At 60.2% G+C, this 56,374-nt stretch carries 58 protein-coding genes (1 of these 58 cut by a window edge); 25 read left to right on the forward strand and 33 right to left on the reverse strand.

All coding sequences use genetic code 11. From position 1 onward, the window contains the following. The first annotated feature begins 198 nt into the window (after positions 1–198). From SM764_RS15375 to SM764_RS15385, 3 genes are all read left to right on the forward strand, one after another. Positions 199–1,545 (forward strand): ISNCY family transposase, encoded by a 1,347-nt coding sequence (locus SM764_RS15375; RefSeq protein WP_274830626.1) that lies wholly within the window; start codon positions 199–201, stop codon positions 1,543–1,545. Positions 1,546–1,560: 15 nt separating this feature from the next. Then, positions 1,561–1,830, forward strand: coding sequence for a hypothetical protein (locus tag SM764_RS15380; RefSeq protein ID WP_274830627.1), 270 nt, complete (start codon positions 1,561–1,563; stop codon positions 1,828–1,830). A 185-nt stretch (positions 1,831–2,015) separates the two neighbouring features. Beyond that, positions 2,016–2,762 (forward strand): hypothetical protein, encoded by a 747-nt coding sequence (locus tag SM764_RS15385; RefSeq protein ID WP_274830628.1) that lies wholly within the window; start codon positions 2,016–2,018, stop codon positions 2,760–2,762. Between the two features lie 166 nt (positions 2,763–2,928). On the opposite strand, the gene SM764_RS15390 is transcribed toward SM764_RS15385, so the two are convergent. The 8 genes from SM764_RS15390 to SM764_RS15425 are packed head-to-tail and all read right to left on the reverse strand — an operon-like array spanning position 2,929 to position 7,693. Continuing rightward, positions 2,929–3,255, reverse strand: a complete 327-nt coding sequence (locus tag SM764_RS15390; protein WP_274830629.1) for a YnfA family protein — start codon at positions 3,253–3,255, stop codon at positions 2,929–2,931. Positions 3,256–3,311: 56 nt separating this feature from the next. Further along, positions 3,312–4,664 (reverse strand): dihydrolipoyl dehydrogenase family protein, encoded by a 1,353-nt coding sequence (locus tag SM764_RS15395; protein ID WP_274830630.1) that lies wholly within the window; start codon positions 4,662–4,664, stop codon positions 3,312–3,314. A gap of 23 nt (positions 4,665–4,687) precedes the next feature. After that, positions 4,688–6,118 (reverse strand): mercury(II) reductase, encoded by a 1,431-nt coding sequence (merA, locus tag SM764_RS15400; RefSeq protein ID WP_274830631.1) that lies wholly within the window; start codon positions 6,116–6,118, stop codon positions 4,688–4,690. A 1-nt stretch (position 6,119) separates the two neighbouring features. Beyond that, the gene (locus SM764_RS15405; protein WP_274830632.1) at positions 6,120–6,257 is read right to left on the reverse strand and encodes a hypothetical protein; all 138 of its coding nucleotides are present in this window, start codon (positions 6,255–6,257) and stop codon (positions 6,120–6,122) included. Further along, a complete protein-coding gene (merF, locus tag SM764_RS15410) occupies positions 6,254–6,640 on the reverse strand; it encodes a mercury resistance system transport protein MerF (protein ID WP_274830633.1) in 387 nt (128 codons plus the stop codon). Before merF ends, SM764_RS15405 begins: the two co-directional genes overlap by 4 nt. Next, a complete protein-coding gene (locus SM764_RS15415; RefSeq protein WP_274830634.1) occupies positions 6,637–6,888 on the reverse strand; it encodes a hypothetical protein in 252 nt (83 codons plus the stop codon). Before SM764_RS15415 ends, merF begins: the two co-directional genes overlap by 4 nt. Positions 6,889–6,904: 16 nt before the next feature. Continuing rightward, positions 6,905–7,210, reverse strand: coding sequence for a heavy-metal-associated domain-containing protein (locus SM764_RS15420; RefSeq protein ID WP_274830635.1), 306 nt, complete (start codon positions 7,208–7,210; stop codon positions 6,905–6,907). A gap of 15 nt (positions 7,211–7,225) precedes the next feature. After that, on the reverse strand, positions 7,226–7,693 hold the full coding sequence (locus SM764_RS15425) for a mercuric transporter MerT family protein (RefSeq protein ID WP_274834178.1): 468 nt from the start codon (positions 7,691–7,693) through the stop codon (positions 7,226–7,228). A 17-nt stretch (positions 7,694–7,710) separates the two neighbouring features. Between SM764_RS15425 and SM764_RS15430 the strand changes: the two genes are divergently transcribed. After that, positions 7,711–8,124 (forward strand): MerR family transcriptional regulator, encoded by a 414-nt coding sequence (locus SM764_RS15430; RefSeq protein ID WP_274830637.1) that lies wholly within the window; start codon positions 7,711–7,713, stop codon positions 8,122–8,124. Between the two features lie 171 nt (positions 8,125–8,295). Here the strand turns inward: SM764_RS15430 and SM764_RS15435 are convergent, their stop codons facing one another. From SM764_RS15435 to SM764_RS15445, 3 genes are all read right to left on the reverse strand, one after another. Next, complete coding sequence (locus tag SM764_RS15435; protein ID WP_274830638.1) at positions 8,296–8,523, reverse strand: hypothetical protein; 228 nt, start codon at positions 8,521–8,523, stop codon at positions 8,296–8,298. 167 nt (positions 8,524–8,690) lie between these two features. Then, positions 8,691–8,948, reverse strand: a complete 258-nt coding sequence (locus SM764_RS15440; protein ID WP_274830639.1) for a helix-turn-helix domain-containing protein — start codon at positions 8,946–8,948, stop codon at positions 8,691–8,693. A 124-nt stretch (positions 8,949–9,072) separates the two neighbouring features. Next, entirely contained in the window at positions 9,073–9,333 is a 261-nt protein-coding gene (locus tag SM764_RS15445; RefSeq protein ID WP_274830685.1) for a hypothetical protein, read from the reverse strand. 203 nt (positions 9,334–9,536) lie between these two features. Between SM764_RS15445 and SM764_RS15450 the strand changes: the two genes are divergently transcribed. The 18 genes from SM764_RS15450 to SM764_RS15535 all read left to right on the forward strand — a co-directional run bounded on the left by SM764_RS15450 (position 9,537) and on the right by SM764_RS15535 (position 25,459). Next, positions 9,537–9,890: a hypothetical protein gene (locus SM764_RS15450; protein WP_274830640.1), complete on the forward strand. Its 354-nt coding sequence runs from the start codon at positions 9,537–9,539 to the stop codon at positions 9,888–9,890. Between the two features lie 43 nt (positions 9,891–9,933). Further along, positions 9,934–10,548, forward strand: coding sequence for a lytic transglycosylase domain-containing protein (locus tag SM764_RS15455; RefSeq protein ID WP_369002212.1), 615 nt, complete (start codon positions 9,934–9,936; stop codon positions 10,546–10,548). After that, complete coding sequence (locus SM764_RS15460) at positions 10,545–10,838, forward strand: TrbC/VirB2 family protein (RefSeq protein ID WP_012187323.1); 294 nt, start codon at positions 10,545–10,547, stop codon at positions 10,836–10,838. Before SM764_RS15455 ends, SM764_RS15460 begins: the two co-directional genes overlap by 4 nt. Then, on the forward strand, positions 10,831–11,109 hold the full coding sequence (locus SM764_RS15465; protein WP_008327373.1) for a VirB3 family type IV secretion system protein: 279 nt from the start codon (positions 10,831–10,833) through the stop codon (positions 11,107–11,109). The genes SM764_RS15460 and SM764_RS15465 overlap by 8 nt, the downstream gene beginning before the upstream one ends. Next, positions 11,099–13,474 (forward strand): VirB4 family type IV secretion/conjugal transfer ATPase, encoded by a 2,376-nt coding sequence (locus SM764_RS15470; protein WP_274830642.1) that lies wholly within the window; start codon positions 11,099–11,101, stop codon positions 13,472–13,474. The genes SM764_RS15465 and SM764_RS15470 overlap by 11 nt, the downstream gene beginning before the upstream one ends. Beyond that, entirely contained in the window at positions 13,471–13,638 is a 168-nt protein-coding gene (locus SM764_RS15475; protein WP_274830643.1) for a hypothetical protein, read from the forward strand. The genes SM764_RS15470 and SM764_RS15475 overlap by 4 nt, the downstream gene beginning before the upstream one ends. A 55-nt stretch (positions 13,639–13,693) precedes the next feature. After that, complete coding sequence (locus SM764_RS15480; RefSeq protein ID WP_368981893.1) at positions 13,694–14,782, forward strand: lytic transglycosylase domain-containing protein; 1,089 nt, start codon at positions 13,694–13,696, stop codon at positions 14,780–14,782. Continuing rightward, positions 14,782–15,591: a type IV secretion system protein gene (locus SM764_RS15485; RefSeq protein WP_274830645.1), complete on the forward strand. Its 810-nt coding sequence runs from the start codon at positions 14,782–14,784 to the stop codon at positions 15,589–15,591. The genes SM764_RS15480 and SM764_RS15485 overlap by 1 nt, the downstream gene beginning before the upstream one ends. Positions 15,592–15,606: 15 nt before the next feature. Continuing rightward, entirely contained in the window at positions 15,607–16,260 is a 654-nt protein-coding gene (locus tag SM764_RS15490) for a VirB8 family type IV secretion system protein (protein ID WP_274830646.1), read from the forward strand. A gap of 40 nt (positions 16,261–16,300) precedes the next feature. Further along, entirely contained in the window at positions 16,301–16,957 is a 657-nt protein-coding gene (locus SM764_RS15495; RefSeq protein ID WP_274830686.1) for a TrbG/VirB9 family P-type conjugative transfer protein, read from the forward strand. After that, the gene (locus tag SM764_RS15500) at positions 16,954–18,333 is read left to right on the forward strand and encodes a TraB/TrbI/VirB10 family type IV secretion system protein (protein ID WP_274830647.1); all 1,380 of its coding nucleotides are present in this window, start codon (positions 16,954–16,956) and stop codon (positions 18,331–18,333) included. Before SM764_RS15495 ends, SM764_RS15500 begins: the two co-directional genes overlap by 4 nt. Before the next feature lie 4 nt (positions 18,334–18,337). Then, positions 18,338–19,324, forward strand: coding sequence for an ATPase, T2SS/T4P/T4SS family (locus SM764_RS15505; protein WP_274830648.1), 987 nt, complete (start codon positions 18,338–18,340; stop codon positions 19,322–19,324). Next, positions 19,321–19,509, forward strand: coding sequence for a hypothetical protein (locus tag SM764_RS15510; RefSeq protein ID WP_274830649.1), 189 nt, complete (start codon positions 19,321–19,323; stop codon positions 19,507–19,509). Before SM764_RS15505 ends, SM764_RS15510 begins: the two co-directional genes overlap by 4 nt. A gap of 131 nt (positions 19,510–19,640) precedes the next feature. After that, the gene (locus SM764_RS15515) at positions 19,641–19,910 is read left to right on the forward strand and encodes a hypothetical protein (RefSeq protein WP_274838980.1); all 270 of its coding nucleotides are present in this window, start codon (positions 19,641–19,643) and stop codon (positions 19,908–19,910) included. Between the two features lie 6 nt (positions 19,911–19,916). Continuing rightward, complete coding sequence (locus SM764_RS15520) at positions 19,917–20,996, forward strand: TrbL/VirB6 family protein (RefSeq protein ID WP_274830651.1); 1,080 nt, start codon at positions 19,917–19,919, stop codon at positions 20,994–20,996. A 222-nt stretch (positions 20,997–21,218) separates the two neighbouring features. Next, on the forward strand, positions 21,219–22,391 hold the full coding sequence (gene mblB / locus SM764_RS15525; protein ID WP_274830652.1) for an anti-phage 6A-MBL system MBL-fold protein: 1,173 nt from the start codon (positions 21,219–21,221) through the stop codon (positions 22,389–22,391). Between the two features lie 9 nt (positions 22,392–22,400). After that, positions 22,401–24,719 carry an anti-phage 6A-MBL system cap2_3 protein gene (cap2-3, locus tag SM764_RS15530; protein ID WP_369002190.1) on the forward strand — a complete coding sequence of 773 codons (2,319 nt, stop codon included), beginning with the start codon at positions 22,401–22,403 and terminating at the stop codon, positions 24,717–24,719. Positions 24,720–24,742: 23 nt separating this feature from the next. Beyond that, positions 24,743–25,459 carry a hypothetical protein gene (locus tag SM764_RS15535; RefSeq protein ID WP_369002191.1) on the forward strand — a complete coding sequence of 239 codons (717 nt, stop codon included), beginning with the start codon at positions 24,743–24,745 and terminating at the stop codon, positions 25,457–25,459. A 61-nt stretch (positions 25,460–25,520) separates the two neighbouring features. Here the strand turns inward: SM764_RS15535 and SM764_RS15540 are convergent, their stop codons facing one another. The 5 genes from SM764_RS15540 to SM764_RS15560 form a co-directional block, all read right to left on the reverse strand. Beyond that, on the reverse strand, positions 25,521–27,524 hold the full coding sequence (locus SM764_RS15540) for a type IV secretory system conjugative DNA transfer family protein (protein WP_369002192.1): 2,004 nt from the start codon (positions 27,522–27,524) through the stop codon (positions 25,521–25,523). Positions 27,525–27,532: 8 nt separating this feature from the next. Further along, a complete protein-coding gene (locus SM764_RS15545; protein WP_369002193.1) occupies positions 27,533–29,866 on the reverse strand; it encodes a relaxase/mobilization nuclease domain-containing protein in 2,334 nt (777 codons plus the stop codon). Beyond that, positions 29,853–30,446 carry a transposase gene (locus SM764_RS15550; RefSeq protein WP_369002194.1) on the reverse strand — a complete coding sequence of 198 codons (594 nt, stop codon included), beginning with the start codon at positions 30,444–30,446 and terminating at the stop codon, positions 29,853–29,855. Before SM764_RS15550 ends, SM764_RS15545 begins: the two co-directional genes overlap by 14 nt. Positions 30,447–31,010: 564 nt before the next feature. Beyond that, complete coding sequence (locus SM764_RS15555) at positions 31,011–31,217, reverse strand: hypothetical protein (RefSeq protein ID WP_064260176.1); 207 nt, start codon at positions 31,215–31,217, stop codon at positions 31,011–31,013. 536 nt (positions 31,218–31,753) lie between these two features. Further along, positions 31,754–32,683 (reverse strand): DUF2493 domain-containing protein, encoded by a 930-nt coding sequence (locus tag SM764_RS15560; RefSeq protein ID WP_369002195.1) that lies wholly within the window; start codon positions 32,681–32,683, stop codon positions 31,754–31,756. Between the two features lie 687 nt (positions 32,684–33,370). Between SM764_RS15560 and SM764_RS15565 the strand changes: the two genes are divergently transcribed. Both SM764_RS15565 and SM764_RS15570 read left to right on the forward strand, forming a co-directional pair. Beyond that, complete coding sequence (locus tag SM764_RS15565) at positions 33,371–34,453, forward strand: AAA family ATPase (protein ID WP_081536350.1); 1,083 nt, start codon at positions 33,371–33,373, stop codon at positions 34,451–34,453. After that, the gene (locus tag SM764_RS15570) at positions 34,359–36,824 is read left to right on the forward strand and encodes a S8 family peptidase (protein WP_369002196.1); all 2,466 of its coding nucleotides are present in this window, start codon (positions 34,359–34,361) and stop codon (positions 36,822–36,824) included. The genes SM764_RS15565 and SM764_RS15570 overlap by 95 nt, the downstream gene beginning before the upstream one ends. 166 nt (positions 36,825–36,990) lie before the next feature. On the opposite strand, the gene SM764_RS15575 is transcribed toward SM764_RS15570, so the two are convergent. From SM764_RS15575 to SM764_RS15650, 16 genes are all read right to left on the reverse strand, one after another. Beyond that, complete coding sequence (locus SM764_RS15575; RefSeq protein ID WP_369002197.1) at positions 36,991–37,719, reverse strand: DUF736 family protein; 729 nt, start codon at positions 37,717–37,719, stop codon at positions 36,991–36,993. Between the two features lie 125 nt (positions 37,720–37,844). Continuing rightward, positions 37,845–38,147: a hypothetical protein gene (locus SM764_RS15580; RefSeq protein ID WP_369002198.1), complete on the reverse strand. Its 303-nt coding sequence runs from the start codon at positions 38,145–38,147 to the stop codon at positions 37,845–37,847. After that, positions 38,144–41,866 (reverse strand): strawberry notch-like NTP hydrolase domain-containing protein, encoded by a 3,723-nt coding sequence (locus tag SM764_RS15585; RefSeq protein WP_369002199.1) that lies wholly within the window; start codon positions 41,864–41,866, stop codon positions 38,144–38,146. The genes SM764_RS15580 and SM764_RS15585 overlap by 4 nt, the downstream gene beginning before the upstream one ends. A 106-nt stretch (positions 41,867–41,972) precedes the next feature. After that, the gene (locus SM764_RS15590) at positions 41,973–42,248 is read right to left on the reverse strand and encodes a type II toxin-antitoxin system RelE/ParE family toxin (protein ID WP_089963184.1); all 276 of its coding nucleotides are present in this window, start codon (positions 42,246–42,248) and stop codon (positions 41,973–41,975) included. Then, entirely contained in the window at positions 42,235–42,534 is a 300-nt protein-coding gene (locus SM764_RS15595) for a type II toxin-antitoxin system RelB/DinJ family antitoxin (RefSeq protein ID WP_044353023.1), read from the reverse strand. The genes SM764_RS15590 and SM764_RS15595 overlap by 14 nt, the downstream gene beginning before the upstream one ends. 104 nt (positions 42,535–42,638) lie before the next feature. Beyond that, positions 42,639–43,295, reverse strand: a complete 657-nt coding sequence (locus tag SM764_RS15600) for a DUF6927 domain-containing protein (RefSeq protein WP_089963186.1) — start codon at positions 43,293–43,295, stop codon at positions 42,639–42,641. Then, positions 43,295–43,888, reverse strand: coding sequence for a regulator (locus SM764_RS15605; RefSeq protein WP_369002200.1), 594 nt, complete (start codon positions 43,886–43,888; stop codon positions 43,295–43,297). The genes SM764_RS15600 and SM764_RS15605 overlap by 1 nt, the downstream gene beginning before the upstream one ends. A gap of 74 nt (positions 43,889–43,962) precedes the next feature. Continuing rightward, positions 43,963–45,945, reverse strand: coding sequence for a ParB/RepB/Spo0J family partition protein (locus tag SM764_RS15610; protein WP_369002201.1), 1,983 nt, complete (start codon positions 45,943–45,945; stop codon positions 43,963–43,965). A gap of 156 nt (positions 45,946–46,101) precedes the next feature. Then, positions 46,102–46,491 carry a DUF3768 domain-containing protein gene (locus SM764_RS15615; protein WP_088726108.1) on the reverse strand — a complete coding sequence of 130 codons (390 nt, stop codon included), beginning with the start codon at positions 46,489–46,491 and terminating at the stop codon, positions 46,102–46,104. A gap of 87 nt (positions 46,492–46,578) precedes the next feature. Then, complete coding sequence (locus SM764_RS15620; RefSeq protein ID WP_088726107.1) at positions 46,579–46,788, reverse strand: DUF6330 family protein; 210 nt, start codon at positions 46,786–46,788, stop codon at positions 46,579–46,581. A gap of 23 nt (positions 46,789–46,811) precedes the next feature. After that, a complete protein-coding gene (locus SM764_RS15625) occupies positions 46,812–47,750 on the reverse strand; it encodes an ArdC family protein (protein ID WP_369002202.1) in 939 nt (312 codons plus the stop codon). Positions 47,751–47,790: 40 nt separating this feature from the next. Then, entirely contained in the window at positions 47,791–48,276 is a 486-nt protein-coding gene (locus tag SM764_RS15630; RefSeq protein WP_089963194.1) for a hypothetical protein, read from the reverse strand. 1,196 nt (positions 48,277–49,472) lie between these two features. Continuing rightward, positions 49,473–50,684, reverse strand: coding sequence for a plasmid replication protein RepC (gene repC, locus SM764_RS15635; RefSeq protein ID WP_369002203.1), 1,212 nt, complete (start codon positions 50,682–50,684; stop codon positions 49,473–49,475). A 213-nt stretch (positions 50,685–50,897) separates the two neighbouring features. Further along, positions 50,898–51,827, reverse strand: a complete 930-nt coding sequence (gene repB / locus SM764_RS15640) for a plasmid partitioning protein RepB (protein ID WP_089963198.1) — start codon at positions 51,825–51,827, stop codon at positions 50,898–50,900. Further along, positions 51,811–53,004: a plasmid partitioning protein RepA gene (repA, locus tag SM764_RS15645; protein WP_369002204.1), complete on the reverse strand. Its 1,194-nt coding sequence runs from the start codon at positions 53,002–53,004 to the stop codon at positions 51,811–51,813. The genes repB and repA overlap by 17 nt, the downstream gene beginning before the upstream one ends. Before the next feature lie 134 nt (positions 53,005–53,138). Continuing rightward, on the reverse strand, positions 53,139–54,020 hold the full coding sequence (locus tag SM764_RS15650) for a recombinase family protein (protein ID WP_164193084.1): 882 nt from the start codon (positions 54,018–54,020) through the stop codon (positions 53,139–53,141). Between the two features lie 226 nt (positions 54,021–54,246). On the opposite strand from SM764_RS15650, the gene SM764_RS15655 reads away from it, so the two are divergent. Continuing rightward, positions 54,247–55,314, forward strand: a complete 1,068-nt coding sequence (locus SM764_RS15655; RefSeq protein ID WP_107818180.1) for a helix-turn-helix domain-containing protein — start codon at positions 54,247–54,249, stop codon at positions 55,312–55,314. A gap of 173 nt (positions 55,315–55,487) precedes the next feature. On the opposite strand, the gene SM764_RS15660 is transcribed toward SM764_RS15655, so the two are convergent. Further along, positions 55,488–56,374, reverse strand: partial view of an MFS transporter gene (locus tag SM764_RS15660; RefSeq protein WP_368981881.1) — the 3' portion only. Its footprint extends 433 nt past the window's final position; only the last 887 of its 1,320 coding nucleotides appear in the window; the start codon falls outside the window, past its right edge; its stop codon occupies positions 55,488–55,490.

Raw genomic sequence — 56,374 nt, forward strand, 5'->3', positions numbered from 1 at the left:
GTGACCGCCTGAACGGCACGCCTAGAAAGTGCCTTGGATGGCGCACCCCACTCGAGGCGTTCAGAGAAGAGATGATGAAACTGAGATAGCGGATACTGTCGCAACGACCCTTGAGCCATCAGCGCAAAGCGATAATGTCACCCATGAGCAATTCAGAAGTGTCACTCTCCTCGCATACGATAGCGAGGATGAGTGGACATGGGATGGGTTATGATGAGCGAGCGCGATTTGAACCGCGTTGAGGTTTTGGCGCAGGTCGATGATGGTCGGCTGACGGTAGACAATGCGGCAAACCTGCTGAATCTGACAAGGCGGCAAGTGTTCCGGCTTCTCAAGCGATACCGGCAGGATGGCGCCTCAGCGATCCGGCATAAGGCGCGCGGCAAACCTCCAAACAATCGTATCCATCATGCAAAGCGCGATTATGCTCTGAGCCTGATCAAAGAGAATTACCCGGATTTCGGCCCAACACTGGCAGCTGAGAAGCTGGCTGAGCATCACGGGTTCACAGTGTCTCGCGAGACCGTGCGCAAATGGATGATCGAAGACGGCATCTGGCTCTCGCGGAAACAGCGCCGGACCTTCCATCAACCTCGCTTACGGCGCGAATGCTATGGTGAGCTGATCCAGATTGATGGCTCCGATCACCGTTGGTTTGAGGATCGGGGTGATCCCTGCACCCTGCTCGTTTTCATCGATGATGCCACCAGCACCTTGATGGAGCTGCGGTTTGTGAAGTCCGAGAGCACGTTCAGCTATTTCGAGGCGTTGGACAGTTATTTGGTTCAGCATGGCCGCCCAGTGGCCTTTTACAGCGACAAGCATTCGGTATTTCGAGTTGCCAAAGAAGACGCCAGGAATGGTGCAGGCATGACCCAGTTCGGGCGTGCGTTGAATGAGCTGAACATCGAGATCCTGTGCGCCAACAGCTCTCAGGCCAAAGGTCGCGTAGAACGGGCCAACCGCACGCTTCAGGACCGGCTTGTCAAAGAACTGAGGCTGGCAGGCGTTTCGGACATGAAAGCCGGAAACGCTTTTCTTGAAGGCTTTAAGAGCCGCTTTAACGCCAAATTTGCCAAGGCCCCGGCCAAACCGGACAACCTGCACCGGGCGTTGAATGTGGAGCCGGATCGGCTGGCGGAAGTGTTGTGCTGGCGTGAGAACCGCTATGTCGGCAAGCAGCTCACGTTTTCCTATGACCGCAAGCGGATCATGCTCGAAGAGAACGAGCTGTCACGCGCTCTGGTCGGCAAATATGTGGACACCTATGTCTTTGTGGATGGGCGGTTCGAGGTACGCTGGAAAGGCCAAGCCCTGCCCTACAGGATCTTTGATATGGACCAGCGCGTCACCCATGCAGCCATCACCGAGAACAAGCGGCTCGGTGCGGTTCTGGCCTATGTCAAAGAGATGCAGGACGCCGCACCGCCTAAGCCGAAGGTGCGGACAAACTCAGAGAAGATGGGCTACAAGCCGAACGGGCGTCGGCCAGGCAGACCGCCAGGATCGCGGGCCAAGAAGAAGATTGCACAAGCAGCGGAATAGCCTCAAGTTTGGTCCATGAATACCGATGACGATGTTGAAGTGATTTTCTCAGACCTGTGCGCCGATGTAGAGATCGACGGGCATTTTCTGACGGTCGAGATCTATAAAACGGACATTGATCCGAGCTGGATCTTGGAAGTCGTAAACGAGTTTGGCACCTCAACCGTTTTCGATAACCCGTTCATCGCGGACGGCCTTGCTTGGAAGCAGTTCGAGAAGACTGTGGAAGAAGAAGGGCTCGCTGCCTTCTTCACCAAGAAAGAGAAACGCCAGCTTTTCCACTGACACCCGCAAGGCTTTTCAGCCCTCCGATATTTGGGGTCTCCGGGCTGCAAAGCCTTGCTCCCGTAGCGCCCTGTGGTGACGTTTCTGCTTTGCACAGCCAGTGACATTTCTGAATGGGATTTACAACGTGTTGCGATAGTATATTTTCGTATGTATGCTGAGTCCTGTCACATTGGGTCCTCAGCATGCATTTTCCACTCAAGAAGCTCCTCCCCTCGGTCGCAGTCGCTTTGACTTTGACAAGTACGTCGCTGCCGATGCCCGCCCGCGCGCAGACATACCCGATCGATTGCGCGATCCTCCTGTGCTTGTCTGGCGGTTGGCCCGCTTCTGTCCCTTGCGCCCGAGCGCGAGCCGAATTCATCCGACGCATTACGCCTTGGCCGGTGGAACCTCCGCTTCAAATCTGGCGCTGTCCCATGGGCGCGTCACTTGAGACCGCTCCAGCAGCAGACAGTGCAGACCGCATCTTTGAAGTGTTCTTCCAGAACAACAGCACTGCACCGCGACAATCTTTTCCAGCCCGCGATGCGGCTGACCCAATTGAGGTTGCTTGGCGCACTCCAGAAGCTCCAGATCACCTTGTTCCCGCAGACCGGGCCCTTCGGCTCGTTCAGGATCGCGCGGACATCGATATCAGCGGACCTGAGTTCAACTTCGTACGATCAATCCGAGTCTTTGATGTCCGGTATGCGCGACAGCACGAATCCGGGCGTGACGGCGACTGCAACCGTAGCGCCACCGTGGTCCTCGGCACATACGGAACCCAAGGCGACTTCGCTTGGCGGAGGTCTTCCATCACCGCCCTACCGTCCGCCCATATCGGCCTCGAACGCTGGGGCCAGAATTGCCCTAGCATCTATCACCGTTCTGTCTTCGTCGACTGGCGTGACTATGAAGGGAACTACGGCTTTGAGCAGGTGAACTACTAGCGCCGACAAAGACTGCGTTGGCATTCATCCGTGTCGGCCCAAGTACTCGGAGTTACTCAATCACCGGTCGTTCGCTGCTGTCGATGCCAAGGTCAGTTGAGCGGACAAAAGAGTGAATTCGCTGCCTCTACACCAGTGACCGCTTTACGCCGTCAGTGAATGCTTCTCAGACTCCACGCGGTGCCCAAAGGATAATACCTGCACCGACAAGGCAAATGCCCGCTCCAATAGCATCCCAATGATCCGGACGATGACCTTCCACAACCCATAGCCACAGCAAGGACGATACGATGTAGACGCCACCGTAGACCGCATAGGCGCGTCCCGCCTGATCGGCGGGGCTGAGCGCCAGTAGCCAGGCGAAAGCGGCCAAGGATAGCATCCCCGGTGCCAGCCAGAACACGTTCTTGTCCAGCCGGAACCAGGCCCAGAATGCGAAGCATCCGGCAATTTCGGCAAGCGCGGCGGCGAAGTAGATCAGAACCGTTTTCATCGGGTCAGACTTACTTCCCGGCTTTGATCTGGTCTACAGCCATATATTGTCCCCGTTCAGAGCAACGATCCCAGATCCGATCCAACACTCGGATAGGCGGCGGTCATCGACTTGAGTTGTTTCGCGGTCAGCCCCAGCTTGATCGCCAACCCAAAGAAGTTGATCAGTTCGCCGTATTCCGGGCCGAATAGATGCGCCCCGAGAATCCTGTCGTCCGACTTGTTGATCAAAATCTTCGCGGCGGCGGACTTCTCACCGATCCGGTAGTTTGAATACCACCCACCCGTGTCGGTGAAGCGCACATCGACATCATGCCCGGCTTCACGGGCCTCAGCTTCAAGCATCCCAACGCGGGTCAGTTCAGGCACGGTGAATACCGCCGTCGGGATACCGGAGTAATCCGGCGCGATCTCGGCGTCCTTGAGCATGTTGGAGGCTGCGACCTTGCCCTCGATGACGGCGACAGGTGTCAGAGGCATCCCCTCGGTATCGGCGGAATCTCCCGCAGCAAAGACCACTCTGTTGGACGTACTTTGCAGATGCGGGGCCACGACAATGCCCTTGTCGCCATAGTCGACACCGGCGGCTTCAAGATTCAGATCGGTGAGCGCTGCAATGCGTCCCGCGCCATGAACAACCAGATCGGTCTCGACGGTCCTGGTCTCGCCGCCCGACGTCACTTCGACCGCGAAGGCAGCACCGGACTTGGAAATCGAGACGATCTCGGTTTCGCGCTGCAACTCCGCTCCGACATCGGCGCTGCGCTCGACCAGCATTTCGACCAGATCGGGATCAAAGCCTTTTAGCGGTCTCGCGCCGCGATCCACGATGATCGGCGCGGCACCGGCCCGTGCCGCGATGTGGGCAAATTCGAAAGACACGAACCCGCCGCCAACAAAAAGGATGCGCTTGGGCAGAACCTCAAGGTTCAGAAACTCCGTGCTGTCGATCATCAGACCGGCACCGGCGAAGCTGAGGGGTCTCGGGATCGCTCCAGCTGCGACGAGGAAACGGCGAGCGTCGTAGGCCCTTCCGTTAACTTCGAGTGTATTGTCGCCGATGAACCTGGCGGCACCATGTAGTGTTTCAACGCCGTTGCCCTTCAGGCCTTTCTCAATCTTGCCCGGCACTGGATCGGTAAAGCCGCGCTTGTGGGCCATCAGATCGGACCAGTTGACCGCCAGCCCGGCCGGGTCGATCCCCTTGCCGTCCAGCAGCCGCGCCGCATCGACGATTTCCGCGCCGCGCCGGAGGATTTTCTTGGGATCGCAGCCGCGCAGGGCGCAGGTTCCACCATAGGGCAGCGCATCGACAATGGCCACGCGCCAGCCCGCCGCGCCGCATTTATTCGCCGCCGCCACCCCGGCCATGCCCGCCCCGATGACGATCAGGTCATACTTCTCATTCATATTCCGGTCCTTGGTTCGATCTTTTATCCGGCGCAGCAGCTGAGCTTGGCCACGTCCATATCGAAGGTCTGCGCCGCCAGTTTCAGACCTTCCACGGTGGTCAGATACGGAAAGATCGTCTCCCCAAGTGCCTTGGTCGTCATGCCGAACTTCAGCGCCATAACCAGTGTCTGGATCGTATCGGACCCCTCGGGCGCGATGATCTGGCCACCCAGCAGCCTGTCGGTCTTCCTGTCTGCCACCAGCTTGATCAATCCGCGCGTGTCACGGGCGGCCAGCGCGCGCGGCACCTGGTCGAGCGGCACGATGGAGGTTTTCACATCAAACCCGGCATCCCGCGCCTGTTGCTCGCTCAGTCCGACCCCGGCCACCTGCGGATCGGAGAACACGACCCAGGGCATGACGGCATTGTCATAGCGGTGCGCCTCGCCCAGAACGGCGTTTTTTACGGCCAGCTTCGCGCCGTATGCCGCCATATAGACGAACTGGTCCCGGTCGGTCACATCGCCTGCCGCATAGATGCCCGGCACCGTAGTCTGCATGTCGTCGCCGATAACGATGGACCCGCCCGCGTTGGTCTCCACGCCGATTTCTGACAAGCCCATACCATCCGTATTGGCCCGCCGTCCTGCGGTGGAAACCAGATGATCTGCCGTAACCTCAACGGGTTCACCGTCCCGGATGGCTCGCAGGGTCACGCCGGTCTCATCGCGGCGCACGCTGTCATAACTCAAACCCGTCAGAAGCGTGATGCCCTCGGCGGTGAAGGCGTCAGCTAGCACTTCGGAGACCTCCGGTTCGGCACCGGGCAGCAAGTGTGACCGTGCCACCAGCGTGACCTTCACGCCCATTCGGCTCATCATCTGCGCCAGCTCGGCACCGATATAGCCTGCGCCGATGAAGATCAGGCTGTCCGGCAGGGTTTCGAGGTCCAGCAGGCTGGTGCTGTCGAGTGCGCCGATCTCCTCGATCCCGTCAATCGAAGGCAGAACCGGGCGACCGCCTGTGGCGATGATCAGTTTCGGTGCGGTCAGAGTGCGACCGCCAACGATGACGCCACCTTCGACCAGCCGCGCGGGACCGGCGTCGATGTAGTCAACTCCGGCATATTCCGGCAACAGGTCGGCGTATTTCTTCTGGCGTAGGGTCGCCACCAGATCGTCCTTGGACTGGATCAGCGCTTGCCAGTCATCGACTTGGGCGTGACCGGACAGGCCGGGAAACCGCTTGGCTGCATGCGCGCCGTGGATCGCCTCGGCCGCCCGGATCATCGCCTTGGACGGCACACAGCCGACGTTCACGCAGGTGCCGCCAATGGTGCCATGCCCGACAAGGGCAACGCGCTTGCCTGCGTCAGCGGCCGTGATCGACGCGGAGAAACCCGCCGATCCCGCACCGATGACGATCAGGTCGTAGCCACCGTTTCCGCCGTCATTCTGTCTTCGGTCTTTCATGTTATTGCGCCTCTTGAGTTTCAGCGGTCTGCCGTTTGGCAAAGACCAGATACAGAATAGCGGCGATGGCGATCAGCGGTGTCAGCATACCAAGCATTCCGAAGAACATGCCGAGGCCCGTGCAGGTTCCCATCATCATTGTGTGGCTCCTTTGGATTTCATTCGATTGAGAAAAATGGCGTAGAGGCCGACAGCCGCGAAAGCACCGATGGTGATGCGGAGGGCAAAGCGGAACTCAAGCCAGATGATGAGGACCGACAGCAGAGCGGCGAGGGCCGTCGCCCAGAGTTTCGGGCTTGGCCCCGGACGGCCTGCCCGCAGCCAGAGCGCCTGAACGACGACAGCAAGGCTAAAAAACATAAGCGGAAACAGCCCGTAGTCGAGCCAGCCGGTGAACGCCGACAGGCCGACCCCGGCCACGACCACAACAAGCAGGGGTGTGAAGCAGCACAGCGCTGCAAACAGCGCGCCGCCCAGCCCCCATTTTAGCAAGCGGTCGGGGTTTTCAGTGGTTTGGGTCAAGTCGTATTCTTTCTGTCGGAAGAGTGGCCTATTTCTTCTGGTCGTTTGCTGGCGCGGCGGACTTCGCGGACGACAAGAAACGCGAGCGCGGCCACCAAAGCGATAGCAATGCCGCCCAACCCCGACAGCCAGGCTCCAACGCCGCCGAACACTGCGGCAAGTAGAGCCGTTCCGCCTCCGCAACAGACGATCATGATCGGTGCAGCGACACCGAAGGCCAGAAGGCCGCCCATGAGGTTGTCACGCATAGAAATGCCCCGATCGTCAGGACGCAGGGTCCGACAGGACTTGAGCCGGATAGCCATTCGCCATCACTGCCTCGATGATCCGTTCTACACTGGCCTCGGCATCGTCAAAGGTGACGTTGTAAACTCCATGACCGTATTCCGGACCCTCCGCGAAGTCGTTGATCTCGACAGACGGGACGCCGCGCATCGAACTTGCAACGATGAACGAGCAGGACGGACAAGTGAGTTCGCTGACCTCAATCTCGACCGTCTGTTCTTCCGCGAGAGCCTGTGAGGAAAGCGCGGCGACCGCCAGCGCTGATGATAGCAGAATATGTTTCATAGGTTTGATCCTTGCTCAGAATTTCAGGATGAAGGGCGTGATGTAGGGAAAGGCCATCGCCACAGCGACGACAGCTGTTGCGCCCCAAAGGGTCGCACGCATATCAGTGCGATTGATTGGGCGGGAACAGGTGCCGTCCGCGCAGGACTCAGCAGGCACCGGCTTGTAGGCCTTGTAGAACCCGTAGCCGAGGAACGCCGCGCTCAGCGCGAAGGTGTACCATTTGTAGGCGTAAAGCGCGCCGAGCTGCGCGATGAAGACACCCGTCACGCCGAAACTCACCAGCACAAGCGGCAGGATGCAGCAGGACGTCATCGCCAAAGCGCCCAGTACGCCAAACCCGGTCGCACCCCAGCCCTTGGCTATAACGTTATTTTCTTGGCCATCTTGGTCTGAAATCTCTGCGCTCACACTTTGGTTCATCGAATCGTCCTTGATCAGCTGTTTGCACATTCCTAATGTCTGTAGTTGATACAGGCTCAAGGGAGTATTCATGGAAAATGGATAACATAGGCGTGAAAGCACTTCGGCGTGTCGATCTCACCCGGGCCACGGGCTGCAATCTCGAAACCATCCGGTATTACGAGACAGTGGGGATAATGCCGGACCCGCCGCGCACCCCGAAGGGCTATCGCAGCTATGACGACACCCATGTCAGACGGTTGAAGTTCGTGATGCGGTCACGCGATCTCGGGTTCTCGTTGGAAGAAATTCGGGGGCTGCTCGGATTGGTGGACGACCGCACCCAGACGTGCGCTCAGGTCCAGACTGTTGCTGAAGCGCACCTTGAAGATGTGAAGGCAAAAATCGCTGATCTTGAGCGCATTGAGCGAGTCCTGTCGGAAACTGTCGCCCGATGCACAGGCGATGCCGCACCCGAATGCGCGGTGATCGACGCACTTCTTGGGGCGTAGTTGCAATGCAGGATCATCCCAAATCGGCAAACCCGCGCAAACGCAACCATTCGTTGCATCGCAAAAGTTTGGTAGTTTGGGCTCGGAGTCCGCATTCGCCGCGTGCGGCTCTAACGTCTGGAATCAAGCAGGCAATCTCCATCAATATGAACTGGCGGCAAGCTAAGGAGCCTATCCGCCCTCGTCTCTTCCGATCTGCGTGAGCGCGTCGAAGTCAATTTCCTGTTTCTGTTCCGCAGTGAGATCCGGCCGGATTTCCGACACCGGCTGAGGCCCGCGGACGTCCCACATCACCGCATGCCCGCCTGTACTCCAGCGATAAACCCAACCAACAATGCTGCGCCCATCGGTCCCGATCAGATTTGCGATCGCGACGCCCTCACCTTTATCATCGTTCACTGTTTACGGACTTCCTGCACTGTGGCTTTGATATTGCAGCGTGACGAACTGCGGTGCTCGCCTGCACCGCATGCCGCGCTTGGGGGATGTTGGCTAACTGCTCTGCGTTGAAGAGCTCACTTCACCTAGGGGCGCACAAAGCGGAGCGTCCCAAAATTACATTGTTCTCAAATCTTATGGTCGGGCTCCGTGGCGGCTTCGACGATCGCCAATATCTCGAAGGGGTCAAATCCGACGGCACGTGACAATTGGATAAGCTCAACGACGTCAATTCGGCGCTCTCCGCTTTCGACACGGGCCACGAACGACTGGTGATGCCTGAGTTTGACCGCCAATTCTTTCTGGCTGAGTCCTGCTTTATTCCGGGCGTCGACCAACGCCCGGCACAGAGCCTCCTGACCTTTGCTTCTGATAGTTTTCGCCACGCGTCACATACCTTTTGTGACGTCGCTAGCGGATGAAATCTGTTATCTAAAAAGTAGATATTTGAGGGTGTTATCGGCGTCTGGTTTCCAAGGCGTGCAAGTCTGGTGCATGCCCAGAGGCCCATCAATCCCCCACCAGCTCGAGAAACCGACCATAGTCCTGACTGACTTCGCGGGCTTCCTCAAAAGCACGCGCACGCTCTTGCTCGAGGCAGCGGAAGTAATCCTGGATGTCCGTGATGTAGACCTCGAAGTCCCGTCGGATGATGTCCACATAATCCCGGGCGGCCTGCGAATCGCTTGGAACGAATGGCCGGACCGGAGCGAGACAGGATTCCGCTTGGCTTGCGACCGGAACGAGCATCAGCAATGCCACAGCATGCATCGCCACCCATTGGCTCAACCGCAGGTTTTTAAAACCCCTATTTTCCTTGATAGACGTCAATGACCATGCCTAGTGTTTGCGTAACCAAGATACAGCCGTATCTGCTGCAATATACCCTTGCAGTTAATAGTATACTATCGTAACTCTGGGCTTCAAGTGAGAATGCCCGGGCGTTGCGCTTTGAAGAAAGCATGAGCCGGGCCATGAACTGGGACATCGAAGCACCAAATGTGGTTACGGAAGCACGTTTCCGCGAACTCGTGGAAAGTGGCTATAGCGCTGAAATCCTGTGCCAGGAGTCGGCACACAAGAAGGGCCCGAGTTATTATGGGGTCTGGATCATGCGCGTCGCCTCTGACGACGGCGTTGAGAAGCTGCTGGTCACTGCCCGCACCCGGACGACTTATAACGACATCAAAGTCCGAGAGTTCAAAACCATCACGGGCGTGGTGTCCTTCCTCATCGGGATCGGATTCTCCCATGCCGATGTCCCGCTCGAAGAAGGCCAGCGGACAACACACAAGCTGGCTGCGACCGACAAAGGCGGCAGCAAGTAGCCTTTTCCTTTTCTGGTTTCTGGCGGGCCCGTCTACCGCGCAAATGGTGCTGGTCATGGAGAGCGATGGCTCTCTGACCCCGTCTCGCTCTCAGGACAGTTTTGCCCGCAATTACAATGACGGCATCGGCCAGGGTTCGGCGTCAGATAATCTGCCGATCTTTGGTAAACGAGATGCTGAGCCAGAAGACATCCAATTGGCGGTGCCCACGCGGCGTGCTCCCCTACCCCGCGCCGAAGTTCTGACTGCCATCGAGGCCACCGCCCTTCGCTACGCCGGGCATCCCGGGTTGCGCCGCACGGAACTCTCGGTTCGTGATTGGCTGACACTCTATCGCGCCAATATCGAGGTCGAGAGTGCGTACCGGCAAGATGCCATCTCGAGCGCTGGCGCCATCGGCCTCGGGCAGTTGATGCCAGCGACGGCGCGCGACCTCGGCGTCGACCCGCGTGATCCGCTGCAGAACCTGGACGGCTCCGCCCGCTACCTTGCGATGATGCTGGAAGCTTTTGGTGATCCGCGTCTTGCCCTCGCGGCCTACAACGCGGGCCCGGATGCGGTGCGCCAGAACGGCGGCATTCCCCCCTACAGAGAAACCCAGAAACACGTGGCCCGTGTCATGGCCGTCGTGGCCCGATTGGAAGGATCAAATTCTTGAGACAGATTTCAAATCTATTCGTTGCCTCACTGGCGCTCTTCCTGCTCATTGCCGAACCCGCCCTTGCGCAAAGCATCGATCTTTCCCCGATTCAGAGCCTTTTGCAGGGCATCGTCGATGCACTGACCGGCCCGCTAGGCGTCGTGATCGCCACCCTCGCCGTTCTGGGTGTCTTCTTGAGCTGGTTCTTCAACATAATCGATCTGCGACAGGCACTCTGGGTGCTTGTTGGCATCGCCGGTGTCGCTGCCGCTCCCACCATCGTTGCCGCGGTCTTCGCCGGTGGCTGAGCGCTCGCCCCTCTTTCTGGGTCTTGTGCGGCCGCCGAAGCTTCTGGGCCTGCCCATCATGTACGCAATGGTCTGGCTCTTCGGCTCGGTGCTCCTCTTCGTCTGGGTGCAGCACATCGCAGTATTGGGCGTGGCCGCCCTGCTCTATCCCGTGCTTTGGAAGGCCGCGGACTGGGATCCGCGCTTCATCGACGTGATGATGACGGCGCTGCAAGAGACACCGCCGACGCGGAATCGCAGCATTCACGGCGGGGACAGCTATGCCCCGTGATGAAGCTGGGGATGAAGCCCTCGATCTCCGCACAATGACGCCGGACTGGTATGCGCGCGAAACCCGCCTCGCGCATATGCTTCCTTACGTCAGCCTGGTCGATGACCGGACCATACGGACACGGGTCAATGAACTTTTCCAGTGCATCCGGCTCGACGGGGTCAACAGCTATACAACCGATGATGGCTATCTCGACAAGGTGACGGCGCTCTTCGCCCGGATCATCGCGCAGCTGGGGCCGGAGTTCAGCTATTACGTCCACAAGGTCTCGAAAGTGATCACGCCGGACCTCGAGCCCGTGCGTGAGGACAGTTTTGCTGGAGACGTTGACCGGCTCTGGCGCGCGAAACTCGAAACAAGCGGTCTGCGCGACAAGACCCTGACACTCACAGTCATTCACCGCCCGCCCCCGAAAAGCGTCCTGCCCTTCCTGAACCGAAGCGCGCCGGACCAGCTGAAAGAAGCAACCGAGAGGCGTCTGCGTCGTCTGGGCGAGGCTGTGAGTGTGTTCGTGTCAGGCCTGACCGAGCTGAACCCGCGCGTAATTACGGCCGAAAGTGGCGAGTTGATCGGGTTTCTGGGGGCGCTCAACACTGGGCGGGAACTGCCGCTCTACCCCGCCAATACCTACGGCTTCCTGTCGTTCAACGTGGCCAATACCCGCGTGACGTTTCAGGGAGATTACTTCGAGCTTTCCGAAGGCGTGGTGGGGCATCGCTACGGCAAGAGCTTCACCATCGGGGAATATTCCGAGGCAACCTCGTGCACCATGTTCGATATGCTGAACCTGCCGGTCGACATGATCGTCACGCATTCCTTCACGCCGATCAATTCGAACCTCATGGCGGGCCGCATCAAGCGGCAAAAGCGCCAGATGCAGGCCAGCCAGGATGCGGCACTGTCGCTGATGGAAGCCCTCGACATCGCCGCTGATGATCTCGAAGCCAAACGCCAAAGCTTCGGCGAGCACCACATGGTGGTGACAATCTTCTGCGATACGCTCGACGAGCTGCAGACGCTGAGCGCCGAGATCGTCAACGCCGCCGCCGCCGAAGGCGTGAAGATGATCGGCGAGCGGGTGGCCGCCAAGGCGCATTACCTCAGCCAACATCCCGGCAATCAGCCCAAGCGCGTGCGCGCCAGCGCGATCACCAATCGCAACTTCGCGGATTTCGCGGCGTTTCATCGGACGCAGCTTGGCAAGCCTGCCTCGAGGACGCCCTGGGGTCAGGTCATCACCTATCTGCCCACGCCCGAGCAGAGCGCCTATCGGTTTTCCTATCACGAGCAGGGATCTCCCGAGAAAGAACCCACCAGCGGGCATACACTGATCATGGGACGACCCGGATCCGGCAAATCGGTGCTCTCGGCCTTCCTCATGACCCAGGCCCGTCGAGTAGGGGCGCGGATCTTCGTCTTCGATTACCGTCTCGGTATGGAGATGGCGGTCCGCGCCAATGGCGGACGCTATGCGTCCCTGAAAGCGGGGCAACCTACTGGGCTCAACCCGCTTTGGACTGAAACCGATAGTCGCGGCACCGCGTGGCTCTCGGATTGGCTGGCGACCCTGCTCTATCGCGCCGATAAGTCGCTCACGCCGGCACAGACCAACCGCATCCAGGAGGTCGTCCGCCAGAACGCGCAGGCTTTGAGCCCCGCCCTGAGGAACTGGCGGGATTTCGCATCACTTTTTGTGTCCACCGACGATGGCGGCGATCTGCACCAGCGCCTGCTCGAATGGACCGAGGAGGGCCGTTACGGCTGGATCTTCGGACAGACGCTGGAAGACACCTTCTCGCTGAAGGGCGATGTGGTCGGCTTCGATCTCACTGGCATTCTCGACAGCGAGGCCGAGAAGGAGCGGATGGCCGTTCTCTCCTATCTCTTCCGACGGGTCGAGCGCGAGATCGAGGATCGGCGCCCCACGATAATCGTGATCGACGAGGCCTGGAAGGCCCTCGACAACGCGTATTTCGCCGAGCGGCTGTCGAACTGGCTGGTCACCGCGCGTAAGCAAAACACCGTCGCGGTGATGATGACGCAATACGCCAGCCAGCTCGAGCGCACCCGGACTGGCAAGACCATCGTCGAGGCCGTGCCGACGCAGATCCTGCTTCCGAACATCCGCGCCCATGCCGCCGATTACGCGATGCTGAACCTCTATGAGAAGGAACTCGATGTGCTTCTCAACACCGGCAGCGACAGCCGCCTCGCGCTCATCCGCGATGACCAGGGCTCCATCGTGGTCGATGCCGATCTGAGCGCCCTCGGGCCCAATCTCACCATCCTCGGCGGCATGGAGAAAGGCGAGGCGCTCGTCGGCGCCGATTACCGCGACCGACCAGACTTCTGGAGGCTATCATGACCCGCATTTTGTTGCTTCTCGCCAGCCTCGGCGCTTTGGCCTCCTGCGCCCAGTATCAGGAACCGCAGGCGAACTGCTTCACATTCCTCGCGTCCACGGCACCTGTCGCGCCTGATTGCACCTTTACGCCTCTAGATACGCCGGAGGGCGACATTGAAGTCTAGGTTGGCTCATATCCTGGCCCTTTGCCTGTTGCCCGGTCTCGCCCTGTCCCAAGGTGTGCCGACCAATGACAGCGGGTTGACCGCGCGCGATATCATTGAGACCGGCGATCGCGAGGCGGATCTGGCTGTGCAAGCAGACAAGCTCTCGGTGCGCGAACTCATTGCCGAGATTGAACGCGAGCAACTTGCCACACTGCAGCGCATCCTCGATGCCCAGACAAGTTTTGGCGGTCAGGTCTTGCCAGCCATGGTCTCCGGGCTGGAAAGCGGCAGCGGCGATCCGGCACGGTCCGTTGAAGCTGTCTACGGCAGTGCCGACATTGATCCCAATCCCGGCGGCGCACAGATGTTCGGGGATGCGGCAGAAAACATAGAGCAGCTCATCATCCGCGTCGCCCAAGAGACAAGCGGCTTTGCCGGCGTGGGGCGCGCGGGTCTCTCGCCGGTTCAATGGCGGGCCCTGCTGCAGGCGCTCATCTGGCAGGAAAGCCGCTTCACCATCGGCGCCCGCTCGCCGGTCGGCGCCTTTGGCCTCACCCAGATCATGCCCGGCACTGCCAGCGATCTCGGAATCAACCCGGAGTATTATGACAGCCCCTACCTGCAGGTGCATGGTGGAGCGCGGTACCTAGCGGCCCAACTCAACACCTTCGATGGCAATATCATCAACGCACTCGCCGCATATAACGCCGGACCCGGCCGCGTGTTCGAATATGGGGGCGTGCCGCCTTTCGCCGAGACACAGCATTACGTTCAGGTCATCCCCGAACGTTACAATCTCTACCTAAGCCGCATCGGCGGCATCGAAGCGCTCGGAACGATCGATCCCGCGCTTCTCGCCAATACCAACCTCTCGATCACCGGGCATGGCGCGGCCTTCTATGGCAGCAACTCGCCTGCCGCGATCCGACAGGCCGCCCTGCGCATCGCAGACATCGTCGAGCGAATTTCCGAGACCGAAGACGTTCAAGAGAGCATCGCGCTCAACACCTATGCTCGCGCCGAACTGGTGCGCCTCGTCGCAGTCCGCATGCGGCTTCAGGCGGCGCGCACCCGCGTGCTCTCGGCCGAAGAATTGGCCCAGGCCAGCGCCCGTATGGCGGAGGGCGCGTTCATGGAATTCACGATCAGGGAGATAGACTGATGGGGCATTTACTCATGAGAACGGCCTTGGCCACGACACTTGGGATTGGCCTACACTTGGGAACCCTCTCCCCTGCCCTGGCGCAAGGTGTGCCCGTGGTCGACACCCAGAACATCGCGCAAAACATCCAGCAGCTCCGGCAGATGATCGAAGACGAGATCCTGCAGAACGAGCAGCTGACGCAGCTCCGCGAACAGCTTGCCACACTCACGGACCAACTCGCGGAGCTGCAAAGAACCTATGAAGCCCTCACCCGCCTTGCCGAACTGCCGGAAATCATCCGCACCGAGATGGAAGACGAGTTGAATGGCCTGCTCGACCAGGAGTTCGGCGACATCCTCGCCACCATCGAAGCCATCAAGACGGGTGACTTCTCCGGCCTCTCTGGCTCCGGCGCGGGCGAGATCGAAACCCAGATGGACCGGGTCCTGGCCGATCTCGGATTTGACGACGATACGCTCTCAGAAATGGCCACCAGCGGCAATCCCGGTGCCAATCGCGTGGCGACGCAAGCCACAACCGGTGCGCTCGTCTCGGCCGCGGCCCAGAACAGCTATGATGATGCGGGCCAGTCGCTCGAACGCGTCGACCGGCTCGTCGGGCTGATCGATGACATGGACGAACTCAAGGAAAGCATCGATCTCAACACGCGCGTGACAGCTGAATTGGCCATCGCCCTCGTGGCGATGTGGCAGTTGGAAGCGATTCAAACCGTGGGCGATGGCACCGGCGGCGTGATCGATGCCGCCACCATCGCCGAGGAACAGCGCTTCATGGATTTCACCCTGCCCGAGTTGCGTGCGGATTGACGTGAGGTGTGACGCGTGGCGAGTGAACAGGAAATCATCGAAGAAGAGCTGGTCTATGGTGCCCTGCGCCGTGAACGGCTCTGGCAGCGCCTTGGGCTCATCGGGCTCGTCTTCGGCATTCTCGGATGCCTGAGTGCGGCGGCTGTCGCAATTCTCGATGTCGATCCGCCGCCTGTGGTCGTGCCCTATGATCCCGCCACCGGTTTTGCCCTGCCCGAGGCTTCGGTGGGCGCGACGTCGGTCACAGCCAACCAGGCCATCATCGAAGCGGAGGTCTTCCGCTATGTGACCGACCGAGAGGTCTATAACCAGCTCGACAACGATCTGCGCATCCGTAGTGTTCTGCGTCGCTCGGACGGGGCGGCCGAGAGCGGATTGCGCCAGATCTGGAACAGCGCCAACGAGAACTACCCGCCGACAGTTTATGGCCCCAATGCCCGGCTCGACGTGGAAATCCTCAGCATCAATCGCATCGGCAACAACCGCGCCACCGTGCGCCTGCGCAAGCGCCTGACCTCCATCAATGGCGTTCAGACAGGGCTTTTCACCGCCACGCTTCTCTTCGAGTTCCGCCCCGAAACCCGCCGCTCCATCGACGAGGTCTGGACCAACCCCTTCGGTTTCACGGTCCTCGAATATTCCATCCGCTCCGACAGATTGGAGAACTAGTTTGTTTAAGAAGGCCCTTGTAACAATTGTGCTTGTGCTGATGCCAGGCCTCGCCTTCGCCGAAGCCATCCCGCGTGGCGGCCCCAATGACAACCGCGTGCGCTTGGCCACCTATCAAGAAGGTCAGGTTTATCGCCTCAGCGTGTCGCTCACCCATGTCACCACCGTCGAGTTTGGCGCGGGCGAAAGCATCCGCTCGATCATCGCGGGGGACACGGAAGGCTTCGAGATCGATGGCGTGCCGGGTGGCCAGGCCTTCGCGATCAAGCCTGTCGCGCGCGGCGTCCATACCAATGTGACCGTCTATACCAACCGCCGCAGCTACTACTTCAACGTCCAGGAGACCCGCAGCCCGACCTTCTACGTGGTCCAGTTCCGCTACCCCGAGGACAATGTACGGCCCACGCGTGCCATCGCGGCCCAGGCCCCGAATTACAATTACGGGGCCAGCGCGCGCACCGAATTCACCCCGACCCGCGTCTGGGATGACGGGACCTTCACGTATTTCGAATTCCCGCGGAACGCGCCGGTGCCCGCGATCTTCCGTTATGCCAATGGCCGCGAGCGGACAGTCAACACACAGGCCACCGAGGATAGCGTGATCCGGGTTTCCGGGGTGAACAGGCAATGGGTGCTGCGAATCGGGGAAGAGGTGGTCTGTATAGAGGCCACACCACCTGCGGGGGTGGGATCATGAGCGACACAGGAAACGCGGACCTCGAGAAACGTCTCGCCGCCCTCGAGCAAGGCAAAGGCGCGAGCTCACCCCCTGCCCCACGGCGCTCGCCAATGCTTGCTTTGGTCGTTGTCCTCGTGATCGGCGCGGGCGGTGCATTGCTCTATCTCCTGTCCCAACCCGAGGAGGAAGAAGCTCTGCCTACGGCCACGCCGGACGTGTTCCAAAACGAAGGCGACGGGTTTGGTGCCATCGAAACCCTTCCGCCACCGGAGCCCGAAGTGGTACTGGTCGCACCGGAACCGGTGGAACCGAACGCCGAGCTCTTGGCGCAACTCGCCGCCCTGCAGGCGCAGATCGAGGAATTGCGCAACGCGCCCGAACCGGTGGTCGAAGAAGATACCGCTGCCGCCGAAGCGATCGATGCGCTGACGGCCCAGATCGCGGCGCTGCAAGCGGCGTCAGAAGCCGCGCAGCAGCAGTTTCGCGATGAGCTCACGGCGCGCGATCGCGAACTGGAGCAACTCCGCATGGACCTCGAACTCGCACAGCTTGAGGCCAACCGCCCCCTTCCCGCACCCATCGGGCCCACCGAGGACGAATTGCGCGCGCGGGAGGAAGAACGGCTCCGCCGCGAGGAGGAAGCACGACGGTTGGCGGAACTCGAACGCCGCGCAGCCGAGGAGCGCGCGTTTCAAGAGCGCCGCATCAGCTCGCCCACCATCGCCTTTGGCGGCACCTCAGGCGCAAATGAAACCGCGCTGACCGAGCGCACCTTTGGCGAAGTGACGGATTTCGTGCTGAACGGCGCGCTGCCCACTTCGGTGACGCAAGCAGAGGTCATCGCAAACCCGTCCAACACCATCATCCAAGGCACGATGATCCAGGCCGTCATGGAAACCGCCCTAGACAGTTCCCTGCCCGGCCAGACCCGGGCCGTCGTGTCCGAAGATGTGTTCAGCTTCGACGGCTCTCGTCTCCTGATCCCGCGTGGGTCTCGACTGATCGGGCGCTATCGCTCTGGCATCGATATCGCGCAGCGCCGCGTCACGATTGCCTGGGACCGGATCATCCTGCCTGACAACCAGACCATCCAGATCAGCTCTTTCGGGGGTGACGAATTGGGCCGCTCCGGCGTGACCGGCTTTGTCGACACCCGGTTTGATGAGCGCTTTGGTTCGGCAGCGCTGATTTCTCTGATCTCCGCCGCGCCAAGCGCCGCCGCGGCAAACGTGCAGGATGAGACCACCGCAGATGTGCTCGAAGACGTGGGCGATGATCTGGCAGATGCGACAGACAGCGTCATCGGCGATTACCTCTCCATTGGCCCCGTCATCTATGTCGACCAGGGCGCGCGCGTCACGGTGATGGTCGACCGCGATCTGGAGATATTCTGAGCCCATGTCGCTGAGCTATCTCCAGACCTCGCTTGATCGGATCGACGCCGCCGCCCGCGACGATGTCATCGAGATTTGCATCAATCCCGATGGCACCTGCTGGGGCGAATTCCAGGGCGATCACTTCATGCGAAAGCTGGACCAGAAGCTGACCGCAACAGAGGTCAAAGATCTCGGCAACCAGATCGCCTCTTCCGCCAACACCACGATGAGCAAGGACCGCCCGATCGTCTCGGTCTCGATCACCTACAAGGGGCGACCGATCCGGGCTCAAGTTATCACCCCACCTGCCGTGCTCTCGGCCATGTCGATCAGCCTTCGGTTCTTCTCAAGCTTGCCGCTCGATGGGATCGCGCTTGATTTCCTCTACGGCAAAGAACGCAAGCTTGAAGAACTCCGCCTCGAGAAAACCCGCGAACTGCGAGAGGTCGTGGCCGCTGGCGTCATCGACGATGCGCTGGCCTTCTGCGTCGAAAACAAGCTGAACATGATCGTCTCGGGCGGCACCTCCACCGGCAAGACCGTCGCCGCGCGGAAGATCCTCTCTCATGTGCCTGCAGAAGAACGCATCGTTACCATCGAGGAAGCCGCCGAGCTTCTGCCGACCCAACCGAATACCGTAACCCTCATCGCCAATCGCGACGCGGAGTTCCAGACCGCCGATGTCTTGCTCACCGCGACGCTGCGTATGCGACCCGACCGGATCATCCTGGGCGAGGTGCGCGGCAAAGAGGCCATGACCTTCCTTGAAGCCATCAACACCGGCCATGGCGGGTCCATGACCACGCTACACGCCGAAACGCCGCAACTTGCTGTGCAGCGCCTGGCTATCGCGGCGCTCAAGACCGAGATCCCGATGACCTATACCGACATGATCCAGTACATCGAGAACTCCATCGATGTGATCATCCAGGCCGGTCGACACGACGGCAAACGCGGCATCACCGAATTCTATCTCCCCGGCATCAATGAGATTGGAGCTTCCCAATGAAGACCTTTGAATATGACATCCTGTTCTTCCAGGTGAAGAAACGAAAGGACTACGACGCGATGAGAAGCGCCTTGAATGAGCGCGTCGCTGAGGGGTGGGAAGTCATCACAGCTGAAGCCGGTGACTACGGCTATACCACCTTCTTGAAGCGAGAATCTTTGGCGACGAAGGCGGCTTCAGAATGATGCGGATCCTTGCGAATGCAAGCCTGCTCGTTGTTCTCTGTGCAACCGCCGGCGTCGCTGAACGGAACCTGATCCCAACGCTCGATAACCAGCCAGATGTCTGTCCCGACCAACCCCCGGAGCCACAGTGGATGCAAGACATCGACATACGCGAGTCCCACAAGCGGCTCCTGATTCAACAAATCTATCGTGCTCAGAGCATGCAACGCATCGTTGAAGCCCAAAGCTGTGAATGTCCAACGCGGTATCCATCTTGGGAGGAAGCGGAAGGCGTCTTCGTCGAGCATTACGCCGCATCCGAATACTGGGACATCGTGGAAGCGACGTCAGAATACCGACAGCAGGCAAATGAGATTCGACGCGAAGCCATGACAATCTGCGAAGCCGCCGGGAATTGGTAGGGTTCTATGAGTGTCGTCACCTACTTCGTGGAAACGGCTGAGGGCTATCTCAATACCGCTGCCGAGACGCAATTCGGTGCGGTCGCCGCAACAGTCGGAACGATGCTCGTACTCGGCACCACACTCGTTGTCATTCTGGTTTTCATCAACACGATCTACCAGTACCGCGCCATGGACGGGCGCACGGCCTTTTGGCTCGCTGTGAAGATCGGACTGGTAGGCGCATTTGCAACCAACTGGGTACAGTTCAACATCCTTGCTGCGGCGATTCTGAACGGGATCGACAGCATTGCCGGATCGCTCGTGGCCTCTGTCGGCGGCGGGTCGCCCGGCCCATCCGGCACCTTTGCAGAGGAGTTTGATGACCTGATCGCGGCGCTCGGGGAGTATTTGAATGCTGCGGGGTCTGAACTGAACTGGATGGCCGGTGCCCTGTTGGACACCCTTGGGGTTTTGTTACTCTCGATCCTCGGCGGCTTGGCGGCGTTTATCGTCGTTGCGTCCAGGCTCATGATCGCTCTGCTGATCGGGATTGCACCGATCATGATCTTCCTGACCCTTTTTGAAGTGACCAAGGATTATTTCGCGCGCTGGCTTTCGGCGCTAATTTCCTTTGCGATGTACCCCATCGTCGTTGCCGGTGTGTTCGCGACGATCACGGGGGTCTCGCGTGCGCTTCTTGCCGAGCTGGGCGACCCGGAAGGCGCCTCCAACATCGGCGCGCTCATTCCATTCTTCATGATGGTGCTGATGGCAAAGGGGTTCATCATAGCAACGCCATTCCTGGTTCGGGCGATTTCTGGAAACATCATGATGCCAGCGCTCTCAGCTGGATTCGGCGGTAGCTATGCCTTTGCCCGAGGGCTTGCAGGAAGCCAGCAAGTCTACAACCGATACGCCATCGGAGGTGCGACTGGCGCGGAGTACGCAGCTCTGCGCGCGCGGCAATTCTTTGGCGTGCAAGCGTTGCCAAGCCGACCCAATACAGCTGGTGGGCCAACGGTAACTCCTCCCGGTGACGGGACCGGCACAGGAGCCCGGATGCTGGCACAGCTTTCAAGGTTGGGACGCCTTGGCAAGCGGTGATGGCCCGAAACGAAGTGGACATCTGCGCATCCCATCAACGCAGCGGCGCAGGTTTTTAAAGCAGACCATAGTCATTACTAGAATTTTGGCGCTGCCTATTGCAGGACACAACATGTTGTTGAAAGGTTATCCCCGATCAACTATGTTGAGAACAAAGCGTAAACTTGTTCGATTCGGTGGGAGGCGCGTCACTCAGGTTTTCCAAGCTAAGGAGCAGTACTGATGAGCGTCGAAACTTCGCATTTCAAAGTCGCCAATGGTGACATGAGCCTGATCAAAACACAGAGTGGCCGTTATATTCTCGTAGACATAAATATTAGTGCCGCTGCTGATGGCAAAGATGAGGATGTGCCTGATGTTGGAGCACAGCTTCGCAAAGCGCTCGACCGTGACAGCGACGGACGTCTGTTTGTCGATGCATTCTTGCTGACGCATCCGGACATGGATCACTGCTCTGGACTGCAGAACCATTTTCATCTCGGCAAAATTGAGGATTGGTCGCCCGAAGACGACAAGATCGTAATTCGCGAGATGTGGTCTTCCCCAATTGTTTTTAGACGTGCCAGCAGTACCAACAAGCTTTGCGCTGACGCAAAGGCTTGGGCGACAGAAGCGCGTCGGCGCATTGAAATGTTCCGCCAGGACGAAAATATCGAAGACGGTAGCCGAATTTTGATCCTGAGCGAGGATGCGGACGGTAAGACGGATGATTTGGCCGACATTCTGATCAAGACGGGCGAGACATTTTCCGAAATTTGCGGTGTGGCAGATGACAGCTTCAAGGCGATCTTGCTGGCTCCCCTGCCGGTCACGGACGATGAAGATGAAGAGGAGTTGCTCAGCAAAAATAACTCTAGTGTCATCACTCAGTTTACGCTTGCGAAAGATGATACAGAAAACGCTGCCCAGTACCTGTTTGGTGGTGACGCCGAAGTGGCGATTTGGGAGAAAATTTGGGCGGAATACTCTGAAACTCCCGAGGTTCTTGCATATGATGTCTTGATCGCGCCCCATCATTGTTCTTGGCGGTCACTGTCGCACGACAGCTGGTCCAAAAAGGGAAAAGATGCAGTAGTTTCTGATGATGCGCGGTCAGCTCTTTCGCAAGCAAACGGTGGTGCAATAATCCTTGCGAGCAGTAAGACTATTGTCGACGACGACAACGACCCGCCCTGTGTCCGTGCAAAGGATGAATATGAAGACATTCTGAGCAAAGCAGATATCAATGGGGAATTCCGGTGTTTAGAGGACGAAAAAGGTGACAAGCCGCTAAAGATGGAGATCACCGAACATGGTCCAAAAGTTGCCTCCTTAAAAATGGCGGCCGCTATCTCTTCGTCGTCCGCTCTTGGAGTCGAGGCACATGCTCATGGTTGTAGGTCAGACAAGGCATGAGTCAGTTTCATGGTAACCGTCGATGATCTTCTGGCTGTTCCCGTTGCCATTGCCCGTGCAATTCGCACACTGGACAAGCACCCTCAAGTCATTGGAATAGATATTGCGTCGCGGGCCGATGACGAAAGTCCGGTGGACGTGACACTGCAAATCAAATCGGAACTTCCATCTCGGTTTCGAGGCGAAAGCCCGTCGGGAGTACGACGTGTCGAACCCGTCAAACTGTCGTTTCCCGCCTCCTACCCTCTGTTTGCACCGCGCCCGAGTTTACGGGACGACTTTGATCGGTCCCATCCTCACTTACAGCCAAGTGCAGCCGGTTCAGCGCCCGAACCCTGCCTCGTTTTCGGATCTCCACGTGAGCTAATTCAGTCCGGGGGAGGTATTCTTGCGCTCCTCCAGCAACTTCTGGACTGGCTCGATCGAGCAGCGATGCTGAAACTGAATGATCCAAAACATGGCTGGGAATTTGTTCGACGTGACCACTTGAACGACCTCATTGTTGGAGATGCCTCGCAGATCCGGAGTGTAGTTAAACGTAGATCCGGCGGGACTTGGCACCGTACTTGGGTTTTTGCGCAGATGGGTCAGTCCGACCCCTACTATCGAATCTGTCTAAAGGGCGATGAGCAGGTTAAAATTGATGAAAAGACACTGAAATCCCTTGGACAGGTCCCGAAAGATGAGGACGAATGGACGGGGTTTAGCCTCGGACTGATTGTTTGGCCCGGCAAGCATCCAAACGGTAAGCCAATCATCTGTGACCGCTATCTTCCAGAGACAGTAGGCAACGTTGCAGAGCTATACGAACGTGCTGAACTCTACGGCTGCGGCAAAATGCTGGCAGAGAGGATGAAGTGGCTGCGTTCGAAGCTCGACGGCTATACCATCAAAAAGGCGTTGCCAGTCACGGTCATTTTGATCGCCCGCCGACCGTTCAATCTCATTGGCCAGGCCTCACCTCTTGAAATCTGCCCATATGTGATCGAATTCCAATCTGTGGATGATCTCAAGCCGACATCAAGTGCGATTGTCCGTTTGGCGGGCCACAGAGATTCGATCTCGATCGATGTCTTAAGAAGAACCTCGCATGGTGATCCCAGCTCGCAATGGCTTTCATGGTCCATGCTAGGTTGTGGAAGCTTAGGTTCGAAAATTGCGATGCATCTCGCGCGGTCCGGCCGTGCCCCGATATCGGTCATAGACAACGACACCATGGAACCGCACAACTACGCGCGACATTCCTGCTTGCCGTATTCTGCTGATTTGGATTCGATGTTCTACTCTTCCAAGGCTGGGGAATTTGCGCATGACGTCAGCAAACTTGCGCAGGAGACGGATGGGTATCGGATTGATGCCAACACCGTGCTGCGTACCAAAGAGCTTCGCAGAAAGCTGAATCTCGAAAAATCCAAAGCAATATTGAACACTACCGCCTCTGCGGTTTTGCGGGAAACCCTGAGCTATACAGATTGGGCGAAGGGCAAGACACCACGGGTGATGGAAGCAAGCCTAATGGGTGATAGTGACATTGGTTTCTTCTCGGTGTCAGGCCAGAGCGCCAACCCAAGTAGCAGCGACCTGATGACCGAGTTTTATCACCATTTACGGAGCGACGACGCACTCCGATCTAAAGTGATGGGCCAAAGCGCTGACGAGATCATCATTGGTCAAGGGTGCTCGAGCTTTTCGATGATCGCGTCAGACGCTCGGCTTTCTATGATGGCGGCTCCGCTCGCGAAGCTGACAAGCGACGTGCTTTCCGGGAGGTATGTAGATGAAAGTGGGCAATTCAACATTGGGCACCTGCAGGCCGATGGTCTTTCCCAGAATTGGGAAAGCCATAACGTTGAACCCTATACCATCGTAAAAGGACCCAAGATGGGCGCGCTTGAAACGCGGCTTGCCCGCCGGGTTACGATAGAAATTGACGCTGAAATTGCGCGCAAACCGGGATCTGAAACCGGCGGTGTTTTGGTCGGGCGCTTCTCGGCCATCGGTAACGTCTTTCAAGTTGTAGATACGATTCCAGCTCCGCCCGATAGCAGATTTTCTGAAACGGAGTTTATTCTGGGTACCGAAGGTTTGAGTGATCAGCTCGCACAATTATCCAAGTCCTCGGGAAACACTCTCTACGCGTTAGGAACGTGGCACAATCACCTTGCGTCCACTGGTCCCTCTGCAACTGATTTCAGTACAGCGGCCAAGCTTGCGATTGGACAGTTGTTTCCCGTTCTGATGATTATCAGAACCCCAACTGGGTACCGTCAGCTTATCGCAGAGGCGGTGGGCTTGTCCTCCGAACTCGGAGGAGACGAAAATGCCTAATATTCAGCGAAGGGTTCATGCAGATGGATAAGATGTTCGGTATGGACCGCTACGATAGGATTGCCCGACTCAATCCGGCGCTTTTGACGCTGTTGCCCGCGCTCCTTTTTGTCTTTGTTTGGTTTCCAGCTGTTTGGACCCAATTGGGTGCCATAGCTGCATTTGTCGTCACTTGCGGGGTCCTGTTCGCGTTGACGCGGTTGGCTCGTAAGTCTGGTCAAAATATTGAGCGCAAAATGGGCAGCCGAGTTGGACGTCTGCATACTGCGTCTTTGCTTTCCCTTTCCGATGATCGTTTACCCAAGAACATGAAGACGAGGTGTCGCTCATACATTGAGAAACATAGCAAGATTATCTTGCCGAGTTTAGTTGATGAGAACCAGGACCCAAAGAATGCTCAGGATGACCGCTTGCTAGCAGTACGTTGGTTGCTTGAGCACACCCGTCCGCAATCAGAAGCAAGCCTTCTGTTGAATGAGAACATTGCGTATGGGTTCGCGCGCAATTTGCTCGGGTTGAAACCATTGGGCATTGCAATCACCACCACGGTGGCTCTTGGAAGTGCATATTTCTTATATGATCTCGAGATCGGGTCGACTGCGTTCGTTCTCGGGGCACTACTTTGCGGTGCCGCAATTATTGGGCTTTTGATGTGGGTATTTTTGGTGACGAAGAGCTCTGTAGAACACGCGTCTCAGGTCTATGCCGAAAAAATTCTGTCGCTGTGCTTAGAACACTGAGCGAATGCGACACGACAGACCTAAATATGCGGCTGCAAACTTCCTGAACGCGCCCGCCACCCTATCGAGCAACCAGCTTTGCGCCGCCATCCCCCTCTTGCAGCATCGCTTCCATGTCGTCCAAGCCATCAACGGCAGAGCGCATCTGCGCCTCATCATCCACACCCGCTGCCTCGGTCTCCGCGACCTGGCCCCCAAAATCCATCTCCATCTGTCGCTGCTCCTCGGCGACGACGGTTCGAACGACAGGCGCAGTCTTCTTTGGGGCGACATCGGTTGGCCCTGAAGATTGGCCATCAGCAACCTGGAGTGCGGCCTCAACATCGGCCTCGGGTCCGCTTGACCCGTCCGGTGGCGGTGTCATCGGCATCGCGCGCACGCTCAGCGGCAGTGTGCCTTGCGATCCCCCTCCCCCTGTCTCCGGAAACGGCAGCTCCCCCGTCTGTGCGGCGTGGATCGCCTTAAACAGCCGATCGTCAAAATATTGGATCCGCTTCGCGCGGACCGGCATCTGGGCATCGATCACCATGACGATCTCGTCGAGCGGTAGGCGTCGCGCTTCATCTTCTGGCAATAGAGAACTTTCCTCGGTCCGTGTGGATTGGCTGCGGCCCTCGAAGGGGTTCTTGCCGATGGATTGGGACCGCGTGACCACGGTTTTCGTGGTCTTACCGACCGCCTTGCTCAGCTCTTCGACGGTCTTTTCATCCGAGGGCGTCAGGTAGAGCTTCACGCCCGCGTTGCCCTGCAGCGCACGGCGGGTGTTCTCGCCATAGATTTCATCGAGGGCGGGGATTGTCTGGGTGACCACGGCCAGATGGCCGCGATAGGTGCGCAGTGTCTCGATGCTTTCGACCACGATCGGCATCTTGCCCAAACGATTGAACTCATCAAGCATGATCATCACGGGCCAGGGCTCATCCGGGCCGGGGTCCTTTTCCTGCATGGCCGAGAGGAGATCGGAGAAGAAGAGCCGGATCAGCGGCGCGAGCGGCTTCAACATCAGCGGCTGGACCACGAGATAGACCGAGAAGGGTTTCTTTCGGATCGTGCGGAAATCAAAATCCGAGACCGCCGTCGCCTCATCGATGGCTGAGTTCTGCCATTGATCGAGCCCCGAGGTCATCAGGAGCGAGACATACGAGGTTAGCGTGTCATTGTTGGTCGAGGCCAGCCGCGTGAAGATCAGCTTGGCGGCCCTGTTATCCACCTCGTGCCCCCGCGCGAAATATTCCTTCTGCTTGTTCCCGCCCGAGGCCGCGATGCGGTAGATTTCGCCGAGAGTCGGACGCTTGCGCTGGAACGCCAACAGGCCTGCCGCCACGAAGAGATCAATCCCGCCCTTGAGGAGGCCCTGCACCCGGTCATTGTCGCTTTGCAGGAAGAGCGTCGCCAGAAGCTGCAGTTCCATCTGCTGGCGCGCGGGATCTTTCAGCTCAAAGATGCGCAGGAGCGGGTTGTAGCGATGCGTGCGCTTGCCCTCCCAATCGGTGGGGGCAAAGCGGTAAACCTTGTCACCTTGGGCGGCGCGGTGCCGGGCAGTAGCCTCGAAACATTCCCCCTTCACATCGAGCGTCACGGCGGAGCCTTGCCAGGTCAGCAAGTTTGGAATGACGAAGCCCGTGGTCTTGCCGCGCCCGGTGGGGGCCACGATCAGCGCGTGCGGGAAGACTTTCGAGCAAATGTATTTCGCGCTGGATTTTGGAGAACCGAGCTTGCCGAGGATGAACCCGGTCCCGGGCGCCCCGAAAAAACCATTGGCCTTCATCTCGCGCGCAGACTGCCAATGGGTCTGGCCAAATCGTGTAAGGGCCGATCCCGAGAGAGCGAGGCTCAGCATCAGGCCGGCGGCGGCGAAGCTGCCGATGATCAGGTGGATGAGCTGGGCATCTTCGGGGCGGCGATCGCGGATCGCCATGTAGTTCTGCGCGATATAGGCAAAGTCGATCTCGGCCCCGAAGCCGAGATCCTGGTAGGTCAGCACCGCCGAGGCGATGGTATAGCCCATGGCGGCGGTCACCAGCGTCACCAACAGGACGCCTGTGGCGATACGCGCTTTTCCCATGGCGGCGCTCAATGGACCTGGCCCCGCTCGGTCTCGCCATCCACGTCTGTCGCGCGATGCCGTTCGTATTCGGTGTCGGCAAGATCATCGACCACCTGGCGCAAGGCCTCCGTGTTGGCCGTCGCGGCATCGGATTGCAGGTAGACCTTGGCGACATAGAGCCGGTCGAGACGGTCCTCGAGAACCTTGTCCAGCGCATCGGCATCGCCGGATGTGAGGCGGCCCAATTGACGTTCATCCAGCACCCGCGCGATCTCCTCGCGGAAGGCGTCCCGCTCCGCCTCGGTCTCGAAGGGCGCGGACAACTCCCCCGCCCGCTCATGGTCCAGAACACGCGCAATCTCCTCTGCAAGGCGGTCGGCACGGTCAGACTCCGGCGCCATTTCATCGCGGGCTGCTAGACGTTCGTCACGCGTGCCAACCCCAAGATCGTCGCGCATCTCGGTTTCGCGGCGGACCTGATTGATGGCCTCCGTGTCCCGTATCTCGACGACGGCCGCATAGGTCGCGCTGAGCCCACGGGCGAGATGGGACGGCATGTCCGGATAGCGCGCGCGCAAGTCATCCGCGACCGCATCTGCAACGGGCGTGCGGAGATCGCGTCCCTCCATGATCCGGTCGACCTCGCGAGTGATCTCGCTGGCGTGGGCCGCATCGGTGATGGTCTCCCTGTAGGGCTCGGACCGGTCGATCACATCGCCCGGCCGTGCGAGCAGGTCCGGATGTGCCTCGAGATACGCGCGCTGCTCGGTCTCGATCCGGCGCTCCGCCCGCGAGACAACCTCCCAGTCCCGGTCCTCGATCTGCTGCGCTGTCAAACCCTCGGCACGCATCTCCTGACGGATTGTCCCTTCCATCGCCCGGACCGCGTCCTCGTGATAATGGAACCGCTCGCTGACCGCTTTCTCCTCCACGACACCATCCCGGCGCAGCACGTTCTCCCGCTCCAAGAGCGTGCCGAGCGCGACATGCACATCGTTGAGAATGTCGCGCGCCTGTTCCAGATCAGCGCGGCGTTCGAGGTTCAGGTCACGCGCCTCAGCCACCTTGGAAAGATCATCTGCGATCCATTGATGCTCGAGCGCAGCATTCGGGGCGCCGGTCTCGATCCGGGCCACAACTTCCGATGTGCTGATCCCGGTGCCGCGCAGGGCCGCGTCGATCCGCGACCGGAGGCGCGGCTCGGTGAGGCGCTCCAACTGGCTCACCTGGATATTGGCCTCAGAATAGACCCCACCTTCCGAAGGAGTCTCTGACAACGTGCTGGAGCGCAGACCCAGAGGCTGCATGTGCTGGACCTGCGCCTGGATCTCGATGAGGCGTTTTTCCAGCACGGGACGTTCCGCATCGGGTTTCTCGGCAATCATGCCCTGCACCCGCGCGAGCTTCTCCGCATAGAGGCTTCTCAAATCCTCAAAACTTTGATCCTCGGCCATATACACATCTCCTGTTCGGTCCACCTGCCCGCCATGCGCCAGCACCTCGCCCGCGCGGAAGAGGGCTGCGGCAATATCCTCGCGGGCCTCGCGCGAAGCCTCCGCAGCAAGCGAGTGGTAGACAGTTCTGGTATTGGCGATCTCCGCCAGCGTCCGCGTCAGGTCCTGCCCCACGCGTTCCCGCTCGCGGGGTGCGCGACCCTCTTCCTTCGCGGCATAAACTTCGCTGGTACGGGCCGGGTAATGCACAACCCCGCGATCCACCCGGCGCGTCGCTTCCAGCCGCACGCCGTACTTCTCCGCCTCCTCGACCATGGCAAGGCGGAAATCGTCATAGTTGAAGCGATGGTTGCGCCCGAGGAAAAAGAACTCGCCTTCTTGCGAGCGGCGGTTCAGCACCAGATGCGCATGCGGGTGATCGCGGTCTTCATGCACCGCGATGATGTAGTCGAAATGCCCCGCGTCACTCTGGAAGAACCGCTCGGCCACATCCGTCGCGATGTCACGCACATCCTCGCCCCGCGTGCCGATGGGGAAGGACATGAGCATGTGCGTGGTCTGGCCAAGCTTGGGTTTGAAGCCTGCATCCCACCGCTTGGCAAAGCGCTCGGTCAGATCCTTGATGTCCTTTGCCTCAAGCTTTGCCTTGCCATCCAGGAACCCACTCGAGTCCACGATATGGGTGGACTTTGTGGTCAGATAATCAAGCTGGTTTGCGAGCTGCGATTTCGTATGCGTGCCGCCGCCCCGGATCGCCTTGAAGACCGCTGGCCGGTGCCCTGCAGCCGCGCGCACAAGCTGGCTCTGCTTGGCGACATGCAGCCCCTGCATCGAGCCCCGGATCCGGCTCCAGCCGTCCCGGAAGACCTCGCCTGTGACAGCGTCAACCGCATCATTCAGCCGCATGGGCAAACTCCCTTAGCGCGGCACTGGCCTCGAGCTGCATCGCGTCGCGCCGACGCCGCAGGAGCAGATCGATCTCGTCGGCGGAATCGAGGATGAACCGCGCCAACCCGCGCATCTGCGCAAGGCGCAATTCGGAAAATTCGGCACGCGTGCCACCATCAGCCCCCTGCCCCATCCGATTGGCCCGCGTCATCTGCTTGGCGATCTGTGCGACCCCATTGCCAACCTCATGCAAAGAGGACCTGTATCGCGCCATCTCTGCTGCCATCTGCGCGTCCGGAACGAACACCCCGCCCGCCGCCTGAATGAGCCGCCGCAGCCCCTCGGCCCGGCTCTCGATCCCCGCCTTCGCCAACACCGCATCCAAGGCTGCAAGCTCCGCAGCCGTGACCTTCACGCTGACCGCGGAAACCGGGATCGCGGCATCCGCCTGGCGCTCGGCATCAGCTTTGAGGACATAGCGCACGGCCCGCGATGTGACCTCGAAGCGCTCGGCCAGCTCAGACGTCGACACACCTTCCGCGGCCTCGCGGACAATCTGCATCTTCTCGGTCTCTGTCAGGCGTTTTGTTCGGGACATGCGGAAGAAAGACCCCCTATTTCCTGCCACCTTCCACCAAGGCTGCCCCTACCATACGATAATATATCGATCTATCAATTATATACTTACGTTGCATTCAGGCTCAGGCAGCCTTGGTGTCCGCTTCACGCCGCGGCCCGCAGGGACGCGGCTCTGCTGCCCTCACCACCGGGCGACCCACCTGTCCATTGGGTCCCCTTCCCCAACACCGCCCGAGGGTCTGACCGAACACGCATGTGTTCGGACGGAACCGCGGGCGGGCGCAAACCCCACCGACAGGGCGGACAGGCAGGGTCAAGGAGGGCCAGATTTGGCTCCGCCAAATCTCTGCCGCAAAAACCGGGAGGCCCTGGCCGACAGGTTTTTGTGGATGGCCCCCTTGAGGCTGACTGGCCGGTCTGTCGCGGCCGGATCATTCCGAGCGGCGATCGTCCGTTGCGCGCGCAGCGACCGGCACCAAGAGGAGGTCACCTCGGGCGAACTGACCGCCGGACACGGCATCCCTGGAACAGGGATCGGGCCGCCCCAAGATCGTCCTGGGGCGGCCCATCCTCGCCAGAGGATTTAGTCCTGGGGATCCTTTGCGCTCGGCAGGAACATCACCAGCTCCGAGACCGCGACCGGGAAGTCGAGCTTGAGGCTGAAGAACTCCGAGCCATCCCCGTTGCGGGTGTTGCGGAACATCGCACCCACGCGCTGAAAACGGGTGCGCTCCTGGCCATCGGTATCGGTGAACTTGACGGGAACGGTGGCGACGTAGTGGTTGGTCATTTGGGTTACTCCTTATTGCGATGAGGATCACCCAGCACGGGGGCAAGAGGACCGGTCGCAAGCGCAAATGCGGAGGGTCCGCGGCCCCGTCGTGGAAGCCGTATTTGTGCTTGCCGAAGCGTGAACTGAGGGCACGAACGGGCCGACCCCGTGCGATCCACATGCATAGCAAAAAGGAGTGACCCGGATGCCCATTGCCATCACGCAGTCGCCATCATCCGCGTCCACGTCCTGCCGAACCTGGCCGGGGTGCTGATGGAGCCCGCCCGCGTGGATGCGATGTTCCGAGACACCCCCCGAGGGTTGTGCAGGTCTTCAGCCTCATGTGCGACGTCTCGACCCCTCGGTCTTGCGCTGCTGACGATGTGCGAGGTGCGCACCATCCCGCTGCCCGTACCGATGCGGATGGGCCGAACTCTGACGGGCTGGGTAGAAGGATGACGGTGCTGGACGCCGTGAGCTGCCGATCAAGTGTGACCGATCGCACGCGCCATGAGACATGACGAAAGGGCCGCGCCAAGCGCGACCCCCTCTCTTCAATCTTGCGCAGTCTTCTTCGCCGGGTCAGCAACCCGCATGACCGTCAGGCCTTTCGCTTCCGCTTTCTGCCCGAGGTTCAGCGCGACCCCGTTGCCGCCGAAGAGCACAACCCCCGTCGCCGCGAACTTGTCGTCCAGCATTTCGTCGTTGCATTTGAACGGTGCCGCCCGTCCGTGAGCGGACCAGCGCGGATCGAAGCGCGCCTGCGCGATACCCCGTGCCCGGGCCCACCGCGCCGCAATCATCTCCGCCCCGTGCTTGCCACCCTTGTGGCAGAGGAATATCTCCTGATTGCGGTTCTGCTTGATCCGCTCGCGAACCTTGTCGAGCGTATTGAAGATCACATCGACATCGGTCCAGTCGGTGGCGCCTGAGACGATCAGGGGCACCCCCTCGACTTTGGATTTCTCGGCAGTCTCGCGGTCGTGCTGCTCCAGGAGCTGCCGCGCCTCGAAGACCGCCCCGGTCTCTTGCGCCCGGGTGCTTGCGCGCGATCCGGCTGCCGGGATGAAGGCGTGGCCCGTCTCGACCTCGTAGCATTCCGCTGCGGCCTCGCTCATCACCTCGATTGCGCCGACGATATCGCGCAGCTGCAGAAAGCGCGACTGCGCCTCTTCGAGCGCGGTCTCGGCGATCTCGGATCCATCGTGGGATTTTGCGAGCGCGCCGATCTTGTCAGCGGTGCGGTCGACCTCCTTGCCGAGCGCCACCTTGCGCCGCTGCAGGATCGTTGCGAGCCCATGGGCCAGCGGTTCGATTTCCGCCTCAAGGCCGGTCCCGCGCAGCGGACCGAGCAATGCCTCGAAGCTTTCGCGGATGATGTGGTCGGTCAGGACGTGATCCTCCGGGATCGGCAGCTGTGCGTCCTTCTCGGTCAGCCCGAAAAGCTCGATGGTCTCGTAGGTGTTTGCGGTGTCGTAAGCCATGTTCTTATCTCCAGTGTTCGGTTCCAAGGCCTCCACGTGAGTGTGGGGGCATGGCAGAATGCCTGGTTTCCGAATCTGCCCGGGTCAGGGACGGCGCAGCCGCCGGCTTGCCGGGCGCAAAAGTTTTCCGAGCGCAGCACCCGACACAGGCCCGCGCTCACGCACGGGATCGCCCCAAGCCATATGTACCGCCCTCGCCGAAAAGTTTTGCGATCCTTGACGCGGGCTGATTTGGGGGCCATCCGGAGGATATGCTTCCGCACTCATGTGTGTGTGTTTTGACGGTAGGTTTGCCCGACCCGAGCAGGCAAACGGCCCGACCGGACGCGGGAGACGGATGGAGTGGCGGGATCGTTTTGCTCTCAAGCAAAACAGACCAGAGCGCAATCCGGCGGAGCGGCTGGGGAGGGACGTGCTCGCGAGGCGGGCAAACCGGGGGCCTAGGTGCAACGCCGCGGTGAGGCCGCATGGCCGAATGCGCGACGGACCGAAGGGCCGTTCTCCCCTGCGACACGCGAAGCCGAGCGGGGGAGGCCGCAAGGCAAGCATCCAAGTCGATGCTCGAGAGCACAAAACCGACACACTCTGCTTCCAAACAGCGCAAATTGTCTGGTCTGCTGAGGGGTTCGAATGTAGAAAAGACCTTAGTATCATTGAAAATGATCATTCAGAAAGAGCAACTCGACCTTGGCTTCCGCCCAACAACTCATCGGTCTCGTCAAGAGCCACGCAGAAGGGGACGCTGATCGTTTTTACGATCTGGCGATGCAACTCTCTGCGGCTGAAGAGCAGAAGGGACATACCCGTCTGGCTGAACAGTTGCGACAATGGGCCGAAGCGGGACAGAAGCCGCCTTCGAAGCGAACCCCTGCGATCACTCCTATCGCAACACCCCGCGGTGATCTGGCGGAGTTCCTTGCCGCGTCCTATCCGACCGAGCGCCTCGTCGATGTCATCTTGCCAGACAGGATTGAGAGCGAACTCGCGCATCTCGTTGTAGAGACACGAATGCGCGAAAAGCTCGAGGCGAAAGGGTTGAAGCCACGGCGGCGCGTTCTCCTCTCCGGTCCTCCCGGAACCGGCAAGACCCTGAGTGCTTCAGCGCTTGCCGGTGAGCTGCAGTACCCTCTCTTTTCGGTCATGCTCCACGGACTGATCACAAAATTCATGGGTGAAACAGCGCAGAAGCTGAAGATGATATTCGATGCCGTCAAGACGACGCGCGGTATCTATCTCTTCGACGAAATCGACGCTTTGGCCGCGGCCCGGGGCGGTGAGAACGATGTCGGTGAGGCCCGGCGGGTTCTGAACTCGTTCCTGCAATTCCTGGATGAGGATACCGGGCCTTCGATCGTCATTGCCACTACAAACCTGCCGGGAATTCTTGACCGCGCTGTGCTGCGCCGCTTTGATCTTGTTTTGCCATATGTCATGCCCGATGGCCCTGCCATTCGGCAGGCGCTCGAACGCCGTTTGATCGGCTTCTCACTCGCTCGCATGGGATGGAAACGGGTTATAGACGTTGCCACAGGCCTCTCAACGGCCGATGTTGTGGCAGCGGCGGAAGATGCCGCTCGACGTGCTGTTCTGAATGATACCGACAAGATTGCGACACAGGATTTGCTTGATGCCCTCGAACGCCGACGGTCGCTCCAAGAACTAGGGACCGATGACAATGGCACGAGACCTTCGGCACTTCCACCTTCGCAATCTCGGACAACCTCGCCCGTTCCAAGCAAAGGGCGGGGGCGGGTCCAAAAGACCAAGTGATGTCCCCAATCGCGCGGCGCACGCCCAAGCATTGCTTCAGGCCATCGACGCGCTGCCAGATATTCCAGCAGCCGAACTTCCCGGCGTCTATCTGGAAGTACGCTCGCGTATCGACGAGCGCCTGAAGAAAGGCAGCCTCGACGCTAGTGGCCTGACTCTCCTTCGCGTCGCCGAGACCCCTGATCCCGGTGGCACCGAAGAGCGCGCGACGGTGTTTGCGACAGCCAAGGGTATTGAAAAGCTGCGCAAGAAGGTCGAGCAGTTTCGGACGGAAGACACACCCGACCGGGAAAAGGATGGTGAATTCATCCCAGGCCGTCCGAAGAACGCGGATCTAGTGCAGAGCGTCGCTGCCATCACGGAAGCGGGATTGCGTGCCCTCTGGCGCAGCCCTTCAGGCAAATTTCCAGCAGCGGATGTTGCGACCGTCTGGGAGGTTTGGCTCGAGCCTCAAATGACCGAAGGTTTCGTCGCGGCCGCACCAAACTATGGCGTTACCGTGGGAGCAGATCGGCTGGAGTTTCCCGAAGATATCGTTGTGATCGTAGAGGCCGATCGCAATCAGCTCGCCCAAGCCGTCCGCCGACTAGGCGGCGTGCGCGCCCTTGCTGCTCCCACCATCACAGCGGATTTCTTCGACGGCTTGCCGGTGGCAGAACAGGAGCAGTGGGTCGACGAACTCGCGGGTCGTACGACCTACACTGACAATCCCGATCCTAGCTACGTCACGCTTTTGGATACCGGTGTCAGTCGCGCGCATCCTCTCATTCAGCCGGCGCTCAGCGTGGATGACCGACATGCCGCCAACCCGGCCTGGGGGCTGGAGGATGTGAAGGGCCATGGCACGCAGATGGGAGGACTGGCGCTCTTTGGAGACCTGACGCCGAAACTGCACCAGGCGAATCCGGTTTCTGTCGTGAACCGTCTGGAATCCGTGAAGCTGCTGCCTGATGCAGGGATGAACCCGCATCATCTCCTCGGCGCGGTTACCAGGCAGGCGATCAATACAGTAGAACAGGTCGGCCCCCGGCGCCGGACCTTCACCATGACCACGACGACGGGTGAGGACACCCCGCATGACGGCGCGCCGACGTCATGGTCGACGGAGGTCGATCAGCTCGCCGCCGGTGTTTCAGGTGAGGTGAAACAACAACGCTTGGTGCTTGTCTCCGCAGGGAATACCGACAACTTCACCTTTGGTGCCGGAAACTACCTGGACCGATGCGATCACGAAGACAACGAAATCGAGTCGCCGGCCCAGGCATGGAATGTTCTGTCTGTTGGGGCCTTTACAGAGAAGACCGTACTGCCAGACGGAGAGCCGGCCCAGGCGCTTGCACCATTCGGCGATCTATCGCCAGCTTCGAGAACTGCATCGTGGTCGTCCCATTGGCCGAACAAGCCGGACGTCGTCCTTGAGGGTGGAAACTGGGCGCTAAGTGCCATGCCACCGCCAATGCGGCATGGATGGTTATCGCTGCTTTCGACTCACCACAATTACCCAGTCCGATCCTTCACATTCACCTTCGATACCAGCGCGGCGACCGCGCTTGCCGCGAAGGATGTAACGGAACTCTGGTCGGACTATCCGACGCTTTGGCCCGAGACAGTGCGTGGTCTCTACGTGTCGTCAGCGCGGTGGACGCAGCAGATGCGTGCGCATCTGCCGGCCCAGCCAAACAAGGGTCACTTCACGCCCCTTTTTCAGCGCTATGGGTATGGTGTGCCGGACATGGCGCGTGCCCGCCGCAGCGCGTCGAACGCGCTGACCCTCATCGTGGAAGATACGATTACGCCGTACGGGATTTCAGAGAAGACCGGCGGTGATGTCCACAATGAAATGAAGCTGTTCGCCCTTCCCTGGCCCGTTGAGGCTTTGCGCGCGCTCGGCAATGCCGATGTGACCTTGCGGGTGGCACTCAGTAGCTTTATCGCTCCGAACCCGTCCGAAGCCTCGCGCGGCGTTCGGTATCGCTATGCGTCCCACAACTTACGTTTCCAACTCAATCGCGCTGGCGAGAACGAAGCCCAATTTCTGGCCCGGATCAGCAAGGCGGCCGAACAGCCCGATGGTCCTGCAAGCGACGAAGATGATCTTTGGGACTTCGGTAGCAATCGGCGCCATGTCGGGTCGCTCCATATAGATCAGCTGACATGCAGGGCTTCAGATCTGGCGCGGCGCAACTTGCTGGCTGTTCACCCAGTCACCGGTTGGTGGAAGTCGAAAAAGCTTCTCGCTGAGAGTTTGCCTTCCGTACGCTACGCACTGATTGTGGAAATCGACGCAGCAGAGTTGGACACCGAGCTCTACGCCGAGGTTCAAGTTGCTGTTGACGCATTGATTGCCGCTCAAGCAGTTGTACAAGTCTGACTTTAATCGAAACTCCGCGCGGCACTTCCGATCTAGCAGTCTCATCTACACCGGAACGCCATATGAAGTGGCAGTTCGATCGCTCTATTGAAGCAAGCACAGCAAAAGGGGAACCGTGAACCCACGGCTCCCCTTGCAGTTCAGATGTTCAAGCCTCGTACCAAGGTCACGCGACCAGCGACAGCCCCGCGCCCGCATCGTGCGACGGCTCACCGCTATCGATGAACGGGATGATCGAGAAGGTCTGACCGCCGCGCTGCTCTTCGTTCTGCACGGCGTTCACGCGCAGATCACCATCGGGCGTGTTGATCAGCAGCGAAAGGTAGTCATTGCCCGTGCGGCTGCTCTTGGCCATCCACGCCGAGCCAACGCGGATCGGCGTGCCCCGGGGCGAGCTGACCTCGATGCGGTAGTCTGGGTGGGTCTCCTCGGACTTGTAGCTGTTCTCGATCAGCATGAACTCCAGATCGAACATCATATTGGCGATGTAGCCGGTGAAGGCGTTGTCAGCGTCCATGGCGGTGAGCTCGCCCGAGATCGAGCCGGATTTCATCAGGCCGTTCGAGACCAGCGGGATGATCTCGAATTCGCCGCTCTGGGCCGCGCGCGCTTCCTTCGTCTGCACGGCATTGACGCGGAACGGGCCCAAACCGACATCGATCTGCATCGAGATGTAGGGATTGCCGCTGGTCGTGCCAGTCTCGTTCCAGGCCGTACCGATGCGCACCTTGCGGCCAGACTTGTTGACCGCCGTCACGTCGTAATCCGGGCTGCGCGCGGACATCTTGGCCCGTGCCTCGAGCTGGATGGCAATGTCAAAGCGCGTTGAATGAATCATGCCGGTGTACTCGGCGGTTGCGGTCTCGACATAGCGGTTCAGGGTTCCTGCGAACATGGGATAGTTCCTTCTTGGATTGGCCGGCGCCTGACGTCCTTGCCAGCGCATCCGGGATTGCTTTCTCGACCCCTTGAGGGACCACAAATCAAAAAGCCTGCTTTCCTTTCTGCCCTGCCCGCGGGTCAGGGCTGGCCTCCGAGTGGGAGTGCCACCGCGCCTCCGGGTGCTGCGCCCCTCCCCCGCCCGTCTGGTCTTGATTGGCTGCCCGGATTTTCCGCGCCGTCCTCCGATCGCGCGATGAAGAACTCCGCCTCTTCCCCGTTCAACCTTTGCCCGCCCTGGTCGGTCAGACCGATGGAGCTGCCGTTCGGCAGATAGGTGATGAGGTACTGACCGAGCCTGTCCCTGTGGACAACGTAGCCGGTATTGGCCCAGTGCACGGTCTGACCGGCATCGACGGCCGCCTTGATGTCTTCGAGTGTCATGCGATCCTCCTCAAGAAGAATGGTGGGGACCCGTTGGGCCGCACGGCCTTGCGCATCAGCGTGACGATATCCTCGTCATACATCTGCATGGGCCGCGCCGAGATGAGCGCCGCGCGACCGGAGGCGCGATTGACCATCGGCAGCTTGTCGGGATTGCGCGAGAGGGCGTCATCTGCCGACAGCACGTGGACCGGGTCCGTCACCTCAAGTCCGATGATCCGCGTGACCGCGCCGGATTTCGGGCAGGTCCAGAGATCCTCGGTGGAGACCTGTTCGATTTTTTCACCACGCAGGGTTTCCACGCCGAGATCCAGCGTGCCAGCCGCGCGCGCCCGTTCGGTCTGATCGGATATTCTCGCCATGAACTCCGCAAAAAGCGCGTTCTGCATGTGGATGGGGAGGGCAAGCACCCGGTTGAGAAACCGCTGGATCGGTGGAAGCTCCTCAAGGAGCACCCCGTCCTTGTCGATCAGCCGCAGGGCCGTCCAGTCGGTGAAGCTCTCGTAGCTCATCGCCTCAGCGCGCCCGGCGGCAAGATCGGCGAAATACCCACGCAGCGCCGCCCGCGCGATCGGGCTTTCGAGATTGTCCTCCTCCCGGAACATGCCTTGCGAGCCGGTCTCGCGCTGACCCTTGGTCAGGGCCCCAAGCTGATCGAGGCGTTTCGCGATCGTCGAGGTGAAGCGCTTCTCGCCATGCACATCCGAGGTGCAGACCCGGAAAAAGGGCGCGCTGACCTGCGCCGAGCGATGCGTGCGCCCCAGCCCCTGGATGGCCGCGTCCGCGCGCCAGCCGGGCTCCAGTAGATAGTGCCGCCGCCGTTTCTGGTTCTTCGCCGTTTGCGCCGCATGATAGGACCGGCCCGTGCCACCTGCATCGGAAAAGATCAGTATATCTTTCTCGCCGTCCATGAAGGCTTGGGTCTCGGAGGAATTGCTGCTGGCACTGCGTTTCTCGATGAAGAGATGACCATCCGCGGCCTTGAGGGGCCGGATGGACCGCCCCGTGACTTCCGCCACGGCCTCGTCGCCAAAGGCCCAGAGGATCTGATCGAGCGCCGAAGGGATCGGGGCGAGCGTCATCAACTCCATCATGGCCGCGTCACGTAAAGCGAGCGCTTCGCGCGAGACGACCAGCGCGCCGGCCTCGTCTCGCAAGGGTTCCGCGACCATGTTGCCGTCGATCTCCACGAGCTTTTGCGCGTGGATCGGGAATGCCTGTTCGAGGTAGCCCAGAACATAGTCGCGCGGCGCCAAGGCACCCTCGACGAGCTCGTCGTCGGAATCCACCGTCTCAAGCCGGCGTTTCAGCAGGCTCTCGCCCGTCGAGACCACCTGGATGACGCAGGCGTTGCCCGCCGCGAGGTCATCCTCGATGGCACGGATGATGGTCGGGGCTTTCATGCCCATCAGGAGATGGTTGAAGAAGCGCTGCTTGGTGCTTTCAAACCGGGACTTGGCCGAGGCGCGTGCGGCCGAGGCATTGGTCTCGCCAGAGGCATCGTTGACACCGGTCGCGGTCAGCGCTGCTTCGAGGTTATGGCGGATGGTGCGGAAGGCACCCGCATAGGCGTCGTAGATCTCGATCTGGGCAGGAGTCAGCGCATGTTCGAGCACGTCATATTCCACCCCATCGAAGCTGAGGGCGCGGGCCGTGTAGAGGCCGAGCGTCTTGAGATCACGCGCGACCACTTCCATGGCGGCAACGCCGCCGGCTTCCATCGCCGACACGAAACTCTCACGGCTCGGGAAGGGGTATTCGGGTCCCTGCCCCCAGAGCCCCAGCCGCGCGGCATAGGCGAGGTTGTGCACGCTCGTGGCGCCCGTTGCCGAGATGTAGAAGACCCGGGCGCGAGGCGCGGCCAGTTGCACCCGCAGGCCGGCAAGGCCCTGCTGCGAGGGTTTGACCCCCCTGCCCTGCTCGGACCCTGCCGCGTTCTGCATGGCATGGGCCTCATCAAAAGCGAGGACGCCGTCGAAATCTTCGCCCATCCAGTCGAGGATCTGGCTCAGCCGCGTGGTGCCGCATTTTCCCGCGGACCGCAGCGTGGCGTAGGTGACAAAAAGGATACCATCGCCCATCGGGATGGGCTGATCCGGTTTCCATTTTGAGAGCGGCTGGATGTCGGCGGGCGAGCCGCCAAGATCGGTCCAGTCGCGGATCGCGTCCTCGATGAGCGTGGCGGATTTGGAGACCCAGATCGCCTTTCTGCGTCCAGCGAGCCAGTTCACCAGGATGAGCCCGGCGCATTCGCGCCCCTTGCCGCAGCCCGTGCCGTCACCGAGGAAGTAGCCAAGGCGATAAGCATTGGCGTCCGGGTCATCATCGGCACGGGTGAGTTTGGTCTGGTCGTCGTCGATGGTGAACCGCCCCGGCAGGTCACGCCCATGGGCATCATGGGCCATGATGATGGTCTCGAGCTGAGCCTCGGAGAGATGCCCATCCTCGATCAGCCTGGCAGGCAGGCGCAATTCCGCACTGGCCGCGCCAGAAGGCACGGGCGGCGCCACGGAAGCCATGGCGATGCTTTCGACCAAGGGCGTGGGATGTTCCTGCGCACCAGCGATCTCGATCCGCTGAGGGCGATAGCGCTCATAGATATCCGAGACGGGCGTGTTGTCGCGCGCGGCCTCAAGGCTTGTGAAAGTGAGCGGTATGGCGGCGTTGGTCTGAACGTTGGACGCCACAACTCTAGCAACTGGTCGCTTGCGCGTGACAGGCACTGGACCGACCGATCGCGCATGAGGGTTTTTCGCCGCCTGTTGTACGGGGCGCGCCTCGGGCCGGGTTGCGGCCACGGCGTCGGCAAAAGGAAGGGCTTCATCCAAGTCCCTGACGCTGGCGCGGATCATCTCTCCGTCCTCCTGCACCTTGTCGAAGACCATCAGCTGGGTTTCCACAGAGGTGCCGAGCTTGCGGTAAACCTGTCCCGGCATCGTGAGGGCCAAGCGCGGCGTCAGGAGACCGCAAGCGCGGGACCAATGCGCGGCATCGCGTTCGGGCGTGAATCCCGGCGGCATGATCGCCACCAGCCGCCCGCCATGCGCGAGACGCTTTGCAGCCGCAATGAGATGTTTGGCGGCGATGTGCTTGTCGCGGGAGCGATCGACCGAGGAGGCGAACGGCGGGTTCATCACCACGATGTCGGGTAGAACCGGCTTCTGCAGCAGATCGTCGATATGCTCGCCGTCATGGCCCGTCGCCTCGCCGCCGAAGACCGCGCGCAATAGGCTATGGCGAAAGGAGTCGATTTCATTGAGAGAAAGCGTGGCACCGGCCCGGGCAGCAAAACCGGCCAAAGCACCGGTGCCAGCCGAGGGCTCCAGCACGGTCTCGCCCTTGCGAATGGCTGCCGCCCGCACGGCCAAGGCGGCAAATGGCAGTGGCGTGGAAAACTGCTGCAACCGGATCTGCTGCTCGGAGCGGCGGGTTTCCGTCAGCAGCCGTGAGGCAAGCAGTTTTGCGGCGAAGTAATCATCCTCACTGTTGTCGCCACGTAGCAGCGCCTGCACAGCCGCCGCCTGCATCAGGTCATAGGCCTTCCGCCAGTCCCAGGCGCCCCCGGCATCACTGCCAAGAAAGGTCTCTCGCATGATGCGTGCGAGCGCTGAGCTGCGCAGGGGTTGGTGGTCGATCTCCGTGCCGATCTGCTCGAGGGCAGAGACGAAGTTAGCTTTGGATTCAATAGGATCGGGGAGCGTTGAGCAGGGCTTGGACATGGGGAATTCCTTTGGATCAGGGTCTGAGTTCCAAAGGAGAAAAAGCCCGCTCTACACTTTGAAGGCGTAGAGCGGGCAATTTCTTAGCGGGGGGCCTGCACCCCCATCATGGCCACTGCTGCGCAGCATGAAGAACGCGTAAAATGGTCACCATCTCAAGGCTTTCAGCATAAACCACGATGTAGTTCGGCCGAATAACCATCTCCCTAGTCCCGTCCACACGGCCCGCGCGGTACATCTGAGGGCGTTCTGGAAGGAGGGACGTCTTGTGTTCAATCTCGTCTTTGAGAACTTGGGCGGCATCCGGGTTGTCGTCAGAGATGTAGTCAATGATTGCCAGCAAGTCGGCGATGGCCGTCGCTTTCCATTCAAGATTTGGCAAGGCGCTTCCCGTCAATCAATGCCTGAGCGTCTTGCATCGCCTTGGCATGGGGCGTTGTGGGCCTTGGATCGTCTAGCGCTTCCTGTACCTTCGCCCGGAACCAGGCGTCATAGGCATCCGGATCAGCGGTCAATCCGGCAGGCAAGCCGCCTTCTGCGGCCACGCGGGTCAGAAGAATACGCACCGCGTCGGAGAGCGTCAGACCGACGCCCGCAAGTGCGTCCGAAGCCTGTGCTTTCAGCTGATCGTCAACACGGACATGAAGCATGGATGTTTGGGCAGGCATGGATGGTCCTCCAGTTGATGGGAGCGATGTATCTCATTTGAGATACGATTTCAAGGCGGCAGTATGTGTGCACGTGGTCCCGTGGTGTTGTCTCCGCGGGAAACTCAGCCACCCTGCCCCGCGAGATACTCCGCCAGCACCGGGCTGGCAGCACCTTTCGCGGAGCTGAGCAGCTCAGAACCCGCAAGCGTAGCCTTCGAGAGGCGTACGAGCCCGCCGGTTTCCTCGATCCGGTAGCAGCGGCGTTTTTGCCGCCCCCGCTTGTAGTGGGTCGCGGTGACGATCTGGCATGTACTGCCATCGGTGAGCGTCACAGGGGTGGCGAGCCTGATCTTGTCGCCTTCCTCGTAGTTCGGGATCGAAGCCCATTCCCGGCAGCGCTGGCGCCAGTCCCGGGCGTAGCTGTCCGGGTCTTTCAGGTCGGAGAGAAGTTCGATCAGCGCAAGGGGCGCGCGCGACGCGTTCGGGCCAGCGCTTTCCTCCATATCCTTGTAGCCCCAACACCCATCGTCGTAGGCGGTGAGGAAGACGGCGGCGAAAGTGATCGAGCCGTCAGGATCGGTGACATAGGTCGCGTCCTCGACAGGGGTGCCATCACGATTGGTAACCCTAGCCGCCGCATACCAGGTTGAGCCGACCTTGCAGGCTTTCACCAGTTCGGTTTTGCGCGTGTCGCCCTCAAAGGTGCAAAGCCGGGTGATCTCTGCTTTCTCATCCGCGTAGGATTTGACGCGGCCGTCGGTGTAGAAGAGCCAACCCATTACGCCGCCCTCCGGTCATCGATTTCCATCAGCGTATCGAGCGGCACGCGGTAGGGCTGCATGGCGTCGAAATCCTCGCAATTGCCGCAGTTCTGCACGATCGCGAAGGTGTCGCAGGCATCCTTGAGGATGACCCGGAAGGTACCGCCAAGACCTGAAGGCACCTCGTAGGTCCCGCCGATCAGATAGTCCGAGGCCCGGCGCACGAAGACGCGGATGCTGTGGCCATCGGTGGCGAGCCGGATCGCCCTCTGCCCCCGATCAATGAGCGCCTGCACATCGTCAAGGATGTCCGTGTAGAACTGGCCGGTCAGATCGCGAAACGCCATGCGGCGCTGCGCCATCCAGTCGGCATCCCGAAACGGGTTCATGCCTTGGGCGAAGGCGACGGACGGATCGGCCTGCTCGGTCGTGACGATGCGGGTGGTTGTGCCGTCGATGCCGTTCGAGCGCAGATGCACGCCATTGCCGACGATGAGGATCAGGGCCGGCCTGTCCACGGGCCCGTTCCAGTTGGGCAGGAAGGTTTTGCAGGCGCGCGCATGGGCGATCTGCGCCGCAACAGCGGAGGCAGAGAACTTGAGAATAGCCATGGGGATGTCTTTCGGTTGGGTATGAGAAGATCGACCCGCGCAGGCGTCATGGCTCGCGCGGGTCGCGTGAGGACTCAGGCCGCTTGCGCGATCTCGCTGTCAGGCTCGGGAGATTGCGAGGCATGCTCCGCCTCATCACAGGCGACGTCGGCGGTCTGCATCATGGGCGGGCACCAGGCGGCCACAGCAGCGCGCTGCGCGTCCGTGAGCGTCGCGAAAGGCTCGGCGAAGAGCTTGTCGCAGAAGGCGACGATCTCTTTCTTGCTCGACGAGGCCAGCGTCACCGCCTCCTGGGCCAGACCCAGATCTTCGCCGAGGATCTTCAGGAGCCAGGCCTTCTTGAAGCGGTTGAAGAGCGCCGCATTTGGCGTCCAGTGGGCGCGGATGTCGGGCATGATCTCGATCTCGAAGTCATGCATCAGGCTGTCGCGCTGGCGGTCCCGTGCGAAGCAGGACTGCGTCGTGCTGGCGGTCGCATAGGCCACGAGCTTGGCCTTCTCGCCGGCCTCCAGCGCGCGAAACGCCGCGAACTGATCGGCGGGCGAACGGTTGTCATCGAGCCAGGAGAGGTCCAGCGCATCATGCGCCGCCGCCACCTGCTCAAGCGAGGTCTCGTCGATCTCGTCCATTTTGGCATGGCTGCGGTATTCCTTGCGGGCATCGATCTTGATCGCCTGCGTGACGCTCATGCCGCTGGCCAGAACATCACTGACCAGCTTGAAGAGCGTCAGATCGAGCGTGGCCTCGGGATTCAGCGCCATCGCGGCGCCGAGGGCCATGGCCCGCTCCGTCTTGAGGTCCTCTGCCAACGAGGCCGGGTAGCTGATTTCACCAGCGTCGGGGGCCTCCTCTCCGGTGGTGTTGGTCGACGAACCGCGCGCGCCCTCCTCTTTCACGGTGTCCTCGGGGCGCACGAGGCCGATATGGAGCGTAATCTTTCCACCCTGCCACGACGCGATCACCCCGGACCGCGCGAGGTCCTCGGCGCTATAGGCCTCCTGCAGATCGCGCGCTTCGTCTTCCAGAGCGTCCACGCGCTCGTAAAGGGCATTGTAGGCATCGTCTTCGAGCCCCTCATCCTCCATCTCGAGCTGCAGTTTCTCAAGCTCGGCGGTGATCTCATCGATGCGCTTCTGGCTCGCCTCATCCGGCTCGATCGGGCTGGGATAGACTCGGCCATAGTCGGCCATGGTCGCGTAATCGTAGCCGACCACCGAATCGGCCCAAGCAAAGCCCAGCTTTATGCGGGCCTCCTCGGCGGCGGCCGCGAGCTTCTCGAGCAGGATGGTTTCGACCAGCGCAGCGTCTTCCAGCACCGAATGCTCTTCCAGGAGATCGGCCGCGATCGCTCCGCCGCGGGCCTCGTATTCCTCGCGCACGAAGGTACCGATGTCGTCGCTGACCTGCACCCCGCGCGATTTGAGCGCCTGACGGACGGTGTAGGCCTGCAAGTAGCTGTCTTCCTTGGTGAGCGCCTCGAAGACCTCGCGCTGCACTTCCTGGCTCGGATGCTCAGCAAAGGCCTTCATCGTGTCGAGTGTGATTGTCTTCGCGCGAGCCGCCGCGCGAATGTCGGGATGAATGAGACCGTAGCGCAGGCGGCCTTTCACGGCAGCGACTGTGGTGCCGAAGGTCCTGGCGATGGTCTCGGGGGTCTGGCCATCGACCTCCATCATCCGCGCGAAGGCCTCGAACTCGTCAATCGCGTTCATCGGGGCTTGCGTGATGTTCTCGGCGAGCGACAAGGCCGTGGTGACGTCGCAGTCGTCCCGGACGAGACGGCAGTCCACCTTGGTTTTCGCCGTGAACCCCTTGACGGCCTTGTCCGCGACCAGCTCTTTCAGCGCGGCATGGCGCCGGCCACCGGCAAGCACGGCATATTTGCCGTCGAGCTTCTGGACAAGGAGCGGCTGGAGCAGGCCCAGTACGGCGATGCTGGCCTTCAGATGGGCGATGTTCTCGGGGTCGTAGGTTTCCGGGGAGTTGCTACGCACATTGGCTGGATGGGCAGTCAGATCGCCGGTGGCGACGGAGACGGGTTTGAAGCTTGCGGTCATGGGATGTCCTTTTCGATGGGTATGGTGAGATCCGCGCGTTCACGCACGTGACCAATCCCCGGCTTCGGGGATCAAAAGGACAAAAGGCCCACTCTCCCTTTGAGGGGTCGGTGGGCCTTCATTGCCTGAGATGTCGGGGAGGAGTCCCCTGCCCTTCTACCAGTCGCGCGCCAGCATGATGGTCAGCACGCGCGTGGTGGTCGTGGGGTTGTCCGGGGTCTCGGCTCCGTAGCGAAAGTCGGAATCCGCTTCATACAGATCGATTTTCCAGAACACGGTCTCGCCGCGGACCGTGACCGACCCGAAATCATGCCATCCCTCCGGGTCGTTCTCGGGCTCGAACACATCAAACTCCCCGGTCGCCTTCACCGCCTCGGCCATGAAGCCGTCACCAGCCTCCATGAGCGAACGGGTAACATGCATCCGGCCTTGGATGGGCTGCGCGGGCGGCACTCCAAGGCACGCGAGTTTGCGGAACGCGTCGTTCTGCGCCGCGATTACGGTCGGATCCGGACGGTCTGACTGGGGTTGAACGGTCATGGATATGGGTCTTTCCTTTGAGAAGTTGAAACACCCTTCCCAAAGCCTGCTTTTTCTTTTCCGCGGGGCGGAGGAACCGAAGCAGAAGGTGCCCTACCCGAACAGCCCCTTGGGTCTGTAATTCGGGTTGGGGATGGTTTCGATCCAGCCGCCCTGGTCCTTGATGCTCTCAAGTGCCGCCGAGAGCGGATAAGCGCCCTCAGACGCGCTCCACCAATAGGCACCGCGTTTGAAGGTGATGATCTTGCGGCCGCCGTCTTCGAAGCAGGCCACCCGCAGCGTCTTGGGTTCCTTGCGTGACATGCGAGTCTCCGTTCTCCGTGTGGTCAGGCGGCCTCGGCACTGCGCCCTGCCCTGCCCGTCTCCGATCTGGCGATCAGATAGTCGCAGGCGCGCTGCGCATCCGCGGCGTGCTTGAAGATCGCACCCTTGTCCGACCGAAGGACCCGTAACCAGTTGTAGAGATAGGCGGCATTCATCTCGAGCGTATGGGCCGTGAAGCCGAGCGTCTGCCCCAGGAAAACCGAGGTCAATTCCGCGACGATCTCCTCGCGCGCATAGGAGGTGTTGCCGAACTTCGAGAACCCGAAATCACGGTTCAGTCGATGGGGGGCTTTCGTGGCATGGGCCAGCTCATGCGCCCAGACCCCGTAGAAGTTCCGCGGGTTTTCGAACCGCGCGATCGACGGCATGAAGACTTTGTCCACGGGCGGCAAATAGTAGGCTTCTGTTCCCGTGAAAACGGTCGTGATGTCGATAGCATCGAAAAACGCCTGCATGTGCGGGATGGGCTCGGACGGCGGATGCTCGGGCACGGGCTCCGGGTCGGGGAAGAAGCTGTCGGGCAAGCCATCGATCTGGCAGGCGTTGAACACGCGGTAGGATTTCTGGAAGCGGAATACGCGGGCCTCCTCGGAGCGATCATCCCTCTCCCCGTGGTCATCCTCGCCGCCGGCGTCCCTCCGGCTTTGACCGTAGTAAACGACGACAGAGGACTTCTCGCCCTTGCGGACCTTCGCATCCAACGCATTGGCTTGCGGCAGCGTCATCCAGAAGGGCGAGCTGTGCCCCGCCATCACGGTGCGCATGGTTAGCAGGAAGTTGTTGACCCCCTGGTAGGGCTCACCGCCCACGCGCAGGGGGCGCGAGCTGCCGCCTGCGGTCCAGGGCTTGCGCCACGGCAGGACACCGCGCTCGATGATGCGGATGATTTCGTTCGTGATGACCTCGGAGGCATCGAATTTGGGCGTGCGGGATCGGGCCATGGCTGGCGTCCTTTCGTGTGTTGGTGAGAGAATTTAGGGGTCAGGTTGACTGGCGGGGGCGCGGATCGTTGACGATCCTCGCGCCGAGCCGCTCGACCATGTCGATGTAGGTGGTCAGCGAGACAGACTGGCCGGCACCTGAATGGTCAGCGTCAACCGATCTGCCTCGTGTCACACGGGGCAGGTTCGCGAAGCCGATGCCATCGGTGACGGGTCGGATATCGATGAACGGCGTCCCTCGCGCGACCGCAAGAGAGGCCACGGGAAAGCGCTCGATTGGCGCGTGGGTGGATACGGTGGCGCAGCCGAGATGGAGGAACGTTCCACCCGCCCCGCAGATCACATGGGCATTCGGCAGCGTCGCCGCCTGCCTGAGATAGCCGAGATCACGCAGGACGGTCTGGCGTTCGAGCCGCTGTGCCAGCGCCGTCTGGCCAGTTCGGCGCAGCTCTCTATGTCGCCACCAGGAGGCCGCGGTTGCGCGGAGCACGCGCAAGACACCTGTTTGCATGGAAATGCCCTTCATCCGGAACGGCAGACCGGAACCCGGCCCGGACCCATCTGAGGGACCCCAAAGGCCCTCATCCGTCAGTCACAAAACCCGAAGAACACTTTCACTTTTCGTGGACCAAACCCATGAAACACCCAACCGCCACCGAACTGTACTGGTACGACGGGATCAGAACTTCCACAGGGCCCATCGGCTAGACCTGTGGCGGCTCCTTCTTCACGAGATAGCCCAAACCGCTCAATCGGCCCGCAACTGCCAACTTCTTCATAAAGCGTGCTGATGCTTTGGCTTCCCGCCGATGTAGCGGATCGGCACCCTGGAAAGGGAAACCATGTCGATGATGGCTGTTATGGGCATAATTTCCCATCGCGAACACTAAAACACAATAACCCATTGTTATTAAATCGCTTTCATCCACCGGATGGATCAGATCATTCCGCAACCAACATCAAAGCACTCTTTTGAAGAGTTCGGGTGTCATGAAATCAAGAGATTAAGTTGCACCCGCTGTTCTGCGATGTCCTCGCCGTCCACTACGACCAAATCAGTGGAACGCGGGACCGCTGGCAACCAGCTGCTGCGCTTGAGGAACCGATTGCCTCGCTGGCCATGTCGCCATTATCGAAGTGACTGAGAAGTTACCGGCTCCCCGCGTGCGGGAATTCGAGGATCGAGCCCTTGGTCAAACGGTTTTGGCAACCATCGATCGTCTGTTCCTTGTGCGCTGCGGCCCGTAGCCACGATATCATGCAACAGACATCCACAACCTACCTCTCAGGCATTAGCACCGATGAAGGCCAAGGGAATATCCGAGGCCAGGACCCAAATCGCCGTCAGCAGGCGCCGGATAGCGTAGAACCAATTGTTCAGGGTATTCATCTTCAGATCTCAGACATCGAAAAGGGCAGGGGCCGCGGAGGCGCGCAACTGCTAGGTTGGCTACAGCGCAACGCTCTGTATGTTCTTCACTAGCCGCCTTTGCGCTACTAGCAGCGATGGTCACCAGCTGAGGTTTTACCATGATGATCGGGATGCCCTCGTCATCAGATCTTCGCCGCGACGAAGGCGAAAGCCACTTTCACGATCTCAAATACCGCCACACCTCAACCCCCTAACTTTTCTCTCTCGAACACCGTTTGTGTGCCGAGAGCCTGCTTAACAGCTGTTAAGTTATGCCATGCCCGCCGCACGAGATCGGAGTTTAACAGCTGTTAAGCCGCGTTCCGCCGGCCAATCAATGCCATGACCATTGGGCCACAGGAAAACTCGCCTGCCGCAGCTTTGGCAGTCAGAGCTCGCAAGTATCCACCAGGCGATCTTATGTCGGCGAAGCGTTCCAGCATGGCAGCAACGACGATCGACGCTTGCTCCGGACCCATGAACCGCTGTGCTTCTTCCCATGCAGACGCACTGATGCCCATGGCTGGCCGCACATGGCACGCCGCATCGAAGAGCTGATGCCAATGCCGGATCTCACCTTGGTAGAAGGTCTTGAGCGAGGGACATGCCGCGATCACTAGGTGCAGCGGGATCTTTGGCAGGTGTCTTGCGTCCTGTTCATCAACGTCAGCCACCGGCTCATTCGTGTCCACATCTGGCACACCCGCCGCCGCCCCGCTTTTTTCTAAAGCAGGTTCAAGATCTTTAGATTCTTTATTTGAATTATGATGGTGACGCTCAGATTGGGCATCATTGGTGTTCATTTCTTCTGTTTCAGGGCCATCAATGATGTTGCGTGCCTGGTCAAGGAGAGCTTCAAGGTCGGCTCGATAGGCCGCGAGGTCCTCAACTGAAAGCTTGCGGCGAAGCGCGCGGGCTGTGAGGGTAGCCCTGTCGCGAAGCTGATCCCAGAAGCCTAGGCCTGGCTGCATCTCGTCTCCGAACTCGGCGAGGGCCGCGAGATCGCGGCGCATGAGGCTTACGACCTCTCTCAGGCGCCTGACGCGCTCCTCAGCCTCACGTACGGCCTCTGCGGCCCGTGCTATCTCCTCGGACTGACAGTAGAGCGGGGAAAGATCGAAGCCAAAGGCAACGCGGTCTTCGCCGTGCTTACGGACGTAGCGCTTCCCATTGGGGCTATCGCGCCGCTGGAGCAAGCCAGCCTCGACAAGACGCGCGAGGTGACGACGCATCGTGGAGCAGGGCATACCATTCAGGCGCTCACAGATCGCCTTGTTCGAGGGGAAGACGACCATCTCGGCGTTCCCGCCAAGCGCATCGTCCGGAAAGAAGCTGAGGAGCCCCTGCAAAACCGTCAGATCACGTTCCGAGACCCCAAAGGCCGCTTGCGCCTTGGAGAGCTCGCGCAGGAGTTCCCACTTGTTAACGGGTCTGGCTGGAACAGATGCCTCGGGTCGCTCAATGACGCGCAAATGGGCGTGAGAAATTGGCCGCATAAACGGCGAGATTGGTGTGTACTCCATGAAAATGTCCACGAAGACAAAAATTCTAGGGCCCGCGAATCGCTTTGCGCTTGCGGGGTAGGGGCCAGAACGCTACATTCAGAAGTGCGAAAACTGAGATTTTGTAGCGGGCTGATCCCGGTGCGAAACCTTACAAAGGTCTCGTGAAGCTAGCTTCTCGGGGCCTTTTTCTTTTTGCCTGTATCGTGCCTCCTTCTTGTTGGTTGCTCTTCCTCAGTCTCCTGAACGCTTCCAGCGCTCATGAAGCTCGGTAATCAGCTTTGGGGCGTTGCCCTCCAACCAGCTGATAAAATCAGGTTCATCCGTAGTTAGATCAAGTTTGAGCTGCTTGCCTTGGCGGCTGGTCTTGACCGTCGCAGCTCCAACACCGGGGATCGCCAAAGCAGGCACACCCTTTCTAGACGGGCTTGCTTTCTTTTCTGCGCTCTTCGCAGCTGCCAGAACTGCGAGAAACGCACGCTCAGAAACCTCATCGACCGAGCCGGAACTTCCGGACTTGGCTGCATGAGCTATGGCTAGCAGTTGGTCCCGATTACCATCGTAGGCACCCAAAGCCTTTTTGAGCTCTTCCCATCTCGGGCGACCAATCCCAGGAGCTGCACCAATTGCCTGGATGAGATCCTCGCCGACCGTCCGAACGACACTCAAGAGCTGTGAAACCCCAGCTTCGTGGAGGTTAAGGACTTCGGCGACACCACGATTGGTGCGCTCAGCCCCTTCCAAATGGTCGCCGTCTAGAAGCGCCGTCGCTACTAGCGCACGTTCAATAAAGCTCAGATCACGACGCTCTTGGTTCTCGAGAAGCTGATCTCGAAGCGCTTGATCACCTTCAACCTCTGTGACGATGGCTCGAACTTTGATACCGAGTTCGCGACATGCTTCCAAGCGTCTGCGGCCATAGATCAGGTTGTAGCGATCGCCTTCCAGTGGGCGGACCAAGACAGGCACACGCTGACCGTTCTTGGAAATAGAGTTCTTCAGGCCCTCAACTTCAATCTGAAGCCTGTCATCCAACCGTCCTTCGGTAACAATCTGCGCCGGATCGATCTCAAAAACACCGCCACGCAGTCGGCGCCCTTCAAGAGCGTCAGGAGCGTTGCGAAGGGTCTGCAGCGGCAGGCCAAGTTTAGGCTTTCTTGCCATTCCGCCCCCATGTGTTCTGGATGATTTCAGCGATCTCATCGTTCACTGCGTTCATAGACTCGATCGCACGATCAAACGTCTGACGCGTGAAGTCCTTCTTGTCAGCTTCGTATAGCGTTTGCTTGGTCAAGCCGGCATCAGAAATTGCGGTCGACTCAACCATGTGATTGGTCAGGACCGACCTCCCAAAGAGCCCGCGAATGAAGGCGATGACTTCGGTCTGTGGTGCGTCGCCGACTTTGTATCGCGTTGGCAAGAAGCGAAGCCAATCGAAGCGCAGATTTGCGCCTGCATCCCTGATTACTCCAAGGAGATCCGCAGTCATTCGCAGGAATTGGGACATCGACATAAGGTCAAGCATCTGCGGGTGAACCGTCACGAGCACACCAGAGGACGCGGAAAGTGCTGACATCGTCAAGAAACCAAGTTGCGGCGGACAGTCGATCACAACAACGTCGTAGTTCGCTTCAACACTATCGAGTGCGTCATGAACTCTCGCGAAGAACGCCTTCGCTCCGCCTCGCTGGATCGCAGCAGGCGTCTCGTGCTCGAACTCCATGAGTTCAAGGTTGCCCGGGATAAGATCAAGGCCGCGGATGTAGGTCTTGCGGATCACTTCGGCGATCGGAACCGGATCGTCATAGCGAACGGCATCATAGAGGGTTCCGCCCTCCATGAGGTCGAGTTCTGGCTGGATTCCGTGAAGAGCCGAAAGAGATGCTTGGGGGTCGAGATCGATCGCAAGAACCCTGTACCCCTTGAGCGCCAAGCGCTGAGCGAGGTGAGCAGACGTCGTCGTTTTGCCGGACCCGCCCTTGAAGTTCACCACTGAAATGACTTGAAGCTCGTCACCGTCGCGACGTCCAGGCACGTAAGTTCCAGACTTTTTTGCGTTTCCTTCAAGCGTCTGCCGGATTTCCCAGATATCGTCGAGCGTATAGCGGCGATGACTTCCAGCCGTCGTCTCGACCTCAACGATCTTTCCTTCTCGATGAAGCTTCCGAAGATAGGTATGGTCGACGCCAAGGAGCTCAGCAGCTTCGCCGCTGGTCAGAGTGCGCATCACCTTCTTTGCATCTGGTGGGAAGTGTGCAGCGCGCTGAGCATGCAGGTTCGACGCGAGAAGTTCCGCGTAGTGCCCGATGGCGATATCTAGATCCTGTTCTGCTTCGCTCATGTTTGCCCCGATCCGTGGGCGCGTTTTTTATGTGACCGCGCGTTATTTTTCGAGACTATTGCCCGAGCAGCCAGATTCGTGCAAGCACTTTCTAGATTTAGTGGCAATCCGTTAGGCCAACACAAGTGTCGTGTTCAGAGGAGCCCCAACTTTTCCGCACGCTCAAGCAGCATTTTGACCGAAGACGGCTGCCAGCCAGTGCGGCCTCGAGGGGTGCGCTCACGCATGGCTTCCAACCGGTCGCAGATCGCTTGTAGCGTGATATCCGGGTCCGACCCTTTGATGGCCGCCACGATGGCCGGCAGGCGGTCATCGGTTTCGCGGCGTCCGGCGCGGCCAAGCACCTCGGCAGGAAGGAACCCGTCGCGCACATATGCCTTCACAGCGCGGAGCAGTCGGCTTTGTGTCCAATGGCGATCTGGGGGCAGGGGGCCATTGATGATCCGCAGCAGGTCTTCCCAGGCCATATCGGGGCGCAAGCGGCGCACATGGGGCACCCAATCCTGCGCGGTCTCGTTGAGGCGCTCCATATAGCCGTCCTGTCGCGCCAGCCGCACCTTGCGCAGTGCGGCGGGGTCTTTGGCGCGCAGTCCAGGATTGCCACCAACGCGCCCTTTGGCCCGCGCAGAAGCAAGCCCGGCCTTGGTGCGTTCGCGGATCAGAGCGCGTTCGAACTCGGCCGCGGCGCCCAGAACCTGCAGCGTGAACTTGCCCTGTGGTGAGGATGTGTCGATCGGGTCTTGGAGCGAGCGGAAGAAAGCCCCCTTGGCCTCCAGACGCTCAATCACCTCAAGAAGGTGCGACAGCGACCGCGCGAGCCGATCGATTCGCACGACGACCAACGTGTCGCCGCTCTGGACACGTTCGAGCACCCGCGCGAGCACCGGCCGCGCACGATTGCCACCTGAGGCGTGTTCTTCGAATATCTCGACGCAACCCGCAGCTTGCATGGCCTCAGACTGGGGCAGGGGGGTCTGATCCTCTGTGGAAACGCGGGCATAGCCTATCAGGGGCATGAAATCGGGCCGTTTGCAATTTTAGGTATCGCTATTAAACGACCGTTTGTAAACAGATGCAAGGGCGCTCTCTGTGGTGCTGCTCATCAAAAACCCCTTGGTTTTCATATGCGGAGCGCGATCAGAGAGATCTCGCAGACCACCGCGCGCGCGTGCTATATAAGGTGTGCAGGTGCACCCTGACAAAACACTTGGGTAAAATGCAAAAGTTCCGTATTTTGCGCATATGAAGCCTCAAGTATCTACGCAGTTTGATAGTTTTGACGATCCTCTAGTGGATGCGGAGGGGCTTGAAGAGACGTCTGCGGACGACCTGTGGTTCCTGCCCGGTCCAATGGATGGGGAGCCAGATTATCTGCCGCCTGGACCGAGGGCAGAGCTGCCTGAAACTGCAGTCCTCGACGATTGGCGGAAGGCAGAGGCAGGCAACGCCGCCCATCTCGCCCGTGTGGCTGGCCGGATTGGCGCGCTGGATGATCGTCTGCACCGTGGCCCGGACGGCTGGCGGCATAGGCTCGCGCTGATGGAGGCGGCAGACCTCAGCTGGTTTGTGGGCGATCGAATTGGCCCGGATCGGCTGGCGCTCTGGACATCCATGCGCTTGTCCGGGGCGCAGGAAGACACCGCAGCGCTCGCGCGTGTCGGATGGGCGGTGCGGCGTCTTGCCGGCGGTCCCGGACCCGAGGTGGACCTATCCGCTTTCCTCGATCGCCGTGACCCTGAAAACATGGCGGATGGAGCCGATCCCTTCGCGGATCGCGCCTGCGGTTGGCTTGACCTGATGGCGCAAGCCGCCAATCTGCACCCGATCACGCGCGCTTGCCTGGGCTTCCACCTCTGGAGTCTCGCCGGCCTCGGACAGCATGGCGACAGGATGGAAGCGGCGGTCACCGCTGCGCGGATCGCATCGAGTGAAGGGAAAGGGGCAGTCTTTGCGCCTCTGGCAATGGGCGGGGCAGGGGGGCTACGAGCCGGTGGTCCGCCGGTCGACCGTCTCGCGCGTTGGCTCGACGGCATCGAGACGGCATGCCTGACAGCGATGCGGCACCTTGACGATATCGAAGCTTGGGCTGCGCGGGCGGAGGCCGAGATGACGCCGCTTTCAGGCAAGACACTCCCTTCCTTGCGCGCTGTGCTGATCGAATGGCCGCTCGTTTCGGCCCCGATGGCCGAGGCCCTGACGGGTGCCAGCCGTGCCGCCGTCCAGCGCAACCTTGCCTGGATGGAAATGCGAGGCCTGATCCGCGAGGTGACAGGGCAAGGGCGATTCCGGATGTGGCGGATTGCAACTTAGGTTTAGCTCGTCGTCCGGAGGACAAAAATTTACGTTTAGGTCGAAACAGCCGTACGCTACGCTTGTAGAGCTTCACGCATCGAGCCCATGAAGCCCAATCTTACGTGGTTGATGGCTGTCCGTAAGGGAGAAAGTAAACTTGCCTGCGTCCTGTCTTGGCCTTGATCCACAACTTAGAAATGCGTGGCCCAGCGGGGATGGCTCTCGTCGATGATCAAGGCGTGGCTGTGCCTGCGATGCCCTTGCAGATGGGGGTGATCAAGCGGCAGATTGTCGTGGGTATGCTCTACCTCGACAGGATCGTTTGCGGGCCAGAGCTTCAATGCAATAAGCATTCCAATGCCAGCGAGGAGGGCCAGTCCGGCCAGCGCGGGAATGACGCCATAGACCGTCAGCATCCAACCCGACAATGGATAGGTCACCAGCCAGCAGGCGTGCGACAGCGCGAATTGCGCTGCGAAGAGTGCCGGGCGGTCTCCGGCATGGGCGGAACGGCGCAGCAAGCGGCCCGAAGGGGTGAGGACGGCGGAATACCCAAGTCCCACCAGCAACCAGGCTGCCAGAAGGATCGACCAGCCGAGCCCGGCTACGAGGACCGTCATTCCCAGCCCCAGAAGTGTCGCCACCATCAGCAGCGCGCCACCGAACATCACAGGCCGGTCCGGCAATGCATCCAGAACACGCGGCAAAGCCAAAGCGGCCGTCATGGAGCCCGCACCGAAGGCGAACATCGTCCAGGCCAGTGCACTCTCGGACAAGCCAAGCTCTCCGCGCACCAGAACGACGGTATTGACCAGCACCATCGCGCCTGCCGCCGCGGCCGCGAGGTTCAGAGCCAGAAGCCCACGAAGACGGGGCGTGGCAAGATAGATGCGGATGCCGCGCGTGGTGCGGTCATAGACGCCGCGCGGCACGGATGGACGGGGGCTCGGCAGCAGTACCGAGACGACCAGGAGTGCCGAGGCGGTAAAACCTACCACTGTGCCGATGAACAGCGCGTTGTAAGACATCACTGCCAACAGAAGCGCGGCTAGGGTCGGGCTGACGATGTTTTCGAGAT

Source organism: Pseudophaeobacter sp. 1A16562 (genome assembly GCF_041008785.1).
GTDB lineage: Bacteria > Pseudomonadota > Alphaproteobacteria > Rhodobacterales > Rhodobacteraceae > Phycobacter > Phycobacter gallaeciensis_A.

Excerpts from the sequence above, each read along its gene's own strand:
- SM764_RS15375 (WP_274830626.1), top strand. The coding sequence starts at position 199 with ATGGGATGGGTTATGATGAGCGAGCGCGATTTGAACCGCGTTGAGGTT.
- SM764_RS15380 (WP_274830627.1), top strand. The coding sequence starts at position 1,561 with ATGAATACCGATGACGATGTTGAAGTGATTTTCTCAGACCTGTGCGCC.
- SM764_RS15385 (WP_274830628.1), top strand. The coding sequence starts at position 2,016 with ATGCATTTTCCACTCAAGAAGCTCCTCCCCTCGGTCGCAGTCGCTTTG.
- SM764_RS15390 (WP_274830629.1), bottom strand. The coding sequence starts at position 3,255 with ATGAAAACGGTTCTGATCTACTTCGCCGCCGCGCTTGCCGAAATTGCC.
- SM764_RS15395 (WP_274830630.1), bottom strand. The coding sequence starts at position 4,664 with ATGAATGAGAAGTATGACCTGATCGTCATCGGGGCGGGCATGGCCGGG.
- merA (WP_274830631.1), bottom strand. The coding sequence starts at position 6,118 with ATGAAAGACCGAAGACAGAATGACGGCGGAAACGGTGGCTACGACCTG.
- SM764_RS15405 (WP_274830632.1), bottom strand. The coding sequence starts at position 6,257 with ATGATGATGGGAACCTGCACGGGCCTCGGCATGTTCTTCGGAATGCTT.
- SM764_RS15415 (WP_274830634.1), bottom strand. The coding sequence starts at position 6,888 with ATGCGTGACAACCTCATGGGCGGCCTTCTGGCCTTCGGTGTCGCTGCA.
- SM764_RS15420 (WP_274830635.1), bottom strand. The coding sequence starts at position 7,210 with ATGAAACATATTCTGCTATCATCAGCGCTGGCGGTCGCCGCGCTTTCC.
- SM764_RS15430 (WP_274830637.1), top strand. The coding sequence starts at position 7,711 with ATGGATAACATAGGCGTGAAAGCACTTCGGCGTGTCGATCTCACCCGG.
- SM764_RS15445 (WP_274830685.1), bottom strand. The coding sequence starts at position 9,333 with ATGCATGCTGTGGCATTGCTGATGCTCGTTCCGGTCGCAAGCCAAGCG.
- SM764_RS15450 (WP_274830640.1), top strand. The coding sequence starts at position 9,537 with ATGAACTGGGACATCGAAGCACCAAATGTGGTTACGGAAGCACGTTTC.
- SM764_RS15455 (WP_369002212.1), top strand. The coding sequence starts at position 9,934 with ATGGTGCTGGTCATGGAGAGCGATGGCTCTCTGACCCCGTCTCGCTCT.
- SM764_RS15470 (WP_274830642.1), top strand. The coding sequence starts at position 11,099 with ATGCCCCGTGATGAAGCTGGGGATGAAGCCCTCGATCTCCGCACAATG.
- SM764_RS15475 (WP_274830643.1), top strand. The coding sequence starts at position 13,471 with ATGACCCGCATTTTGTTGCTTCTCGCCAGCCTCGGCGCTTTGGCCTCC.
- SM764_RS15485 (WP_274830645.1), top strand. The coding sequence starts at position 14,782 with ATGGGGCATTTACTCATGAGAACGGCCTTGGCCACGACACTTGGGATT.
- SM764_RS15495 (WP_274830686.1), top strand. The coding sequence starts at position 16,301 with ATGCCAGGCCTCGCCTTCGCCGAAGCCATCCCGCGTGGCGGCCCCAAT.
- SM764_RS15500 (WP_274830647.1), top strand. The coding sequence starts at position 16,954 with ATGAGCGACACAGGAAACGCGGACCTCGAGAAACGTCTCGCCGCCCTC.
- SM764_RS15505 (WP_274830648.1), top strand. The coding sequence starts at position 18,338 with ATGTCGCTGAGCTATCTCCAGACCTCGCTTGATCGGATCGACGCCGCC.
- SM764_RS15510 (WP_274830649.1), top strand. The coding sequence starts at position 19,321 with ATGAAGACCTTTGAATATGACATCCTGTTCTTCCAGGTGAAGAAACGA.
- SM764_RS15515 (WP_274838980.1), top strand. The coding sequence starts at position 19,641 with ATGCAAGACATCGACATACGCGAGTCCCACAAGCGGCTCCTGATTCAA.
- SM764_RS15520 (WP_274830651.1), top strand. The coding sequence starts at position 19,917 with ATGAGTGTCGTCACCTACTTCGTGGAAACGGCTGAGGGCTATCTCAAT.
- mblB (WP_274830652.1), top strand. The coding sequence starts at position 21,219 with ATGAGCGTCGAAACTTCGCATTTCAAAGTCGCCAATGGTGACATGAGC.
- cap2-3 (WP_369002190.1), top strand. The coding sequence starts at position 22,401 with ATGGTAACCGTCGATGATCTTCTGGCTGTTCCCGTTGCCATTGCCCGT.
- SM764_RS15535 (WP_369002191.1), top strand. The coding sequence starts at position 24,743 with ATGGATAAGATGTTCGGTATGGACCGCTACGATAGGATTGCCCGACTC.
- SM764_RS15540 (WP_369002192.1), bottom strand. The coding sequence starts at position 27,524 with ATGGGAAAAGCGCGTATCGCCACAGGCGTCCTGTTGGTGACGCTGGTG.
- SM764_RS15545 (WP_369002193.1), bottom strand. The coding sequence starts at position 29,866 with ATGCGGCTGAATGATGCGGTTGACGCTGTCACAGGCGAGGTCTTCCGG.
- SM764_RS15550 (WP_369002194.1), bottom strand. The coding sequence starts at position 30,446 with ATGTCCCGAACAAAACGCCTGACAGAGACCGAGAAGATGCAGATTGTC.
- SM764_RS15555 (WP_064260176.1), bottom strand. The coding sequence starts at position 31,217 with ATGACCAACCACTACGTCGCCACCGTTCCCGTCAAGTTCACCGATACC.
- SM764_RS15560 (WP_369002195.1), bottom strand. The coding sequence starts at position 32,683 with ATGGCTTACGACACCGCAAACACCTACGAGACCATCGAGCTTTTCGGG.
- SM764_RS15570 (WP_369002196.1), top strand. The coding sequence starts at position 34,359 with ATGGCACGAGACCTTCGGCACTTCCACCTTCGCAATCTCGGACAACCT.
- SM764_RS15575 (WP_369002197.1), bottom strand. The coding sequence starts at position 37,719 with ATGTTCGCAGGAACCCTGAACCGCTATGTCGAGACCGCAACCGCCGAG.
- SM764_RS15580 (WP_369002198.1), bottom strand. The coding sequence starts at position 38,147 with ATGACACTCGAAGACATCAAGGCGGCCGTCGATGCCGGTCAGACCGTG.
- SM764_RS15585 (WP_369002199.1), bottom strand. The coding sequence starts at position 41,866 with ATGTCCAAGCCCTGCTCAACGCTCCCCGATCCTATTGAATCCAAAGCT.
- SM764_RS15595 (WP_044353023.1), bottom strand. The coding sequence starts at position 42,534 with ATGCCTGCCCAAACATCCATGCTTCATGTCCGTGTTGACGATCAGCTG.
- SM764_RS15600 (WP_089963186.1), bottom strand. The coding sequence starts at position 43,295 with ATGGGTTGGCTCTTCTACACCGACGGCCGCGTCAAATCCTACGCGGAT.
- SM764_RS15605 (WP_369002200.1), bottom strand. The coding sequence starts at position 43,888 with ATGGCTATTCTCAAGTTCTCTGCCTCCGCTGTTGCGGCGCAGATCGCC.
- SM764_RS15610 (WP_369002201.1), bottom strand. The coding sequence starts at position 45,945 with ATGACCGCAAGCTTCAAACCCGTCTCCGTCGCCACCGGCGATCTGACT.
- SM764_RS15620 (WP_088726107.1), bottom strand. The coding sequence starts at position 46,788 with ATGTCACGCAAGGAACCCAAGACGCTGCGGGTGGCCTGCTTCGAAGAC.
- SM764_RS15625 (WP_369002202.1), bottom strand. The coding sequence starts at position 47,750 with ATGGCCCGATCCCGCACGCCCAAATTCGATGCCTCCGAGGTCATCACG.
- SM764_RS15630 (WP_089963194.1), bottom strand. The coding sequence starts at position 48,276 with ATGAAGGGCATTTCCATGCAAACAGGTGTCTTGCGCGTGCTCCGCGCA.
- repC (WP_369002203.1), bottom strand. The coding sequence starts at position 50,684 with ATGGAGTACACACCAATCTCGCCGTTTATGCGGCCAATTTCTCACGCC.
- repB (WP_089963198.1), bottom strand. The coding sequence starts at position 51,827 with ATGGCAAGAAAGCCTAAACTTGGCCTGCCGCTGCAGACCCTTCGCAAC.
- repA (WP_369002204.1), bottom strand. The coding sequence starts at position 53,004 with ATGAGCGAAGCAGAACAGGATCTAGATATCGCCATCGGGCACTACGCG.
- SM764_RS15650 (WP_164193084.1), bottom strand. The coding sequence starts at position 54,020 with ATGCCCCTGATAGGCTATGCCCGCGTTTCCACAGAGGATCAGACCCCC.
- SM764_RS15655 (WP_107818180.1), top strand. The coding sequence starts at position 54,247 with ATGAAGCCTCAAGTATCTACGCAGTTTGATAGTTTTGACGATCCTCTA.